Genomic DNA, 57,671 nt, shown 5'->3' with positions numbered 1-57,671 from the left:
ACAGCGTGCGGGGGATTTGAGATGGCTTTTCTAAACCAGGGGAGTTCAGGGTGCAGTGGACCACGAGCCGAAATCAACATGATTCCGTTGATCGACGTCATGCTGGTTCTTCTGGTGATCTTCATGGTCACCGCCCCCTTACTCACCCATGCAGTCAAACTGGATCTTCCGAAGGCCAGTTCTCAGCCTCAAGAGAAAGCCAGCAAGGTGGAAATCGCCATTGACGCAGCAGGTGGACTCTATTGGGATGGCGATATCCTTGTCACTGACGATCTCGAAAACCGCTTTGCCGCACTTGCAAACCACAGCCCGGAGACGGAAATTCATCTCTACGCTGACAAGTCATCACGCTATGAAGTAATCGCTGATGTCATGACAACAGCCTCTCGCGCAGGTTTGAGTCATATCGGTTTCATAACCGAGCCAGAGGTGACGCATTGAGACCAAATGTTTGCACGCACCGAACCAGGAAGAGGATGACCGTTTTGCCCAAGTAGCGAAAGTGTCTGGGTTTAGCCTCTATGCCGGTGTTGCGGCTCTTGACAAGGGAACAACCATTGCCTGCGAGCCGCGCGCCGAAGGAAGTGCCCTTGGGGTGCGCCTTGATCAAGGGCAGGCTTGAAACCCTGAAGACAATATACTTAGTCGCCGGGTTAATAAGACTGGCGGTCTCCGGGAAACACCTGTCAACGACGCCCTCAGCAAATATCCGAAACAACGTGAAAGGAAACACAAGTGCCGCGGACGCACTGGGACGGAGACAGTTCCAGTTAACCCTTAGAAGGTACCAATTCGCAACATCACCAGGGTACAGGCCTCCAGCCAGTGGATGCCGGCCTGCTCCAGTCGGTGTCTTAGTTCCGCTGATTCGCTCCCCGGGTTGAAGATCACTCGATCCGGTTTCAGGTATATCAGGTCATCGATCATGGGCCGCATGCGTTCCGGGCCCACATAGAGAGTCAGGGTGTCCACCGGTTGTGGAACCTGACTCAGATCTTTGGCAACCTTGAGTCCTTCGATCTCTTCGAAACGGGGATGTACTGGAGTGACCCGATAGCCCTGCTCCAGCAGTCGGCGCACCGCCTGGTTCGAGTAGCGCATGGGCTTAGTGCTCGCGCCAAGAACCACTACATGGCGGTCTGCGTGATTGGTTGGTTTCATGATGGGGGTTTGTGTGGCTTACTCTGGTTACTACTCTATCACTTTTACTCACTTACGTTCTGGTTAGTAAACTTAAATAGATCAGTTGACCGTTCCAAACTCATATTGATTTCACTCAACAAAAAACCCGATGGCGTCTACCACCGGGCTTTGTGAAACCGCAGCTATCGATCGGTCAATTAATCATCATCTTTCTCATGATGTTCCAGCTTCCCGGCTCTGAGCTCCTGCTTGAAGAGGGTGTCGCCATAGATGTCTTTCAGTCGTACAGTCATTGCCCTGGTCTTGCGGTTGATGTCGACCTGTCCAAAGAACTGTAGCCCTGCGTAAGGTGACAGATTGGCCTGACCCTCGGGCGGGGCCTTGGTGAAGACCACTTCAGGACCGAAGGTGCCGTCGGTGGAGTTGGGGCCGAAGGTACCCGCGTTGAGCGGTCCTGCAACGAACTCCCAGAAGGGGGTAAAGTCATCGGTGGCCGCTTTTCTCGGATTGTAGTAGTGGGCCGCAGCATAGTGCACATCAGCGGTCAGCCAGACGGTGTTGCGGATCTTCTCCTCTTTGATAAAGTGCAGCAGTCGGGCGATCTCCAGCTCGCGACCCAGGGCGGGGCCGTCGTTACCGTTGGCTACCGCTTCCCAGCGCTGTGGCGGGTTGTTGACATAGTCGTCGCTCACGTTGAGGCCGATGGGCATGTCGGAGGAGATGACCTTCCACACCGCCTTCGACTCTTCCAGGGCGTCCATCAACCAGTTCAGCTGATCCTCGCCGAGGATAGCGGTCTCTTCACTCTCTTCCAGCTGCAGGTTGTCGGTGTTGGGACCGCGATAGCTGCGCATGTCGATAACGAAGACGTCCAGCAGCTTGCCGTAGGAGATCTTGCGGTAGATGCGATCTGACTCTTCTGCGCAGTGGGGGCGTAGGGGCGCGTACTCGTGAAAGGCACGGGTGGCGTGGGCCACCAGCTGAGGCACCTCTTTGACCGTGTACCGATCGTCACTTTCCAGGTCTTTAGCATCGGACCAGTTGTTGACCACTTCGTGATCGTCCCACTGCCAGATCTGGGGTACTTCAGCGTTGAAGCGACGCAGGTTCTCATCCAGCAGGTTGTATTTGTAGCGGCCGCGGAACTCCTCCAGGGTCTCTGCCACTTTGCTCACCTCGGGGGTGACCAGGTTGGTCCAGATCTCACCGTTCTCGGCTACCACGACATCTTTGATGGGGCCGTCGGAGTAGACACTGTCACCGTTGTGGATGAAAAAGTCGGGCTCAACCTTGCGCATCTGCTCATAGATCTTCATGCCGCCGAAATCTTCGTTGATACCCCAGCCCTGACCGGCGGTGTCACCGCCCCAGACGAAGCGCACGCTGTCCTTTTTGTCTGGGATACTGAACTGGCCGTAGACCGGCTCACTCGGGTCGCGTTCGTTACTCAAATCCTCGAACCAGACCTTGACGTAGACCTCTTCGCCGGCCGCTAGCTCAGTCAGATCCTGGCGGGCGGTGTAGTCGCTTTCGGGGGTGGCGTAGGGACCACGCACCACCACGGAATCGGCAAAGCTCTCGTTATAGGCGAACTCCACCATCATGCGCGACGGACGATCGGCGCGGCTCCAGATGATAGCGCTGCCGTCAGCGGTCACATCACCGATCTGAATCCCCTGCTCGATAACTGGTGCGGCCATCAGATTCAATGCGGCGCTCAGTGCTGTCAATGCCACCACGCCTGTCAACTTTGTTCTTAAGGACATGCTTAACTCCTCCAAAAAGATTGGTCGTTCAAAAGAAGAGTTGAAGATTAGAAAGGGACTCTGTGACTTGGGAATGAAGACCCAAAGAACTTTTTGTGTTGGTTATAAGTAGTGAGTATGTCGTTCTGAAGAAACAACAATTAATCAGTCCGCCCCCTTCGGGGTTCAGCTGGAAGAGGAGTGCTGTTAAGGCAAACTGGATTAGTATGACGCACCACACTAAAAAAAAGGGGCTGCAAGCAGCCCCTTCGAATGAAGTGTAGTTCCTTTATCCCTGACCCATTTTTTATTCTCTTAACGCCAGTTAATCATCCTCTTCCAGATCTTTGTCCTCTTCCTCATTTACCTCGATGGCGTAGAGGGTAGTGGTACCACTTACTTCGTTACCGACTACGAGAAGTGGCTTTTCGATGGGGCTGTCATCCTTGGCGATGAAGGTGATTCCCTCAGGGCCGAGGTCGCCGGCGAGTGGGTTGCTGACACCACTCTCCAGCTCTGCATCGACACTGAAGTCACGGTTGTTCAGATAGTCGACGAATGTCACCTGATGGGGATTGGTGATGTCGTAGACCATTACCCCACCGAGACGCTCCAGTCCGATAAATGCGAACTGGTGATCCTCGATCTTGCCGATAGCGACACCCTCAGGTTCGGGGCCTTTATCATCGGAACGACTGTCAAAAGAGTCGTTGTCGTCGTTGTTGCTATTGAAGTTGTCGGGCAGCAACTCTGCTGTAATGCGCTCGAAGTCATCAGCAGAGTCATAGATCAGTTTGCCGTTGGCGTTGCGGATCGAAAAGGAGCGAGCGCCGTAGCTGTAGATCTCGTCGAAATCCCCATCACCATCAATGTCGCCGTTGACTGTGGTTGTTTTGAGGCGGCCGAGTGCAGCGCTATCCTGCAGTGCATCGGCATTTGGGAAAGCAATTGGGTCAAGATCAAGATCCTTGACCCGCGCCTCTTCGCTAAAGCCATCATAGTCACGACTGTCACCCTCATTGGCAGTCACGATATAGGTCCGACCATGGAATCTGTAGCTGGCGATTGCATCGGGTTGGTACATACCTTTGATTGGCCAGTTGGCGATGTTGATTACGTCATCCTTGTTGCTAACATCCAGTGCGTTAGCCGGTAGACTGTGATCTTTGGTGCCCAATGGTTGCAGTGCTACCACTCTGGCTTGGGGGATATTGATCACGGCCAGGGCATTGGCCTCCTGCAGGCTGACCCAGGCTTTGCGGGAATTTTTTGAAACCGCGATGTATTCCGGCTCCAGATCCTGTGCCACCGTGGCGCCGGGCCCGAAAATTCGTATACCGCGTTTCTTGAGTTTTTCTGCTCTCTTATTGAATCGCTTAAAGTCAGCGGTTCTGACCTTGGCATGAGCGATGCCGTGTCTCAGGTCGATGATACTGACGGAACCCTCGGGGTCGACACTATAGTCATCATTAGGCTCTCCTTCGTTGGCCACCAGGAGATATTTACCATTCGGAGTAAAGGTTAACATGTCGGGGAGCGCGCCCACCTGGATAGTGCCGATCAGTCCTAGATCAATGGTGTTATAAAATGCCACAAGACCGGGTGACTGCTTGTCTTCAGCCTCGATGGCAACAGCGACGACTCCCTTGTGTACCGCGACACTGTTAGCGCTTGCACCGAGTTCGGTCGCATCAATCATGCCTATCTGCAAGGGATTGGTTGGGTCGTTGATATCCAACACGTCGACACTGGCTGCGCTCGCATTGACGGCAAATAGACGCTGACTGTCCGGATCATGCGCGACTATCTCGGAGGCGCTATCGTCAAACACACCAGTTTGGTGCTGACCGATGACGTTTAAGCTGAGATCGAGTTTATGCACATCTTCTGCGATTGCCATGCCCGAAAGCGAGAAGCTGAGGGCGGCGGCTAAGACAGATATCTTCATGGAATTCTCCTAAGATGTTGTTATTGTTAAAACGCATCGAGGATATCTTGTGAATGTGACAATAATATTTAGTTTTTATGCAAATGACCTAATCAATAGCTGGGAAAGATAGGGGTTTTCTGGTGAACAATCGTGTTGTAGTACATGTAGATAGTGAAAAGGCCAAACCCTGCTCAGAGCGAATGAAGAAGATAAGTGTAAGGACAGGTTTTTCATGACTCCGGGGTCGGAGTCGAATCGAGAGCGGATTGAACTGTTAGCGAAATCCGTTACTGTTTTTTCGAGGTAATACACGCTATGGGAGCTCTCGACTCCGACCCCTGATGTTGCATTGTCTTGTCATCGTTATAACATTTTATATTCATTCTCCGATAACCTTCATCGCTCATGCTTTTACTTCCTAACATCGGAAGTAAATCATGAACAACAGGATCGCTCTCTTTTTTCTGGCAATCGTATTGACTCAAGACGTATTCTCTGTGGAATTACAGAATGGTGTTCCGCAACATAATCTAAGCGCAACAACTGGCGATAGTTTAGATTTCGAGATCACGATTCCCTCAAACAGTAGCAATCTGAACATCGAGATAGCCGATGGCTATGGCGATGCCGACCTTTATGTAAAAGCCGGAAGTGTGCCAACCGAGTCTGATAATGATTGCGGCCCCTATCTGTATGGTAATAGTGAGCAATGCCTCTTTGCTTCTCCACAGGCAAGCACCTATTTCGTAAAGCTACAAGCCTATCAGGCATTTTCCGGTTTAACGCTAAGTGCCGCCTATGAGACCGATGACGGCTCCACCTCAAACCTGCTTCAAAATAACGTACCTATCGACAGTTTATCCGCCTCCACTGGCAGTGAAACCCTCTATCAAATTGATATACCTGCGGATGCAATCGAGTTAAGCATCAACATCAGTGGCGGTAGTGGAGATGTGGATCTGTATGTTTCATCTCTACAGCCACCGACGACTTCAATCTATGAATGCCGCCCCTACCTGTCCGGTAACAGTGAGTCCTGTACATTCACTGCACCAACAACCGGCAGCTATTACATCATGTTACGGGCCTACTCCAGTTACAGCGATGTGCGTTTGTCCGCCACATACTCGCTGAGCGGTAACAATGGTAATACTGACTATCTCTGGAGTGGCCTTAATACCTACTATGCCGATGCCATTGGCCAAACCGGCACTATACTCTTCAATGCGCTTGCAGAAGCGGCAGCTCGTAACCACAACCCCATGACCTACTCCCAGGCCTGGGAAGCGCTCAAATATAGTGATGAGGATCCAGCAAACACCAATAACGTCATTCTGATCTACACTGGCCGCTCCCAAGCAAAATCTTTTAACGCATCTGGCAATAATGATCCAGATGCCTGGAACCGTGAACATACCTGGCCAAAGAGTCATGGTTTCCCCAGCTCAAGCCACTGGGCCTATACAGACATTCACCAATTGCGTCCTGCTGATGCATCGGTTAACTCCACACGCGGCAATAAAGACTATGACAACGGCGGCAATATGATCAGCGAAGCACCAGGTAACTATACCGACAGTGACAGCTTCGAACCCCGCGATGAAATCAAAGGCGATATTGCACGTATGATGTTCTATATGGATATTCGCTACAACGGTAATGACTCTACGGGTACGGGTGATTTAACCCTGGTTGACTACAGCGGAACCAGTGGCGCTGCTCTTGGCGACCTATGTACTCTTTATCAATGGCATAGCCAAGACCCAGTCAGCAGTGAAGAGATCACACGCCACCAAAGGATTGTTGAGCGACAGGGTAATCGTAACCCTTTTGTCGATAATGCTGCCTGGGTGGATAGTTTATGGGGATCCCAATGTGGTTTTTAAACCAAAACAGGTTGCTTCATCTACAACCAGAACGATAAAGATGGAGGATCAAAGCGGTCTTAATCCTGACATTCGATTTCTATACCATTATCTGCCGTGCTCTTCTTCCCTAAAACAAAATGAAGTTGAAAGCCTGATGATGGCAGGATCCGATACACCGAAAGAATTTTGTGATAACCCCGATAGTTCGGCGAATGAGCGATCAAGGTATCTGTCACCACCCATGACTCCGGGGTCGGAGTCGAATCGAGAGCGGATTGAACTGTTAGAGAAATGCGCTAGTGCTATTTCGGGGTGACACACACTATGAGAGCTCTCGACTCCGACCCCTGATGTTACGGAGCGAGGGGAGTTACTCTCCCCTCTTCTCGTACAACCCAATTATTTACTGATCTGCAACCGTAATGGTGCGGCCATCCGCTGAGACTTCCAGATCGATTTTCTGGCCGTTCAGCATCCCTTCAAACTCATAACCAACTACTTTCATGCTGGCTGAATGAGTGGCTTCAATTTTAGTGGGTTTGAATCCTGCCATTTTTTGATCGATCGATTTCAAAATAGCTCCAGGCACCATCTCAATCGGGAATATCACTTCAACTTCTTCGATTTTTCCATCAGGAAAAACATCGAACTCCGCCAGATGTCCATCGGACAATTTCCCCTGGACCTCATAAACCACAGAACCATCGATTTCAGTTTCCGTGTTGGCAGTCAATAAAGTGGCTTGACTAAAACGCGCCTCAATCACTTTTATCACCGTTTCTGGAACTTCAGAGAGCTCTATTTTCTTCTCTGTGCCAGCAACGACAGACTGGCTTCCGATAAGAAGAATAAGGCAACCAGCAAATATAGATAGTTTCACTATGAATTCTCCTTAACTGAAGGTTTTTCTGAAGTCTTCGCGAAGCACATCAAGAAACTCCTTAAGTGAACTGAAAGTCGAATCAAGATCAGAGTAGTGAAAATCCAACTGATCTATCGCATCATGCTGCTCTGTTTCGACCTCTTTCTGCAGTTCAGCCTTCAACCCGGCAAGCTTGGTTTCCAGCTCACCGATTTTAGCCTCTAAGGCCTGCTTGTGTGTTTGTATATCAGACATCTTTAACTCCTATGAGACTTAAAATAAAAGTTCACTGGTACCGATCAGAATCAACGGAATTATGACAAATACGAGTAGCATGTAGCCGGCCACGTAGAGTTTGTTTCTCTGTGCTAACGTTGAAAGTATCTCTGCGGCTCTGATTGGGATATCGCGTAACGGCGGAATAGTGTAAATCACCAGCACACCAATCAGATTATAGAGAAAGTGAATCAAAGCAATCTGTAAAGCAAAGATTGCATTGACACCGGTTATCGCTGTAGCGGCCAACAGGGCTGTAATAGTTGTCCCTATATTGGCCCCTAAGGTGAATGGATAGACCTGACGCAAATTAAAGACGCCACTGCCTGCCAGCGGCACAATTAAACTTGTCGTAGTGGATGAGGACTGGACCAATACTGTGATCAGCGTACCCGAAGTAATTCCAGAGATTGGTCCACGACCTACAGCGTTGTGTAGAATGTCTTTCGCTTTACCGACCATGATCACTTTCAGTATCTTGCCAATGGCAGTAATCACAAAGAATATGAAGGTGATACCCAAAACAATCAGCGCAACACCAACAATCAAATCAGATAAGCCGATTCCGTGGAAGGTCTCTTTGAGCAGGTTCAGCGGTGGTTTAACCAAAGGTTTTATAAAGTTAAAGCCTTTAACTGACATCGACTCACCGCCCACCAATAGAGTTGCCAGATAAGCGCCCATCTTTTCCAACACTCCGAACATCACTTCTAGTGGTAGGAATATGATGACACTCAACACATTGAAGAAGTCATGAATGGTCGCCGCTGCGAATGCGCGTTTAAAATCATCGCCCTGCCTCACCATACCTAATGAGACAATGGTATTGGTTACCGTTGTGCCGATATTTGCACCCATCACCATGGGGATAGCGATCTCTACCGGCATGCCACCTGCAACCAATCCGACTATAATCGATGTGACTGTACTTGACGATTGGATCAAGGCGGTTGCCAATACACCAATAACCAATGCAGTTATCGGGTTACTGGCAAATTCAAACAGCTCTTTAGCCTGGGGACCGGCGGCCAGTTTAAAGCCGCTTCCAATCATCCCAACCGCAACTAAAAGTAGATAAACAAGAAAAGCAATACCTAACCATTGCTTCCAATTTGATGAACCTGCCGCAGCAGGGTTTTGTACAACAGCTTCATTCACTGCGCTCTCCTTATTCTATTCTTGATAAATCATGGAAAAAGCAGACAGAATGGTACTTTTTTAAAGTGACAAAGCTGTTACGCTGACACTTTATTATTGTTTTCTGGTGATCATTACAATCCCTACGAGTAGGCTATCGATTCCCTCATGCGCCTACTAATGTAGTGTCCTATTTAGGACACTACATTAGTAGGCGCATGCCGAGACAATGAATAAAAGTAAGTTACTGAATTATTCGTTTCACTCGCACTTTCGTCCGGTATTCAACGGAATGACAAGTAGGACGCAGTGCCGTAAGCCCCAGCAGGGCGCATTGCATTAGTGTTAACAGGCCCTAGCACAATTTACACCGTCTCCAGGGTCTTGAAAAAGATCGCCACCAGAAAACCAGCCAAGGTCGACATGCCGACGACTGAGCCCCCTTTGAAGTAGGCTTCAGGCATCATGGTCTCAGCGATCATGGTCAGCATGGCGCCGGCAGCGACCCCTTCCACCAAGGCAAAGATGGCGGGTGTGGCATTGACAAAAAAGATGTTGCCCAGGGCTGCACCGATACCGGTGAAAAGCATCAGTGAGGTCCACATAACCAGGATACGGCGAAAGCCGAACCCTTGTTCTCGCATACCGCTGGAGCTGGAGAGCGCCTCTGGATAGTTGGAGAGAAACAGACCTGCGATCAATGACAGACTGATGTTTGAATTGATCAGACTGGCACCGATCACCAGCGACTCGGGAATGCCGTCCAGAGTAATGCCCAGCCAGATGGCCAGGGGCGCTGCGTGGTTGCTACGCATCTCCAGCGCCACATCGGCGGCCAACGGTAACGCCGCACCGCTGTCCAGGCTGCGCAGGGCGCTACGTGACCAGCGTGCTGCCTGTTCGCTGTTCAGGTGACGACTCTCCAGGTAGCGTACCGCCTCCCCCTGTTGCAGAAAGGCCCGGTAGCGCTGTGCAAAAACCGGTTCCGACTTCAATAAATCCAGGAAATCGCTACGTCGCAGCTCCCAGACCCAGGTCTCACGGGTCGCCATCGCTGTTGCCGAATGCCCCCCACCGGTGAGCATGGAATAGAAGCCGAAGGTATCGTTCTCACTCAGAGAAACCGTCTTGCGCAGTGTCGTGATGGGATCGATCAGGTTCACCGCCCCCGAGGCGATGATAAAGGCCCGATCCGACCGCGTGTTCTGATGAAAGAAGGTCTCACCCTGATCGTAGCGCTTGTGGATTAGTGAGTGAGCCAGCATCTGCAGCTCCTCGAAAGGGAGATCCCTGAACAGGGGTGGCAGTCGTTTGAGTTGAGGAAAACGCTCCATCACCTGCTGACTCATTCGCTCCACCTCGACCGCCGCTGGCAGCACACCACGCTGAATCAGCTCATGGGCCGCCTGGTCACTCCAGTCCTCAGCTGCCTGCCCGCTGAGCCCATGATGCTTTTGCAGGTATCCAGTCAGCTCCCCACTGCGTAACAACAGATGCACCTCCTGCTGAAACTGGGGTGAATTGAGCAGCAGGGTATCGATGGCGTGTTTGGGGATAGCCCAGACCGTGGCATCGGCAGCCGCAATAGCATTAAAGGCATTGGGTGCCGAGGTGAGACAGGCGTGCCAGCCGAAAACGCTGTAGCGATCCAGGGTCTCCACCCGCTCCTCAGCGGCAGGATCGAACAGCTCCACCCGTCCCTGATCAATAATGTAGAAGGTGTCCGGCGGATCACCCTTGCGGTAGATGGCCTCCCTCTGGCGATAGTGGATGATACGCACCGAGGGGGCGATGGCCTTGAAATCGGCGGTTGGCAGGTTGTGAAACAGCCGCACCTGATGGATGCGGGAGATGATCTGGCGGATCTGCTGATGCTGCTTGCGCCGCAGATGATAGATGGTCGTCGAGGCCTTGCGCAGAAAACCACCATAGTCGTTGACCAGCTGATTCAGGGAGGTGAAGAGCAGTCCCCCGACCACGGCACCGAAGGCCAGGGCGTAAAAGTGCCCCTCTTCCACTGAGGCGGCCACCAGGTCGATGGTCAGGGCCGCCAGCAGGGCTCCGCCGCCAAAGGCCATGAGCATGGCAGTGACCCGGTCGCTGGGCCGCCAGAAGGCAGCTGTAATCGCGCCCATAGGCAGAGAGGAAGCACTTATCAGCCCCATGACGAAAGCTGTCAGCAGAATTGACTCGAACAAATGCCCCCCTTTTCCAGATCTGCTCTCAAGAACCCCGAGAGTAACAACGACTCTGTTGCCAGCGTGGCAGAGCCGAGTCTGAAACTAGCAGACAAATATGTAAGATTTATGACTGCCGCTAGTATTCCATCAGGAGGGAGTCCGCTCAACCGGGTCAGGCTGGTTGGCACCCAGGGTTGCAGCATCCGGCAGATGCACCGTGCTGGAGGGAAAGGCCATCTCTGCTCCTTGTGCGGTAATGATATCCAATATCTTCAAAGACACATTGTGCTTGATTTCATGGTAGCGCACACATTGGTTAACCTTTTGCGCCCTTCTATCCTGCAGCTGGGTAGTCAGAAAATACCAACCGAGCCCCATTAAGGTTTGCGCTAGACACCAGGTCCAGTCCAGAAGAATTAATCGATCATTCATGGAATACAGGAGAACCTGTTTGAACTATCAATAATTATAGACATAAACACAACCGCACATTTTTATCGGTTTAGTGCAGATTGTTAAGCCTCCAGTAATTCGATTCCCACAACTAAATGTTTTCACACAAGCGTCATACTCTTTCTTTATATTTGAGATGATAAATTTTGCCCAGCACCTCGAGCGACAATGACAGTCAACTCTGAAAAAGCCATTCTCAAGGCGATCAAAGACAATAAACTCATCAGTTTATTCCAGCCTATCGTTGCAGCCAACACGCTTGAGATTATCGGTTACGAAGCACTCATCAGAGGACCATCTGATAAAGCATGGCACTCCCCACAGATGCTTTTTTCCCTGGCTGAGCAATACGGTATCGGCAACAGGATAGAAATTCACTGCATCAATACACACCTCAAGCGGCGTAAGAAACTTGGCTTGCAGGGCATGCTGTTTTTGAACCTCTCCTCTTTCTGTATATCGAGTGGTGAGTTCATCATTACAGAATTCGCCAACCGCTTGAAGAAAGCAGGAATAGGCCCCGATCAAGTGGTCATTGAGATCACAGAAAGGCACCCCGTTGAGGACTTCATCCCAATGATCTCAATCCTGGAAGAGATGCGGGCACACGGCCTGAGAATTGCCATTGATGATCTCGGCGCGGGTTATTCGAGTCTTCGCCAATGGTCAGAAATACGGCCGGATTATGTGAAAATTGATGGTCACTTCATTCAGAACATCCATGAAGACTCTGTAAAACGTCAGTTTGTTCGCTCGTTCTGTGAAATCGCCAATGATATCGGCTGCTCCATTATAGCCGAAGGTATAGAAACTGAAGAGGAACTGGAGACCATTCAATCTCTGGAGGTTGACTATCTACAAGGTTACCTGATAGCCAGACCTCAACGCACACCGATCAAACATACTCCAGCCCGTCTCAGGCAGTTGAATGATGGCACAACGTTTCTGAGCAATGACCTTCAGGTTCGCGCACTATGCAAACCCACATTGACAATTTCACCACGACTCTCCGTTAGATCGCTGGCTGATAAATTTCATCAGGATAAATCTCTCCATGTTGCAGTCGTTATTGAGAAAAGCGAGCCTCTTGGCATCATTACCAGAAACAGCCTGCAACAACTCTTTTCCAGCCATTATGGACGTGATCTGTATGGGCGAAAGCCAGTCGTACTGATCATGAATGATGAGGCTATAACAGTTACCGAAGAGACTGAAATTGAACGCCTTAGCAATCAGATCACAGACAACAACGAAACCCTGCCTGACGAATATTTTGTGATTGTCGATAAAAACAAAAAATATGCAGGTGTAGGCTCACTTCTTGATCTTTTACGAGCTGTTACAGACTACAGGATAACGGCTGCAAGACATGCCAATCCACTCACCATGTTGCCTGGTAACCTCCGAATAAACCAACATATAGATACACTACTTTCAGCAAATAGCTCGTTCATATTAGCCTATTGTGATGTAGATAACTTCAAGCCATTCAATGATACTTATGGCTACGCCCGTGGTGATGACGTGATCCGCGAGATCGGCCAGCTACTGTCCAAGAACTCACAATTGGAGCAGGATTTTGTTGGTCATATTGGGGGAGACGATTTCATTGTGATTTTTCGCAGTATCGATTGGGAAGCGCGTTGCCATAAAATTCTTGATCATTTTCAAAACCACGCACTACGATTCTATGACGAAAAGCACAGAGAGTGCGGTGGCATTCCAGCCATCGACAGAGCAGGTAATCAACAATTTTACGATATCATCTCCATCTCGATAGGAGTCATCCAAGTCAATTACAATTATTTTACTTCACATAAAGAAGTAGCCTCGATCTCCAGTGAAGCCAAAAAGCAAGCAAAAAAAATAAAAGGCAATTCACTGTTTATTGACAGAAGATCCTATCAGGACGCATTTACCACCAGCAGATATGATTCCGACGTTCCCAACAATGTAGTTTCAATCACCCCCCCGAACAGCCGACAATAAGCGACTTGCATACGACAAAACCGGATACAGTCAAAACTTTTTTAGATTCGCGGTTGTAGATAACAGCAATATTCATGCGACTTTCCTGCACATAAAAGGAACAGTTGAAAAGTCGACACAGGCGGCTGGAAGCGCCATTTGGAGTAGTTAAATTATTATCTGATGAATGGTGACAATTCATCTACAAAAACATGAATTAGTCTACCGCATGAAGTTGGAGACAAGAATGCCTGCTTGTGGCTGATAGCGGCTCAAACACCTTCAGAGCACCATCGACTCAAGCAGGTTTTTGCTTTGGGCTGTAGTGCCGATAGAGCCATCGTGTCAAGCCGTCGAGACCGGGAAAGAGCACCCGCTCAGTGATATTGCTCTGATCCAGTTTGTCTCTGATCTCCCACTTGATGTGGGCCGGAATGATGATCTTGCGGCATAGTTCTGGATGTCGGGTGATCCAGCTGTCGAGTCCGAGGGAGGGGTTAGACATGACTGAGAATAGGGCGAACTGATTGACGATGCGGTCGTCCATAGAGGGCGGCTCGAAGAAGAGCAGGAAAGGATCTTCCCTCATGCGGTCAAACTTTTTCAGAGAGGGAACAGACTCGGCGAGTAGCTCGGTGGTGAAGGTGTTGGCGCCTTCGCTCTCGAGGCTCTCCCGAATCTTGGTGGGCAACAGAGTGTGGCAGCGTTCGTAGTTGATACACCAGATGACCCCGTCAAGATCAATTTTTTCTGTGTTCGCAGTGGCAAAGTGCATGGCAACAAAAGGGGAGTGGGTCCAGTCGAGCAATCGGGTGGGCAGACCGTGATGCTGCGCCATGGAGAGCCAGTGCCAAAAGGAGTCCTTTTCGACCACGTCCCGATGGGCGTACTTGACAAAGTTGCGCAGCAGGTGGTGCTCCAATTGCGCGAAAGGTCCCCCTAGCCGTATCAGGGTGGTGTCGAGGGCATAGCTTGCATCCGAGAGGCCGCGAAAAGCGCCGGGAGAGCGGAAGCGTCCGAGCTGTTCGTTCCAAGAAGCACAGAAAAGGATCTCCTGCAGGTCGCCCCAATTCTTCGCTGTCTCTATCTTTATTCCCGTCATGGTGGCACGCTCCGCGCTGCATAAAAGTGGGTACGCTTCGTATCTAGCCAATCTGTTTTCCGACCTGACTCAGGTAGATCAGCAGTGCGGATACTACCACTCTGTGGTGGTCATCCGCATGACGAGGTCGACTATCTCTCATCACTGTTTAAGGCTGTGTGTCGTCTGTTGAGAAAGGCTGGCTGAAAATGGTGGCAGAGCGAGATGAGACGATCTGCCTTTCCTAACCGCTATCGCGGGCTACTGTGAACGACACTTTTTAGGCTCTGCCCTTCAATTCGATGACCTATCATGGGTTTCTCCTGGTGGCCGTCAGAGAGCTTGAGACTATGCTGTTGTGGGTTCATGGGGGGGAGGTTGTCGTTCGATCTGCAGCCAGGACCTAAGGGGGTATCCCTAGTGTGGTGCGTCATACTAGCTTTATACAGCCAAGTGTCTGTTTCAGGATAACACTCAATTCACATCTAATCGCTGAGGGTTGTCGAAGGTGGGGAGGGAGGCATTGCCCGAAGACGGGTGATCAGCCTCAGCCGCCAGTGAGTAAATTGCTCCGTAGCGGGCCGCCTGAAAGCCTTCGTCCTCGATCATACGGCGATCCTCCACTGAACCGTAATGGTAAAAGACCATGCGCCGCCACTGTTCCGGCCGATACTCACGCCGGATGTCGCTGAGGGCTGTGTGTGAGGGATTGGTATCGGTGGCGCAGTCGTGAAAGATCGTCTCACCCCGGCTGGCGTATCGGATCAACACTTCCGGAATGGGGCGAGTGTCGCCGGTGTAGAGAAAGCGCCCTTTGAGTGCGAGGCCAAAAGCAGTGTCGTGCTCGTGGTGGCGCACCGGAAAGACATCGAACAGCATATTACCGTGCCAGAAGCGCTCGGAAACCGGAATCAGCTGAAAGGCATCCCAGAAGTTACTGCCACCCTCCGCCAACATGTTGGGATAGTCGGCGATCCGGCTCTGGATCACCGGCAGCAGTTTGACCGGTACAAAGAGTTTAGGCGGCAGCACCAGGGGCAGTGTCATCAAGCGGTAGAACCAGCCCTCCAGCCCGCCGATATGATCGAAATGGGGATGTGTTATGAACAGGGCTGGAGGCTCCAGGCCCGCGTAGCTTTCCCGGAAGCGGCTCAGGGTGTCCGGTCCGCAATCGATCAATAAAAGGGGAGTGCCCTGCTGCTCCAGCACGGCGGCCGAGGCCCCAAGCTCAATTGCCTGGGCATTGCCGACACCCAGAAAGCGCAGTGACAGGGAGGTAGACATAGTTGCCAGAGGCTGGTTGTCGAGTGGGCACATATCGAACCTGACTATACGCCCCAATTCTTACCGTGCCTTTACAGACCCAGGAAGTGCTGTTCCCCTACCGGCAACACCTGGTTAGGGTCGACAAAAAATGGGGCGGCGATAAAGCGTAACGCGTATTCGTTTGTCTCCTGCCATTCACCACAGACTATAGGAAACTAGTAATTTGTGGCGTTTTGGGCATTAATGGTATGGTGAATCTTCCTCAAAAAAAGTCTCAAAGCAAAGACTTATTATTTTGAAAACTCATCTGAGATCAATTCGGAATATCTATATTGTTGCTGGTACAAGTTTATTCTTACTGGTTGGGAGCTTCTATTTTTTCGGATTTCAGCCACTATCTGATCGCCTGCGTAGTGAACACACATTCGAAATCGAACATTTTCTCGATTCAAGCCTATGGATTATCCAGGGGGTAATCAACAAGCATTTTGATCTGTCGCGGCAGAGTGCAAGCCGCACAGCGATACGGAAGAAACAGATCAGTTTCCTGAATGGCGAAACAACCCTTGATCAACTGGTTGCCTTTAGTGCTCCCAAGCTGGACGATGCCTTATTTGCAAATGAAGATATTATTGGCATATCCCGATTCGATTCGTCCGGTAAGCTCCTATTTCATGTTGGCCGAAAATTGCCCAATGAGCTCATCGAAAAATGCAACCTGGACAGTCTCGAATCTGTAAATATTTTAAATCCTATTGTGATCGATGGAGTGCAGCGATTGATCTACTGCTCACCCATAGTGGATAGTGATTATGGGCGTGTTGGCTCGGATATCCTTATTATGAGCGATCAATCCATTCAGAATATTATCCAGTTTGCATCTCCCTATAAAAGTGCTTTGATGATTCTCGGCATGACAAGTGGAGGAAAAATCATCTACTGGCCAAGCATAAACGCTGATTCTCAAGCTCATGAGGTATTTAATAATTTCATGAAAAATGGTGAAGTAGAAAAAGGCTACATCATTCGCACTAAGAAGGTTAGTAATAGTGGATGGTATCTCTATGCAGTAATCAATGAAGAAGGTTTCTTTGCGGATATAAACCGACAGTTGTTATTATTGATTAGTGTTATTATAGGCATTGCAATACTATTGCTCGCCTTGACCGTACTCGCCCTCAGACCCATAATCCGCACCCTGTTGAAAGAACAAAAACTGTTAGAACAGTCCCATCGCGATGGTCTCACAAATTTATATAATCATGTTTACATGGAAGAACTTTTGGATCACGAACTATCTCGTGCCCTACGCTATAAGCGCCCACTGAGTATTCTCATGTTTGATGTCGATCACTTTAAACTGGTCAATGATACAAACGGTCATCTAGCCGGTGATGACGTACTACGCGAAATTGCCAATCTGTCACTAAATATTTCACGTAAAGAAGATATCTGCGCACGCTACGGTGGTGAAGAATTTCTGATAATACTGCCGGAAATCGGGAAGGATGCTGCGCTTATCTTCGCAGAGCGTTTACGTACAAAAATTGCTGTTATGCAGGTTGGGGCAAAGGCTGGGAATATCAGTGTCACTATTAGTATCGGTCTCCTCAGTTATAACACAGAAGCAGATGACTCCAGTATGCAAGACATTAGTGTACGTGACATTATACAGTTAGTAGACAAGGCACTTTATACCAGCAAGTCCGAGGGTAGAAACAAGGTAACTGCTGTTACACTTCCCTGAGAATACCTGGGAGAAAAAGGCGGTACTACTTAGTCAAGTATAGGTTGTCGTTGAGTACGAGCTGAATCAGCTCAGTGTCCGCTAGCCTTAGCCTGCCAAGCGCCTAACCGGACACCCATACACAATTTGCCAAAATTAATCGATCGATGGCAATTTAGGAATGGATATCTAGTTTATTTAGTTGGCGGTTTATTATTTTTCTGAAATTTACATTATCGACAAACCCTAGTCTCTCTCGCATCTATTTAGCAGATAATATTCCAGTGTCTGTTGTTCATCTGGTGTAAACGACCTATCCAGTGGCCGATATAGTTGGATACGGTCGATGCGAAATTGTCGGTAATCTTCTCGAAGCTCACACCAGCTAACCAGAGTCCAGACATTTCCCCAGAAAAACAGCCCAAGCGGCCAGACGGTTCGGTTTGAAAATTGCCCATCTGCACGTTTGTAGTCCAGTTCGATTTTCTTCTGTTGTTTGATCGCCTTGCGGATACCCGGCAGGATCTCCGCGACCTCGGAAAAGATATGAAAAGCCGGCACGAGAAGTTCTGTTGACTCGAAAGCCTTTTTCAAAGACTCAGGCAGGATTGCTTCAATGCGCTGCAAGGCCAGTGTGGCCTCCTTTGCCAATTGTCGGTCTGACCAGGCTTGTACCATGCGCGCGCCCAAAACCATCGCCTCAAGCTCGCTCTCAGTAAAGGTGACCGGTGGGAGATCATAATGAGGGTCGATACGATAGCCGACGCCTGATTCTGCATATATCGGAGTACCGGATGCAGAGAGGTCATCGATGTCCCGATAAATCGTCCTCACTGATACCTCAAGCCTCTCTGCAATTTTGGCAGCGGTTAGGCATCGGTGGGTGCGTAGCAATTGAACGATTTGAAACAGGCGATCGGCACGGCGCATATTATTAACCTGGCGACTAAGTATGTCGAGTTCAGCCGTGGCCTACAGCAAGGCATCAAAACGCCACTGTAGCACGCCTACAGCAAGCTTTGATAACCCAGTCTGTAGGCCATTACACGCCAGCTTCTCTCTAAAAATCATAATGGTAGCGGCTTTAAACCGGTCTTTGCTCGGTATTGTGACTCTTACCAATGAAACTACTATTGCCTGCGAGCCATGCCTTGATCTAAGACAGGCTTGACCAGACAGCCTGAGACATTCTTGTCATCATAGGGGAAAACCGCCATTTCTATGCCATCCATCATTTCCTGTTTAAGTTCCACTCCCAGCATGTTCTGGTAAAAATCGATAGCGCGGGGCATGTCAGCGGCGCTTCGAATCGTCTGTGTCGGGTAGATGACCACCTGCCACGCAATTACGCCCCCTGCCCTTGGCCTCGTATAGCATCCTATCTGAGGCCTGCAAAAGATTGTGCGGTTCCTCATGCAGCTGTGGTACACAGGTTGCCACACCTACGCTGATGGTAATGAACTCATTGGTAGAGGAGTACCCATGCTCCAGACCCAATGCGTTCACCGCTTGACGAAAACGCTCTGCGATTTGCATACCTTGCGCCTCATCAGTAGCTGGGAGTATGGCTGCGAACTCTTCACCGCCATAACGCGCCACCATATCCGCTGTGCGATGAATGACAGTACCCAACGCTTTGGCCACACGACGCAGGCACTCATCACCAGCCCCATGACCATAATTGTCGTTGTATTGCTTAAAGTGGTCTACATCCATCATTACAAGTGTCACCGGACTACTTGTACGGGTGGCGCGTCGCCACTCCTCCTCCAGGCGCCGATTGAAATGGCGCCGATTCGGCATACCTGTCAAATCATCGATATTAGACAAACTGGCCAACGTATCGGCTTGGGATTTCAATGTCAGGTGAGTACGAACACGGGCGCGAACAATTTCAGGTGAAAATGGCTTGGTAATATAGTCGACAGCACCAGCCGCCAATCCTTTTGCCTCATCCACCACTTCGTCACGCGAGGTGACAAAAATAATAGGAATACCTTCCGTCATCGGATTGGCTTTGAGCTTTCGACAGACATCCCAACCATCCATCTCCGGCATCACCACATCGAGCAGTATAAGATCTGGAGGATTGTGTAAATCTACCCGTTCTATCGCTTCCCGACCGCTTGTAGCGACAATCAGCTCATGTTCCATACGCAGTGCATCGACCAGCAAGTGAAGATTCTGAGGTTCATCATCCACAATCAGCACAGTGGCGCGTTTGTCAGTCATGGATCGGCTCATGACCCTTCACTACCAAAGGCTTCATCAATCTGCCCCAATAGCTGTAACCCCTCATCGAAACGGTAGCGGTCGAGCATCTCTTCAAGTCTGGCAACCCGTTCCGGTTGTTGATCGCTCGTATAGAGCCGAACTGAGGGCAACAGATCCATGGCTCGCACATTGCCTTGTTTTAGCAATCCAGCCATTTCCGCCACCAATTCGTTCCATGGTATTGGGTTTTCAATCAGTTGACTGTTACCGTGTTCCTGGTTTTGCGGCAGCTTACCGATGCCTTTCGTTACTTCATCAAGGCAGTGTTGGAGCTCGGTCAGATCATTTTCGCTTATGCCATCCAGCATATGCTTTTCCACTTTCTGACAACTAAGATAGAGCTGATTAGCACCAATATTTCCCGCCGCACCCTTGAGTGAATGCAGCAACCGCTGAGCCTCGCTTTCGTCACCCTGATTTAGCAGACGCTTCAGCATCTTTACATCGTCCGCGTGGTAACTGTTGAAATCACGCAGTAGCTTGATATAAAGGGAAACATTCCAACCTGATCGAGGTAGGCCGTCGAGCACTTCAACTCCGCTAATAGGTTGAAGTATGGCTTGCGTGGGATCATCGATCTTGCCACCTTTCTCCTCAGGTGTGGATAGTGCCAGGTATTTACTCACCACTGAATAAAAGCGTTCAGGATCGATCGGTTTAGTGATGAAGTCGTTCATGCCTGACGCCAAAGCACTCGCACGGGCATCCTCCAACACATCAGCGGTCAGAGCGATCACTGGCATATCGATCAGTCGCGGGTCTCGGCGCACGATCTCTGTTACCTCATAGCCATTCATGTCAGGCATCTGGATATCCATCAACACCAAATCGAATCTTGTTTTTGCCAGGATTTCCAACGCCGCCTTGCCGCTATCGGCAACCATGACCTCCACACCTCGAGAGGTCAACAGCTCCTCTCCCACTTGCTGATTGATGGGATTGTCTTCCACCAACAACACCCTGCGGCCTTGCAGTCCGGGATGCGTCGTCTCGATCAATTCATCACCGCCACAGGAGGTAACAATACCTAACACCCGTGCAGCCGCTCTGCTCAGAAGTAAGGGCGTTACCGGCTCCCAGTAGCAGCTTACACGTTGATCCTGACATCCAGCAGAATTCCGCTCAGCCAACAGCAACACTTTGGCCTGCAAGGGCAGTTTTTCCTTTAACTGCTGCCAATGCTTCTCGCCCATCCCACGGGGGTCATACACAATAAGATCGTAGGGCTGAATGGCATCGGTTGAATCCGATAACGCCCTGCAGGCATCATCAACAGCAACCACACTGCCGCCAGCCCGCTCCAACAACTCACTCAATGCACGAAGGGAGTCAGGTTCTTTACTGGAGACAAGCACCCTGCTTCCATTAAGAACACACTTTTCCTCCACTGGCTTGAAGCCATCATCGGGTTGATCCAGCCAGGCATTAAACATAAAGGTGCTACCCTGCCCGATGGCACTGCGAACCGTTAGTTCTCCCTCCATCATATCCACCAACTGACTGGCGATATTGAGACCAAGTCCCGTGCCACCGTAACGGCGGGTTGTCGAACTGTCACCTTGGGTAAAGGCATCAAAGATAGTCCGTGTCTGCTCCTCGCTCATACCCATGCCCGTGTCGCGCACCTCAAAACCGAGACAGATTCTGCTCGTGCGCCGATCTTGCACCGAAACATCAATCTCCACACTGCCGGTTTCGGTAAACTTCGCAGCGTTTGCCGCGAGATTGAGCAAAACCTGGCCAAGGCGTTGCGGATCACCGATGAAGAAGTGCGGTACTTCCCGGCGGACATGTATAGCAAAATCGAGACCCTTGCTGATCGCCTGATGTCCAGCGACAACGGACGTACTCTCCAACACCTGGTCCAGGTCGAACTCGACCCGTTCCAGTTCAAGTCGTCCAGCCTCCACCTTGGATAGGTCAAGCACATCATTGATGACACCCAACAGGGAACGTGCGGCCATCTGTATGGAGTTGAGGTAGTTGCGCTGTTGCAGTGATACCTCTTGCTGTAGCGCCAAGTGTGATAGCCCCAAAACCGCATTCATGGGTGTCCGCATCTCATGACTCATCGTGGCGAGGAAATCACTCTTGGCGCGACTGGCTTGTTCAGCCGCTTCTCGTGCTGTTTTGGCATCCACCTCGGCCTTTTTTCGGTCGGTGATATCGAGAATGGCGCCCTCAAGATAGCCTTGTTCCTCGTAGAGTGTTCCGCTCAATAAGAAACTTCTTACCGTTCCGTCACGGCAACGACCGAGAAACTCGAAGTTATCGACACTACCATGCTCATGCAGCATCTGTAACAAAGTCTCGCGTTTACCAGGCTCTACATAGACATCCCACACAGAGAACCGATCCATGAACTCTTCCAGCGAGTCATAGCCAAACTGTTCATACAAAGTCGGGTTGGCAGCCAGTACTTTGCTTCCGTCAATGGTGGTTCGATAGAGCCCGACCAGTGCCGTGGCGTAGAGATTCTTGAACTTCTGTTCGCTTGCCCGGAGTTCACCTGTCCTCGACTCGACCATTCTTCGCAGCTGACGGTTCCAGAACAGTGTCACCCCAAGCCCCAATAGAATTAAAACAACAGCAACAGTGATGAGCTGTTCTCTGCTCGGTCTCCAGATTTCGGGTTTGAGACCTATCCATTTGCGATAGATATTATGCCGTTCATCGTCATTGATCGAAGCGATACCTTTCTGTAAAAGTTGATTGAGTATCGGCCAGTCTTTCCTTGAGGCGATGCCAAGTTCATAACGAAACCCGGACTCACCCGCAACCTTGAGATTCTGAATGGCATACTTTTCAATAAAGTACGAGGCCGAAGCTATGTTGGCGATAAAGGCGTCCACCTTGCCATAGGAAACAGCGTAGAGTCCGTTACGGATATCCGCAACTGGCACCAATTCCAGGTTGGCAAACCCTCTCTCAAGGTAATCATGGGTCGCGTAATCCTTAACCACTGCGACACGTTTACCAACAAGATCCTCTACACTGTCTATGCTAGCGGTTTTGTCATTGACGATAATCACAGCCGGCAATTCCAGATAAGGTTCGGTAAAGAGAAGATATTTGTCTCTATCCGGGGTGCTTGCAACCGCCGGCAAAAGGGAGATATCCCTTTCACGAATGCTCTCCAATGCTTGGCTCCAGCTCTCCTGTCGAACTATCTCGATATGGATACCTAGTCGCTGTTCAACCAAGGCGATGTAATCGGCCACCATTCCGGTAAACTCACCATCATTGTCCAGATACTCCATCGGGGGCCAGGCTGGGTCTGCGCCCGCCAGGATAACCGGATGTTCTGCCAGCCATTGCCGCTCCTCATCCGTCAAATGATCAATATCAGTGGTTCCTTTCTTTGGCAGGTTAACGGTAATCCACTTGCGCAATACCCGCGCTCTCTCTTCCTCTGTGATTGAGTCAAGGGCCTTGTCGAGCAGACGCGCCAACATTGGCCAATCCTTGCGTGCCGCAAAAGCGAGTTTATAGGTAAAGCCCGTCAGGTTGTTGATGTGTAGATTAGTAATTTTCCACTTTTCTATCGCATAAGTCGTAGTGGCCAGATTCATTACTGCCGCATCAGCCTCACCCGTGGAGACCATTTGCATTTGGCTCTGTACATCGGGCGCCATCAGTAGTTTTACCTGCGGATATTTCTCACGTAAAAATCCGTTAATCGCAAAGCCTTCAATCGTGACGAGGCGTTTTCCGTTCAGCTCCTCTAGTGAAGAAAAGGTCTGCTCCGAACGACTGATAACCACATCAGGAAACTCCAGATATGGCGCGGTAAAGTGCATATACTGCAACCGCTCCGGAGTCTCTGCCGCCACTGCTGTCATATCGGCTTTGTGTTGTTTGACCAGTCGCAAAGACTCTACCCTGGTTTCTGGCTTCATGTACTCAAAATGAACACCCAGTTTCTGGGCAATCAGTCCAAGCATATCGTTCGCCAAACCTGTGGAATCACCTGCGGTGTTTCTGAACTGAAAAGGTGCATAGTCCGGGTCGGAGGCTATGCGAATCAGCGGATGCGCATCGACCCACAGTTGCTCCTTATCCGACAGCGTAAGCTTAGGGGTCGATTTTGGTTTCAGGTCATTCGTGTATGAGAACATAATCCACTGGCTGAAAATCTGTGCATAAGTACCATCGGACTTGATCTCATCGAGAATCTGTTGCCACCGCTCGATCACACTGTCTGGTGTGTTGCGACTGAAGGCAAGCGACATGTAATCTTTCTGCAGCTCGAAGACCTTCTCAATTCTGCTACCGACTCTGGCATGCGCGATCATGTGTTGGGCAGTCAATTCATTGGCGATCCATAAATCAATTTCGCCATTTAGAAGCCTCGGGATATTGAGACTGTTTTCGATAACAGCATCAAGGTTATCAAAACCATTCTCCTTCAATATCAACTCACCGAAATCATCCTTGTAGACACCGATGCTCTTCACCTTTTTTGCATCTTCAAGGCGAGCGATGGAGATCGCTTGGTCCTTACGGGCAAAAAAGGCCAGATTGTTAGGCACGAGGGGACCAACCCATTTGAAGAGATTCTCTCGGAGAGGAGAGCGTGTGGTGGAGTAGAGGATGATGTTATCTTCTGTCTGGGCGAGTCGGTAACCATCGACCCAGGGCATAATTTCAATATTATCAGGATGATCTAAGCGCTTGAGAATTTCACGAACAATTTCTGTGGAAATTCCTATAATTCCACCGTTTTCATCTTTATGGTTGTAGGGTGGAAATTCCTCGGTAACGATCCGAAAGGTGTGCACCGGCTGTTTGCCAAAGCAGACGGAAGCAGAAAACAGAAGCAGCAGAACGGCAAGAACAGAGTAGTAAAAGCTAAGTCTCGTCATCAAGGGTTTGGCTCTGTGCACGCTGTATCTGCTGTAGTTGAGCCAGAATCCCATTGGGTTACAGCTGACTGGCTAGTGTAGAAATATCGCTTACCTATATTGCGGCAGCTCCTGCCCCCTATCCAGTTTCACCAGCTGTTCCAGTAATGAGGTTCCTATCAAACAAAGAGTAAGCATAAGTAAAATAACCGCAACACCCTTGTATATCAAGGCTGTAATTGGAACTTGGGTCTGCCTGAAATATCCGTCTACCTGGCCTCAATCGATTCAATCCCCCTGGATTTCCTGCTGACAAAATCGTCAGGAACGATTTTGAACAGCTTTAGCTGCCCCAGAAGGGGTGGAGGAGAGGAAGTCCGTAATAATCCGCCCTCCTCCACGGCCTTTCCGGCCTTCCGGCCTTCCGGTATAGTTCAGGCAACAGGCTGCCAGACAATTCAATCGGCCACTAACAAAAATGAGCAAAGTGGAGTCACTCTACATGCGCGAGTGACAACAACGCTGAGCGGAAAAACAGCCTCACCCCTTCAGGTTATCTCCAATCTGAGCCATGGTTGATTTTATGCGAATAGTTATCATGGTATTTAACATAGCGAACCAAATCGTTATGCTTAAATTCCCTTATTAAATTACTGAGTCTATCCAACTTTCGATTCAGTCGTTTAAACTCTTTACGAGACAGCAATCCATCCTCTTTGAATTCACGGGATAATCTTCTAATATTACGATGTTTTCTCTTAAGTTTTTTCGTCTCTTTATAAGTTAAACTCTCTCGATCTATACCCTGCTCGATACGATAGTACTGCCGCTCCAGCCGTCGCTCTATTGATGCTTCCCGGTCTTGATCACAATAGCGATGCTTGGCTGAATTCCCGGCAAAAGCCGGTACTGCAATCATCAATAAAAGCGATGTGGCAACCAGGTTTTTATAGATTGAATTCATCAGGCTACTCCTTTGAGGTTCTTTTTGCTTAACACGCTCTCAGAGTAAGCCCCGAATACTGAACAGAGACTGAACAGCAAGTAAGCAGAAATAATTCGCGAAATAGATCTCACCAGTGAAAATGAGGCTAGTATGCTAAGCACCTATTAGTTATCCTCATCAGGTAAGCTCATGATCTTAAAAAAATCAGTTGAGCGTGTGATAAATTCGGTAACACTAAGCCGGATCACTGGCTTACTGAATTCTAAATTATTTGAGGCGGATCTTCCGCGAGATAGAGTTGAATGAAGTACTATACTGCTTGGCTTTTGGCTACATGCTTGAGCTGTACCAGCTTTTTTGCCTATTCTGAAACACGCTATGTAACGGATGAGCTGCATCTCTCTCTATATGAGCTGATTAACTCCAAAGGCAAGCTGTTACAACGCCTAAAAAGCGGAACAGAGTTGGAGCTATTGAGTGAAGAGGGGCTTTTTGCAAAGGTTCGTACATTAGATGGCAAGGTAGGTTGGACAAAAGCAGGTTTTTTAATCCAAACCAAGCCAGCTCGTGCTCTGCTCGAGGAACTAAGTATTGAAAACAGCCAACTTAAAGCGAATCTTAAAACACAGAAAGTTCAGCTGACAGAAACTGAGCAGGCCCTCAATAAACTGAGAGACCAAGAGCAGCAAGCTAATGCAGAACTACAGGGGCAATTGGAAAATACTGAAGGTATCGTCTCTGCTTTGGATCGAATTCAGCAAGAAAACGAGAGTCTCAAGGCAGCTCAACAAGGCCATTTCAGCAAGGCAATTCCCATAAAGCTGGGATTAATTGCAGCTGGCGTCACCTTCATCTTAGGTATAGTGAGTGGAATAGCCTTGTTCGACTATCGTAGTCGCAGACGCCACGGCGGTATTCGAATTTACTGATCAGTAAAACCCGACCTCAATGCCAGTCACTATTTATTAAAACTCAATAGCGTATTTTTTCATTCTGTAGAGGAGCGTATCTCTAGTAAGTCCTAGCAGCCGAGCCGCTTTGCTTCGATTACCGAGGGTCTTGGAGAGGGCTTGTTCAATCAAATCAGCTTCCAGCTGATCCATGCTGAGTCCCTGATCCGGCAAGACAAACAATCCATCTTGAGAATTTTTTTGTTTTGGTGCTGTACGAAACTCATTAGGAAGATTCTCTATCTCAACCTGTCTGCCTGAAAACAGAATCAGCATTCGTTCAGCAAAATTTTTCAATTCCCGGACATTTCCCGGCCAAGGGTAGCTGTTGAGTAACTTCAAGACCTGTTTGCTATAGATCGGTGCACGTAGATTGTAGCTCTTTGAGAGTTCAACTGTGAGCCCGTTGAGTAAGAGATCGACATCTCCCGCACGTTCACGCAGAGGAGGAAGCTCCAGAGGAACCACATTGAGTCTGTAGTAGAGGTCGCTACGAAATGTCTCTTCGTTCAATGATTTGGATAGATCACGATTGGTCGCTGCGATAACTCGAACATTGACCCGCTGGTTTGTTGCCCGCCCCACCATCTGACATTCACCAGTTTCGAGGAAACGTAACAGCTTTGCCTGTACTGCCAGGGGCAATTCGCCAATCTCATCGAGGAACAGAGTTCCGCCATGAGCCGCTTGTACTTTACCGATACTGTCAGAGGTTGCTCCGGTGTAAGCGCCTTTGCGATGACCAAACAGTTCACTTTCTGCAAGCTGTGTGGGCAATGCCGCACAATTCACGGTAATAAAAGGCTTGTCGTATCGGCGACTGTTTTCATGTAGCGCCTGAGCAAGTAACTCCTTACCTGTTCCACTCTCTCCTGTCACAAGAACAGTCGCATCCGTAGCGGACACAATGCGCATCGCACGAAGCAATGTTTGAAATTCCGGGGCCTTTCCTAACATTTCCATCTCCTCAACAAAACAGCCACATTGTAAAACACTTTGGAGTATGAGGAAAATAACCTTGATCATTAGATTGCTGACCAATAAAAGCTCCCATCATCCCGAAAAGTACCTCGATTTGACCCTAAATTCTTATAAACCGCAGAAATGAATTCTACAATCTGTTGATCTTATTAAAAAAGCACTGATCTCAGATTTCAGTTATAGAGCTCTTTGACAATTTCCAGGAACCGCTTCGCCTGGGGGGAGAGGAATTTACCCCGTCGTAATACGATGCCATAACTCCTATCCGGGAAATATTCACCCAGTGGAATAGTCGCCACCTGCTCCTCTCCGGTCAGGCAGACGTCAGTCACTATGGATATCCCCAGACCAATCTCAACGTATTTCTTGATCACTTCCCAGCCGCCGGCCTCAAGGGTCACGTTATAGTTGGCATTGTGTTGCTTGAACACAAGATCCACCATTCGCCATGTACTGAGATGGTGAGGCGGCAAGATCAAACCATAGGGGCTGATATCGTGCAGTCTAATGCTCTCCTTCTTTGCCAAAGGATGATCATTGGGGGTGATTAACACGGGGGCATAGTTAACGACAGGCTGATAGGTCACATCATCAGGAATCTCCATCAGAGAACCGATAGCCAGATCAGTCTCATCTGCACGGAGCATTGCCATGCCATCCCTGCCAGTAACATTATGCAGCTTCACCCGAATACCTGGATAGCGCTCCGCAAAGCGTCTAATCGGCTCAGGAAGAATGTAGAGGATCGTAGACTCGCCAGCAGCGATATTGAGCTCACCACTCTCCAGTTTTCCGCAGGAGGCTAAAAAGGTCTCCTGAAGTTTATCCATCCCTTCAACAAGTGGTTGTGAAAGCTTGTAGAGGGTCTCCCCTTCAGGGGTAAGTTTGATTTTTGGCCCCCGACGTTCAAATAGTACAGTTTCCAGCTCCCGTTCAAGTGCTTGAATCTGCAATGAGACAGTCGGTTGGCTCAAATAGAGCCGCTCAGCAGCTTCACTGATTGAACCTGTCTGTGAAGCATGGCAAAAGGCCCTCAGTTGCTTGAGACGATTTTGCTTATAATGAATCTGTGGGGTACCGGCCATATGAGTTGCTCTCAAGTATTAATATTATCAATACTAGATGGAGAATACTTCAATAGCAACAATAAATACATAAATTGTTATGGCTGCTCTCCCCACTTATAAACTACTGTTACGCCTTAAATAGATATCTACTATCGAGCGAGGTCACAATGTCACAGCCCGTGAATAAACAGGATCCCATGTATCAACTGTTGAAACATGGACAGGTGAATGAATTCAATCAGCGTCGGTCTGCTGGAGAGGCCTGCAATCTTGAGAATGCCGATTTAAGAAGTGTGGATTTAAGAGAACTGGATGCAAAAGACCTTAGCCTGGCAGGTGCCTATCTACGACATGCAGACCTTCGTGGGCTTGACCTGAGGCTTACCAATCTAGAAGGGGCCAGCATCAGCGGTGCAAAAATATCAGGTACCTATTTTCCTTCATCGCTATCTGCTGAAGAGATCACGCTCTCCCTGGTTCATGGCACCCGGCTACGGACAAGTTGAACGATCAGCTCTCGGAATCGAGCTGGGCCAGAATATTTCGCGCCACCATGCGCTGATCCGAATTCCCATCCTGGAGGATCTCATATAGCAGATCTCTGGCTTGATCCACTTTGCCAGATGCCCGGAAGACCTGAACCTGATGCAGTTTTTGCTCCAGGGGGTCGTCTGCCGGTGTATCGAGCAGTTCAGAATCATCTTCATCCTCAGCTTCAATCGCATCCAACTCCGCTTCCATCTCATCATCAGACATCGGCACAAAACGGTCGGGATCCAGATAGTCATTGGCAGGATCGATATCACTACCTACAGGTGACTCTGTTGTTTGAAGGGGGCCTTCTTGGTTTAAATCACCTTCACTCTCCTCGGCAATCGGTTCGGCATCCTCCTCCTTTTGCCGTACAAAGCCCTTCGAAAAGATTACGCCAAACTCAAATAATACCCACATCGGTAGTGCTAACAGGGTTTGTGATATCACATCTGGCGGCGTTAGAAACATACCTGCAATGAAGGCCCCAACAATCACATAGGGACGTTTCTGGCGAAGCTTTTCTGGGGTGGTAATCCCGAGCCATACCAAAATTATGGTGGCGATGGGCACCTCAAAAGCGACGCCAAAGGCAAAGAACAGGGTCATTACAAAATCGAGGTAGCTGCCCATATCGGTTGCAACCTCGACACCCTCTGGAGCCGTTCCCGCAAGAAATGTAAACACCAGGGGAAAGACCACAAAATAGGCGAAAGCCATGCCGCAATAAAACAGCAGGGTGCTGGAAACCAGCAGGGGCACCACCATGCGTTTTTCATGGCGGTAGAGGCCAGGTGCAACAAATGCCCAAAACTGAGAAAGAATGAATGGGATCGCAATGAAAATAGCGAGCTGCAAACTCAGCTTAAAGGGTATTAGGAATGGATCGATGGGCTTGGTTGAGATCATCGTACTGCCTTCAGGCAGCGCGGCTCGCATTGGCCCGGCAATGGCGCTGTAGAGATCATTGGCAAACGGAAACAAGACAGCAAACACCACTAAAACCGCTAACACCATACGCAATACACGGTCACGCAGTTCAATCAGGTGTGCGACCAGGGGTTGCTCTTGGCTCTTGGTATCTGGTGAGTTTACGGCCGACATCTATTCTGTTTGATTCGGTTTCTTATTATCGGAGGGTTGATCGGAATCTACAGCACTCTTTACCTCTTGCATCTGGCTTGCTGTTTCCTGTTTGATCTGGTTTAGATCATCCTTTGTCTCTTCCAGGATCTCATGCACCGGATTGGCCATTTGCGCCTGTTTCTGCAGAATATCCTTAAGCTCTTCCGCCTTGATCTCTTGATCGATGTCGGCCTTTACAGTCGAGATGAATCGCCGTCCACGCCCCAGCCAGAGGCCCGCAGTTCTGGCCACTTTTGGTAGACGTTCAGGACCGATAACGACCAGCGCAACCAGTGCGATAATCGTCAGTTCCCAGAAACCGACATCAAACATGCTGTTCTCTAATCAATCTGATGGATGTTACCAGGATTCAGCTCTTTTCCTTCTCTTTCGAGGTGACCTCGCCATCCACAACAGTACCGCTTTCAGACTGTTCGATCTGCTCTTTTGCTTTAGAGGCCTGTTTCTCGCCATCTTTCATTGCACCTTTGAATCCTTTGATGGCGCCACCCAGGTCAGAGCCGATGTTTTTCAGTCGTTTGGTTCCGAACAATAACAATACAATTGCCAGGATAATCAACAACTGCCAAATACTGATACCACCAAAACCCATAATAATCTCCACCTCCGGACTCGCCGGTTTAATTTGTAAACTGCGCGACCATTAAACCCGATCAGGCAGTGTGCGCATAGCATTCTTTACTGGGACAACCCGGGGATGATACCTGGGTTCTATCCCCAGCACTACTTGTCTCGTTGCGCCTTCTCTTCAAGACCAGAGAGGCCAAAACGCCGTTGTAACTCTTTCAGTACCAGATCAGGCCCCAAACCCTGGTGCGCCAGCATTACCATGCTATGGAACCATAAATCTGCAGTCTCATAGACAATCTTCTCGGGAATGCCGTCTTTTGCCGCCATCACCGTCTCAGTTGCCTCTTCTCCTATCTTTTTCAGGATCGCATCAAGCCCTTTGTCATAGAGCTTGGCTACATAGGAGCTGTCAGGCTCAGCCTGTTTACGCTCTTCAAGTACTTGAGCCAGTTGCTGCAGTATCTCACTCATATCCTGGCTCACTTGTATATCTGTTTGGGATCTTTAAGTACTGGCAGTGTCTCCTCCCAGCGCTCACCCTGTAGTTTTCGAAAAAAACAGTTGTGCCTTCCAGTATGACATGCAATACCACCCTTTTGCTCAACCTCGAGTAGAACCACGTCGCCGTCACAATCGAGTCGAATGGCGGAAATGACCTGTTGATGTCCCGACTCTTCACCTTTGTGCCAGAGTTTTTTTCTCGATCTGGACCAGTAGACCGCATGCCCGGTTTCGTGACTCAGTCTGAGTGCCTCTCTGTTCATCCAGGCCATCATCAGCAACTTGCCGGTGTCACGCTCTTGGGCGATTGCCGGCACCAGACCATCACTATCCCACTTAACTGCGTCGAGCCAACTCACAGACGAACCTCGACACCCTGCTGCTGCATAAACTGCTTGGCTTCACCGATAGAGTACTCAGCAAAGTGAAAAATACTTGCTGCCAATACGGCATCAGCGCCACCACGCTTGACCCCATCGACCAGGTGCTGCAGTTCACCGACACCACCGGATGCGATCACTGGAACAGGTACCGCCGTAACAATCGCCCGGGTCAGTTCATTGTCAAAGCCAATTTTGGTGCCGTCCCGGTCCATACTGGTAAGCAGGATCTCACCTGCGCCATAGTCACACATCCGTTTGGCCCACTCTATGGCATCCAATCCTGTGGGTTTGCGTCCCCCATGGGTAAAGATCTCCCACTTCAATGGCTCACCTTCACCACTGACCTTTTTTGCATCTATCGCCACCACGATACATTGTGAACCAAAACGTTCTGTCGCCTGTTTGACAAACTCAGGATTGAAAACCGCTGCAGTGTTGATGGCAACTTTGTCAGCACCGGCATTGAGCATACGACGTATATCCTCTGCGGTACGAATACCCCCACCGACTGTCAAAGGTATGAAAACTTCACTGGCCACCTGCTCAACCACATGCACGATGGTTTCACGGTTATCTGAACTGGCGGTGATATCGAGAAAGGTGATTTCGTCAGCACCCTCCTCGTTATAGCGCCTTGCCACCTCTACCGGATCCCCAGCATCGCGAATATCGACAAACTTAACCCCTTTAACCACACGACCTGCGTCGACATCGAGGCAAGGAATGATGCGTTTTGCAAGCATACCCAATAATCCTATCTACTTTGATTAACCTGACAACTGGTCAGCAAGACGTTGTCCCTCAGCCAGATCCAAGGTTCCTTCGTAAATCGCTCTTCCGGTGATGGCCCCCATAATGTTACTGGTATCAGCCTGACAGAGGGCCTCAATATCATTGATATTGGTAATACCTCCCGAAGCGATCACTGGAATAGAGACTGCATTGGCCAGATCCCGCGTTGCTTCAACATTTGGACCGCTGAGCATGCCATCACGTCCAATGTCTGTATAGACAATCGCTGAAACACCATCGTCCTGGAAACGCCGAGAGAGTTCAGTGACCTCCTGGTCAGTCACCTCAGCCCAACCATTGATCGCAACCATACCCTCTTTGGCATCCAGACCAACGATCACATGACCTGGGAACGCCTTACAGGCCCGAGCGACAAATTCCGGCTCTTTTACCGCCTGAGTACCGATGATGCAGTAGTCCACACCCGCCTGAAGATAGGCCTCGATGGTTGCCTCATCACGAATACCGCCACCAACCTGAATCGGCAGGTCAGGGTAGGCTGAGGCGATGGCACGAATGGCATCCCCATTGACCGGCTCTCCAGCAAAGGCACCATTCAGGTCGACCAGATGAAGTCTGCGCCCCCCAGCTTCAACCCACTGGGTGGCCATCTGCAAGGGATTATCAGAAAAAACCGTATCATCTTCCATCCGACCCTGGCGCAATCGCACACACTGGCCATCCTTGAGATCTATTGCAGGTATTAACAACACAAGCGATTCCTAACTCAATATGATAGGGATTCAAGATTCCCAATTTACAAAATTTTTCAGAAGTTGCAGCCCCGCATCAGCACTCTTCTCGGGATGAAATTGAACCGCGAAAAGATTGTTCTGGGCTATGGCGCTTGCAAAACTGACCCCAAAATCTGTCGTTGCAGCCACCAGTCCCTTATCCTCCGGGTCAACATAGTAGCTGTGCACGAAATAGAATCGGCTACTCTCTGGTATTCCGCTCCACAGAGGGTGATCATCGCGTCGGTTTACCTCATTCCAACCCATATGGGGGATTTTCAAGGCTTCGCCATCCGCTGCGACCCCACCGGGAAAACGTTTGACCCGCCCCGTAAAAAGGCCCAGCAATGATGTGCCACCGTTCTCTTCACTCTCTTCCAGCAACACCTGCTGCCCCATACAAATCCCAAGAAAGGGTTTGCTCTGGGCTGCATCCAGAATTGCACGGTTGAGATGATGATCTGAGATTGCAGCCATGCAGTCTCGAGCCGCTCCCTGTCCAGGAAACACGACTCTGTCTGAACCAAGAATCAGATCCGGATCATCAGTGACCAGGACCTCATCATGCTCCGCTGCAACATGCTCGACCGCCTTGGCGACAGAGCGAAGATTTCCCATACCGTAGTCGATCACGGTGATACGCTGTGACATCTTAATACCTGCGAATCTTTTTACAGAGTGCCCTTGGTGGAGGGGATTTTCTCTGCCATGCGTGGATCCATCTCTAGAGCAACACGAAAAGCCCGTCCCAGTGCTTTGAAGATAGTCTCCGCCTGGTGGTGAGCATTTGTGCCTCTCAGATTATCAATATGCAGAGTTATGCCGGCATGATTGACCAGTCCCTGAAAAAACTCCTGCAACAGATCAACGTCGAAATCCCCGATACGTGCCCGGGAGAAATCAACCTCATAGGTCAGTCCAGGACGCCCTGAGAAATCGACCACGACGCGTGACAAAGCTTCATCCAGTGGAACATAGGCGTGTCCATATCGACGAATACCTTTTTTATCGCCCACAGCTTTAGATAAAGCCTGACCTAAGGTGATGCCGATATCCTCCACAGTGTGGTGGGCATCGATGTGCAGATCACCCTTGGCGGACACCTGCATATCGACCAAGCCGTGGCGCGCAATCTGATCCAGCATGTGATCGAGAAAAGGCACCCCAGTGGCAAAACTGGATTCACCAGTGCCATCCAGATCGATCGAAACGCTGATCTGCGTCTCCAGGGTATTGCGCTCAACCTGCGCGGTACGCTGCATAACAAAGACTCCGGTCATGATTGCGATGTGCAATGGAGTGATGGTTATCCATTCACCCCAATCAAACCGCCTATTCTAGAGAAAAACGGAGAAAATGACAGCGCCTACCGACAGACTGGATTAATTCTGCAGCTCAGGATTAGAAAAGCTCGGCTTCGACCTCTAGATAGGCAAGACTGATATGGCGTCCGACATTGCGCTCAAAATCGATCCAGGTATGGAATTGATCCAGGTTTTTGGTCACAAGTGAGCTCATCTCAAAGTCACTCATTCCCTCTTCATAGTATTTCGCCACTTCCGATTTGAGTGTCGACAGATATCTGCGATAGGTCTCAGGAACCTCTCTGCCACCGGTCACTCCATGTCCCGGAACAAAAATCTCTGCAGAGGTTGCCAGTGCCATATCAATGGCTTTGATATTCCCCTTGAAAGTTGCGCTGTCCATTTGACCAAGACGATTGCTCATCACATTATCACCCAGAAAGATCACTTTCTGCTTTGGCAGTTCCAGCATAATGTCTGAGTGGCTATGAGCCTCGGCCTGGTAGTGCACCCGAATGGTTATACCTGCCCGGGTTATCTCCTCTCCATGAGATGTAGATCGATTAGGCGGCACCTCGACCGTGCCACTGACAGCTCCCCGGGTCATCCTCATCAGTGTTTCCAGAAAAGTTTTACCCTCTCCTTTCAGCACCAGCTGTCGCATGGTTTCATGACCAAAGATCTCTACATTCGGGTAGGCATTTTTAAATGCCTGATTGGCGAGCCAGTGATCCCCGTGAATATGGGTGTTGAATAGAGCAACAACCGGCAGATCAGTCACTTTAACGATCTGACGCAGTAACATCTCCCCTATCTGTACGCTCGAGCCTGGATCGATAACCACAACACCTTGATCTCCAACGACAAAGGCCGGGTTATTCATAAATCCCAGGTTTTCGACTGATGGCACACCAAGGGGGCCATGAATAACATAGACCCCCTTAGCTATCTCCTCTGCTGTATAGTCTGGTACCGCAGGCCCGCGCTCGGCAACAGCCAAAATAGAGTTCGACAACACGATGATAGTGAGTAGGATTTTTGCGATGGAATGGCTCATATTTCTTAATGATTGAGTTGACTCTATCTGTTGATTGTTGCCTAGCGCTAAGACGATTAAAACAATCAGAGTTTAAGGTATTATTAACCCGGCGACTAAGTATGTTGTCTTCAGGGTTTATAGGGCCTGTTAACAGACCTAACACTCCAGCCAGAATGTCACCGGACCATCATTCGTCAGTTCAACCTGCATATCAGCACCGAACACACCAAAGGCGACCCGACTGCAACGTTCAGTTGCACGTTCAGACAAATAGTGGAAAAGATCCCTTCCCAGTTCGGGATCCGCAGCACTGGAAAAACCTGGACGCATCCCTTTGCGGGTATCTGCAGCCAAGGTAAATTGGGGAACCAGTAACAATCCGCCATCAACATCCAGCAGGCTCAGGTTCATACGACCCTGTTCATCAGGAAAAACCCGATAGCCCAGCAGTCGCTCTAACAATCTCTCAGCCTTACTCTGATCATCGCCTCTCTGTACACCAACCAGCACCACCAGGCCATATCCGATTTTGGCTACTGACTGCCCGTCGATTGACACCTCTCCCTTCCGCGCCCTTTGCAATAAACCTATCACTCTACAATCCCAGCAGAGTCCCAAAACGGTCTGTCGCCTGAACAAGTGCGCTACTGGTACCTGGCTCAGAGGCAGAATGACCCGCGTCAGGAACAATAACCAATTCGCCTCCCGGCCAGGCCTGGCTTAACTCCCAGGCAGATTGCATGGGACAGATCAGGTCATATCGGCCCTGCACAATCGTCCCCGGTATCCCTTCCAGCTTTGGCGTCTCAATCAATAATTGATTAGGCCGAAGAAAGGCGTGATTTACAAAATAGTGCGCTTCTATTCTGGCTAGACTCAGTGCGGTATGGGGGTTGGAAAAAAAACCAACCACGGATTGGTTAGGGCGTAAACTGGCTGTCTTGCCCTCCCAGACAGACCAGGACTTAGCCACAGACATGCGTGTGATTTCATCTTCACCGATCAAGCGACGATAGTAGGCATGGAGAAGATTCTCCCGCTCGTGCTCAGGAATCGGCGCAATAAAATCCTCCCAATAGTCGGGAAAAACCCAACTCGCCCCATTTTGATAAAACCACTCGATTTCTCTATCGCGACAAAGAAAAACACCTCTTAGTACTATCCCGGAGACGCGTTCAGGATGGGCCTGGGCGTAGGCCAATGCAAGGGTTGAACCCCAGGAGCCACCAAACAGCAACCAACGATCAATGCCGAGTTCTTCTCGGATCTTCTCTATATCTGCCACCAAATCCCAGGTTGTGTTGTTTTCCAGAGATGCATGGGGTGTTGAGCGGCCACACCCTCTTTGATCGAACAGCACGACACGAAACAGATCGGGATTAAAAAAACGCCGATGATAAGGCTCGCAACCTGCCCCGGGGCCTCCATGTAGAAAAAGTGCTGGTATGCCTGCAGGATTACCCACTTGTTCGATATAGAGTTGATGTTGATTATCAACTGAGAGCTGCTGGGTTTTATAGGGCTCAATCGCAGGATAGAGGTCAATCATTGTGGATCCATTATCTCTGTAAGAATATTCCTACATTTCCAAGAGATTATTCCTACGTACATGTGGTAATTAGTCCCATTATCTAAGAATATTTTTGTGCCATTATTAAGTTGTCATCTTTAGGGATAAATCTCAAGGATCAGCCGCTAGGGAAAGAGCATGGATGAGGAGCTTAGCCAACCAAGCCGATGACAGTAAGCCCAACCGCAAGGAGTGCAGTTGGGCTTTTTCCTTTTCTGAGACCCTCGCAACCATTTTTCCGGCTAACCACTAGCCTATCATCCTTTGCAAGCTCTGTTTTATCTCTACAAAAATCAACTCATTGAGAATAACACTCGATAACCAAATTATTTACTGTTATTTTTCAATAACTTAGCAGCGTAAGAATTTTCTTACACTTAAAAGAGACAAATCTCACACTCTTAGTGTGAATATTCCCACTCTAATTGTAAAAAACTGTGTCACTATTTAATTGTCGTCAACAAGGACACTTGAATACAGGGATAAATCGTTACGGATAGAACATGGATGGGAAGCTTAGCCAACCAAGCCGACGACTATAAGCCCAATCGCAAGGAATGCGATTGGGCTTTTCTCTTTCTGATGATCAAACCAACTCAAATTGATTCCACTATTGGACCTCTGCCGAAAATATTCTGATCAGTGGAGAGCTATCGTTATATATCAAGATCAATAGTGGGTAATCGTTGGCAATAACTACTGTTCATTTGCCAATTAATTTCACTCTTGTGAAATAGCATCCTAAATTGGCTGAGATTCTGGGGACTGTTAGTTGGCCACAAGTAAATAACCCACATTTTTATTTAATATTCAACAACTTAAAACGTAGGAAAATTCTTACATCCAATCAAGAATTATCCCACAGCATCAGTGGCGGAATTCCCACGATAAACGTGAATTTTTGTGTCATTATTTAATCGTCGTCTTCAAGGAAGTTTCTTTAAAGGACAATTTGCTAGGGATAGCTCAAGGACGAAACGCTTAGCCAACCAAGCCGACGACTATAAGCCCAACCGCAAGGATCGCAGTTGGGCTTTTCTTTTTTTGAGCCCGCAATATTTTTCACCCCGCCAGGCTGGCGATTTAAAAAAATACTTCGGGTTTTGCCTGAGTTCCCCTATTCCCTAGAGGCGCGTTTACGTTCGTGCTCTTTCAGATATTTCTTGCGAATACGAATATCCTGCGGGGTAACTTCTACCAGTTCATCGTCTTCAATAAATTCCAGGGCCTGTTCAAGGCTATAACGTAATTGTGGTGTCAACAGGATTGCATCATCCTTTCCTGAGGCACGGACATTGGTTAATTGCTTGCCTTTTAAGGGATTTACAACCAGGTCGTTGTCTCTGGCATGAATCCCTACAATCTGCCCCTCATAGACCTCATCACCCGGTGAGGTAAATAGTCTGCCACGCTCCTGCAGATTATAGAGCGCGAATCCCAAGGCTTTACCCTGGCCGTTTGCAATCAGTACTCCGTTTTTACGAGGAGCAATCCCCCCTTGCTGAGCCTTACCATAGTGATCGAAAACGTGATAGATGAGTCCGGTACCTGAAGTACTGGTCATAAATTCTGTCTGAAATCCGATCAAGCCACGTGAGGGTATGATGTAGTCGAGCCGAACCCGTCCCTTACCATCTGGAACCATATCCTTGAGATCCCCCTTACGAGCACCCAAGGCCTCCATGATCGTGCCCTGATCCTTCTCCTCAACATCCACAGTCAGCTGTTCGTAAGGTTCACAAATCTCCCCATCGACTTCACGAAAGATTACCTCAGGACGTGAGACTGCCAATTCAAATCCTTCTCGTCGCATACTCTCAATCAATACAGACAGATGGAGTTCACCACGACCGGAAACTTTAAACTTTTCAGGATCCGTCCCCTCTTCTACTCTGAGGGCAACATTATGAATCAACTCCCGTTCAAGACGCTCTTTGAGTTGTCTTGAAGTCAGATATTTACCCTCTTTGCCCGCAAACGGTGAGGTATTAACCTGGAAGGTCATGGATACCGTTGGCTCATCCACAGTCAATGGTGGCATGCGCTCAATATTTTCAGGATCACACAAAGTATCAGAGACATTTGGAGCCTCCATACCGCTGATTGCGATGATATCCCCTGCGCTCGCCTCTTTCACTTCGAACCGTTCGAGACCAAGGTAGCCATAGACCACACCGATCTTGGCCCGATGCTGCTCACCATCATACTTCGCAACAACCACCTGCTGATTGGGTTTGACGCTACCCCGAGTTACCCGGCCTACAGCTATCGCACCAACGTAGCTGTTGTAGTCCAGATTGGATATCTGCATCTGAAACGGCGCCTCTGGGTCGACGTCCGGCGCAGGACAGTGACTGACAATAGCTTCGAAGAGCGGTGTCATTTCACCTTCTGTTATATCGTTTTCAAGCCCAGCGTAACCACCCACCGCCGATGTGTAGACAATCGGAAAATCCAACTGATGGTCACTGGCCCCCAAACGATCAAATAGTTCGAATACCTGGTCGATTACCCAATCAGGACGAGAGCCTGGTTTATCAATCTTGTTGACCACAACTATAGGGCGTAGACCATGCTGGAAAGCCTTCTCGGTGACAAATCGCGTTTGCGGCATAGGACCCTCTTGGGCATCGACCAGCAAAAGCACAGAATCCACCATCGAGAGAACCCGCTCTACTTCTCCACCAAAATCGGCATGCCCGGGGGTATCGACAATATTGATGCGGTAGTCATTCCAGCGAATAGCGGTGTTTTTTGAGAGTATAGTAATACCCCGCTCCCGCTCCTGATCATTGGAGTCCATCACTCGCTCAACCTTGCCAAAACGATCACCCAGCGTACCCGACTGTTTCAGCAGTTCATCTACAAGGGTGGTCTTGCCATGGTCGACGTGCGCGATAATGGCGATATTTCTAAGATTCTCAATCATCAGGGTGGTCCACATACAAAATGAGGGCGGATTATACCCATGAATGAGGAAATGATTTTGAATATTTATATATTCCTTTTATTACAGTGAGTTACAGAGCTTATTGAAAACAATAGACAGAAACTATCGTCAACCCCCTTTGAATACGAAACTTTCAGTTTTACCCACAGCTCCTGTGGATAACATTGTTGATAACCGCTGGAAATTGCCTCTGATGCCAGCAAATTCGGGATCAGACATTAGATCGTAAAAAAAATGAACAGTTTATAATATTTCTTTTAATTCAAGGCATTAAGTAAGGCTCAAAGCCTCTACACGGAGAGATGCATGGGTAAAAATAGACTTGACGCAATGGATACAACCTGCTGTGAACAGATTATATAAGGTAGCTCGAGAGCAATCTCTGAACACAAAAGATCTGAATAGTCCCAGTGAAGTTGTTTTTTTGCGGTCATGAAACCAAATTAGAAAATAATGCTCCAAGCTAGGATAACTATCGAACAATCTTAGTAAATCAGAATTGTGAATTAAGAGTTGCTAATAATCGAATAATTAGGAGTGCTTCTAGAGCTTGCACTCTGTTGAAATAATAGCCAGGATAGTCTGATACACAGCACAGGCAAAAATAAAGCCGGGATAGATGGCAACGCCGTCTGATACCTAAGTGCTTAACAATAATCAACGCAGCCTAAAGTAGTAGAAGTTAATGAACTCATCCGTCCTTGCCCCGTTACGCGAGCACTTGGCTTCGCGAGTAATCGGACAAACCAGCTTTATCGACAGTATGCTGATTTGTCTTATAAGTGATGGTCATCTCCTTATCGAAGGTCTTCCAGGGCTTGCCAAGACCACAGCAGTGAAAGCACTGGCTGAAGGTATAGAGGGAGATTTTCACCGCATACAATTCACCCCTGATCTACTTCCGTCAGACCTTATCGGCACTGACATTTACCGACATGAGAAAGGGGAGTTTGAGTTTCGACAGGGCCCCCTGTTCCACAATATCCTGTTGGCGGATGAGGTGAATAGAGCCCCTGCAAAGGTACAGTCCGCACTTCTGGAGGCAATGGGCGAACATCAGATAACGGTTGGCCAAACGACTTATCAACTTCCCAGTCTGTTCATGGTGCTGGCAACACAAAATCCTGTTGAACAGGAGGGCACCTACCACCTGCCAGAAGCACAACTTGACCGTTTTCTGATGCAGGCCAATGTAGAGTACCCAAATCGAAATGAAGAGTTGCAGATCCTCGAACTCGATAATGCTCAGCAACAACACAAGCCTGAGCCGCCCAGTAATCCTCTCAGTCAAGAAGAGCTTTTTGCAATCCGGCAGGAGGTAAACAAACTCTATCTGGATCCAAAACTCAACAGCTACATCGTTGATCTGGTGCAAGCCAGCCGTAACCCCAAGGCCTATGACAATGATCTGACACGCTGGTGCCGATTCGGTGCTTCACCCCGAGCCAGTATCGCTTTGGCCCGCTGTGCACGAGCCCGAGCCTGGCTGGATGACGAAGAATTTGTAGCACCACACCATATTCAGGCAGTCGCTCCAGCGATCCTGCGCCATCGCATACTGCTGACCTTTGAAGCAGAGGCGGAAGGTATTACCACAGACGATTTTCTCTCCCGTCTGTTGGATATGGTCGCAATCCCTTAGCGTAAACACTCGCTGTAACTATGAGTCTCCATCCACACATTGACGACTTACTCGAGCTGCGCCATCAGGCGCATACCCTCGGACTTGCATCGCACCATTTGGTCGGCACCAGCTTTAGCGGACTCTATGCTTCGGTATTTCGCGGTACTGGACTCGATTTTGAGGAGGTACGTGAGTATCGCGAGGGTGACGATATTCGCAACATGGAGTGGAATGTCACAGCCCGCACCAACGTACCCCACATGAAGATCTTCCGAGAGGAACGGGAGCGGAGTGTCGTGTTGTGCGTCGACTGCGGACCTCACATGAGTTTTGGTACACGCGGTACCTTTAAATCGATCCAGGGCGCCAAAGCTGCGGCCTTGTTGGGATGGGCCGCCTCACGTCTTCATGACCGTGTTGGGGGGATGTTGTTCGGTGATTCCAAACAAGGCATGCAATACTTTCCACCGACCAAAGACCGTCGCGCCTTATGGCGTCTGTTACATGCCCTGACCCATGAAGGGCTTCCCAACCAGCCCAATCAGGACTGTCTATCTGAAGCGTTACAGAGAGTTGATAGAGGATCAACCATAGGCTCTCTTATCTTTGTCATTGCCGATTTGAACCGTGAAATATCGGGTCTGCGCCAAACCCTGGGTAGACTCTGTCAACGCCACACAGTGGTACTCCTACCGGTAGACGACCCCGCTGACCATGATCTTCCGCAAATGGGTAAGGTCACCTTTGTTGGACCTGATGGCAATGCTATTGAGATAGACACCAATGACCGTGAAGCCAGAGCACGCTATTCTGAAACCTGGAACAAGCATCGCGAAGAGCTAACAACACTATCCAACAGCCTGGGTATTACCCTGCTACCCATCGCCACCAATGAAGAGATTCATCTGACACTAACTCGTGGCCTGGCAAAGCATTTCGGCCGACATTAATGGATCCACTACGCGACATTCGAGGCATAGACTCAGTCTCCTGGTGGCCACTCGCCCCTGGATGGTGGTTGGTGCTAGCTGTTGTATTGCTGTTGCTTCTCGTTATTGGATGGCTGATAAATAGGCGTCGTCTCTATCCCCTGGGACGGTGGCAACAGGATGCACGACGTCGCCTGATCTCACTCAAAAAACGCATCAAGCGGGAACCGGTCAAACCGATTGCGAGTGATCTTTCTGAATTATTAAGACGCATAGCCATTGCACGCTGCGGGAGGGAAATGACCGCATCTTTGACTGACGAAGCATGGCTCGACTGGCTACAGAGTAACGACTCCACAGGCTTTCCCTGGCGGGAAAAGGGTCGTCTGCTGCTGGAAATTCCCTATGCACCACCGGATTACAGTACAGATAAAGCTGCCCTGGGGCAGTTGATCGATGCAGCTATCCATTGGGTCAGTGAGGAAGCGTGCCATGTTTGAATTTCACTGGCCCTGGATGGCTCTGTTACTGGCTTTGCCTTTTCTCGTCAGATATTTGTGGCTTCGCCCTGCCACTGACAAGAAGGAATCTGTAGAAGGCCTTCAAGCCACCCTGCTACATCCCAGTCTGTCTCATTTGGAAGCTGCCTTTAAAACCAAGCGTCCAAAAGTTCCTTTAAGTAAGCGCCTCTATGTCGGTCTGCTCTCTCTGATCTGGTTATTTCTGGTATTAGCCCTGATGCGCCCTCAGTGGTTGGAACCTTACACAGAGAACCGCACAGAAGGCTATGACCTGATGCTGCTGGTTGACGCCTCTCATTCGATGAACGCCTTGGACTTCACCCTGGATGGTAAACAAGTAAGTCGGATGCAGGTAATCAAAGGTGTGGTCTCCAAGTTTATTGATGGCCGACAGGGCGACCGTATCGGTCTGGTTATCTTTGGTAGCCGCGCTTATGTCCTCTCCCCACTAACCTATGATCGCAAAGCGGTAAATAGTCTGCTAAAGGATGTCATACCACGTATTGCCGGTGATGGTACTGCCATAGGCGATGCCTTGGGCTTAGGTGTAAAGAAACTAAGAGAACGTCCCGAGGGCTCCAGGGTGCTTCTATTGATCGCCGATGGAGAAAACACAGCCGGTACAATCCCACCCTTGAAAGCAGCAGAGCTGGCTGGAGAGGAGAATATCCGTATCTACAGCATCGGTGTTGGCAGTGATAAGAAGAGTGTTCCGATTCTGGAAAACGGTCGTGTCGTGACTCGCAGCGATCTCAATTTCAACGAGCAAGCGATGCAGGAGATTGCGGAAGCTGGCGGTGGCGCCTACTTCAGAGCGACAGATACTGCAGCATTGGAAAAGATCTACCAAAAAATCGACGAACTGGAAAAGACTGAGGCAGAATCACGCACTGTCTATGTTCCACAACCTCTCTACTATTGGCCCCTTACTGCGGCGCTAGTACTGATGTTGATCCTTGGTGTCTATCCCGAAGGGAGACAGCGCCAGTTGAAAGGTGGTGGCTATGCCTGAAACCGGCTTCCACTTTGCCAGAGCGGAATGGTTGTTTGCCCTGCTTGGCTTGATACCGGTGTTCGCCTGGTTGATCCTTAGCGTGGTACGTCCTAGTCAGGGACTCTTCCATCGCTACGCCGACGAGCATCTTCTGCCTCACCTGGCGGGCATAAGAGAGCTGAGTGTCAATGAACGCTGGAGCCGTTTTACCCGCTGGGCGTTGCTTTGGATTCTGCTGGTTATCGCTCTGGCTGGACCACGTTGGGATTTCACAGATATAGAGGCATTTTCACCCACCAGTGATCTGGTTGTGTTGATGGATATCTCACGCTCCATGAATGTGGCTGATACCCCGCCATCCCGTCTGTCACGAGCACGGCAGGAAGTTCAGGATCTGGTGATGTTGAATGATGAGATACGTATCGGCATGATCGCCTTTGCAACAGTCCCTCATGTGGTGTCACCGATTACCGAAGACAGCCAAAGTATACTCGCTGCACTGCCAGCGGTGACATCAGAACTGGCTAACCTCCAGGGCAGCAGACTTGTCGCCGCGTTAGAGCGTGCCGAGCAACTGTTTGGCAGTGATACCTCACACAACAGCCGCACTATACTTTTAATCAGTGATGGAGATTTCGATGAACCTGGATTCATCGAAAAAGTAGAGAAGCTCAATAATCAGGGCATAGCACTACACACGCTTGGCGTTGGCACGCCCGGGGGCGGCCCTATACCTGCACGGGTCGGTCAAAGCGATTTACTGAGAGACCAAAAAGGGAGTGTCATCGAATCCAAGCTTAACCAATCACTCTTGCAACACATTGCACAAGCTGGCGGTGGTCAATACATAGAGGCCGATTTTCGCGACCTGGATAGTCGACGCATCCTTGACCTGGCCAGTGAAGAGTTAGGAACCCCCACCCGCAGTCAGGAAAAGACACGTGTCTGGAACGAACAGTTCTACTGGTTGCTGATTCCTCTGTTGTTATTTTTACTGCCCTACTTTCGAGTAGTTGCTCCAGGGAGGTCTTCGTCATGAAAAGACTCTGCCTGTTGACTATTTTACTGCTCCAAATATCCATCTCCCAAGCCGATTGGTTTCTAAACCATGAGCAACAGGCCGCCGAAAACTATAAGCAGGGACACTATGATGAGGCAGCAGAGGGCTTTGAGGATGCTTATCGCCGTGGAGTAGCCCACTATCGTACTGGTGACTATGAAAGTGCCATCAAAGATTTCAAACTGGCAGAACGGGATGAAGTAAAACTTGATGCACGTTATAACCAGGGCAATAGCCACTATCGTCTGGAAGAGTATGAACAGGCAGTAGATGCCTACGAGTCAGTCCTGGAGCTCGATCCGGAACACGAAGATGCACGACATAATTTAGCGCTGGCAAAAGATAAGTTGGCCGAGCAGCAAGAGGAAGAAGAGCAAGAGCAGGAGCAGGAGCAGGAGCAGGAACAAGAACAAGAACAGGAGCAAGAGCAGGAGCAGGAGCAGGAGCAGGAGCAGGAGCAGGAGCAGGAGCAGGAGCAGGAGCAAGAGCAGGAGCAGGAGCAGGAGCAGGAGCAAGAGCAGGAGCAGGAGCAGAAGGAGTCTGGAGACTCAGAATCGGAAGAGCAGGAAGAGTCATCTGAAACAGGCGAACAGCAGGAGCAAGAGTCGAGCGGCAGCGAGGGCGAATCAGAAGACGCTGAGCAGGGAGAGCAGGAGAAAGAGCAAGAGCAAGAGCAGAAAAGCGATAGCGGCTCTACTGATGAACAGGATCAATCTTCTGAGAGTAACCAAACCCAGGAACAAGAGTCCGAACAGGGCACTACTGAAGAAAAAGAAGAATCCTCTGAAAGTGATGAGAACCAGGATCAACAGTCCGAACAAGGCACTGATGAAGAGCAGCAGAGAGAAGAGGGCAAGGAGCAAGAAGAAAACTCTAAATCGGATGATCCACAACAGAGTGATGAAATGTCTGCTAATCTCAAATCTCAGGATCAGGAAGAGCAGCAGACTGAATCATCACCCAGCAGGCTGGATCAAGATTCAGGAGAACGAAATATAGATCCAGATGATCAACTACGCTCAGATGCCGTGGATCAAGTGGACCAAAGCAATCTGCCCCAATCTGAGGAGGGGCAGTCTGAAACAGATGGTGGTAAAGATGAAGGTGGACGCTTAACTGGAAAAAACCCATTGATGGAGCAGTGGTTAGACCAGGTTGAAGGCGACCCAACACAATTGATGCAGCAGCAGTTCAAACTAGAAGAATATAAGTACCTACGCAGTCGTGGTGGACGAGACAGAGAAACCAGGCCCTGGTAGGACTATCGGGAGGCATTATTGATATCAAATTCAACTGGCAATTCAATAACATGAGTGCTGCCAAGAAAAATTCAACTGCTCGACATTATGGATCTTACCAAGTAAATCAGCCTTTGGCTGTGACCCTAACCTCGATCAAGCTCATTATTGGGCGCTTCAAATCGATCGACCTCGCTAACAGGTCACTAAAATCCATCACCCTTGCCTCTCTTGCACTGATGACCCTGTCGAGTCACCTGCACGCCAATCAGTACCCAGGTCAACCCTATTGGCAGAGCCCGGCTCCCGGCCAGTGGAACTACCCGCAGCCAGGCAAACAACAAGCAGGCGCGCCAAGCACAGGGCAGCGGCCAAATACCCCCTATGGCACTAACTGGCCTGCTCAGCGGAGACAAACCTACTCCCCCCCCGGTTACTACAATACCCAGCTAACAAAGCCCTTTATTGAGACCAAGATTTCTACAGACGCTCCCTATACTCAACAGAGTGTGATGTTCAAGCTGAGCGTCATCAGCCAAAACAATTTGCGCACAACCACGCCACATATTCCTCAAATCAGCAATTTCGTTCTCAACCTGAAAGAGGGACCTGTAACCTACTCACGCACAATCAAAGGGAAGCGGCAGATAGTCAACGACTTCTACTATGAAATCACTCCGCTCAAACCTGGAAAATTTCTAATCCCCGCAATCCGAGTCACAGGTGAGGAGCAGATTGTCGGCTACCAACGCAGTAACAGAGCGTTTGAAGCTAAAATGGCTGACCCAATTGATTTCACTGTGCGCGAAGCTGACCCGACAAGTACTCCCTGGCTGCCACTGGAACAACTGACACTGAAGGTCAAGTTTCCTGAGAATATTAAAGCTGCTGCAGGCAAACCCCTACCGATCACAACTGAGTTAACTGCCATTGGGCTGTCCGGAAACAAACTCCCTAGCCTTGAACAACAGCTGAATAGTGATGCATTTCGTGTCTATCGGGACAGCAACCAAACAGACACCTATCTGGAAAAAAAATCCAATAGGATCATTGGTCGTCGAATTGAAAGCTTCACTTTGGTGCCTCAATTTGGTGGAGATCTGAAATTACCTCAAATGAGTATCAACTGGTGGAATACCAGAACAGAGATGCCACAACGTGCCTCGGTGCCACTGCATCCGATTGCTGTCAGCGGTACGCGGAAGGATAACGGCCTGTTTTCATCTGAAGCTTCATTGTTTCCCTCTGGAACCTCAGCGGCCTTCTGGATTCCTCTGGCCGTGGTTTTCGGAATTATTTTTGGATATTGGATGGCGCTATGGTTCACCCATCGTAAAAAGAGTGATGATCAATCTTCTCCATTGGAGCCTCTGGTAGTTTTTCTAAAAGATCCAATGCGCCGTATGGCACCGGCATTTTCACCACTAAAGGATAAACTACGGGCAACCACTGCTGTTCTTAATCCTGTAGCAAGGTGGCATCGCTGGCGTCGTAAACTTGTAGGAGCACTCCCCCTGTCCGTTCGATTCTTTTTCTGTGTTAGATTTGTCGATGAAGAGAGCGACCCGGAGGTATGGGGCTATACCCTGCGTTTTCTGGCCAACAAACATCTTGGGTTACCGACTAATGCACCCTACAGTATCATTGCTGAACATATCCTCGACTTTCATCCTAAAGCAGATCCAGGCAAGATCAAGTATCTTATCCATGAACTTGAACAGGCCATCTACGGACACAATGATCTGGACTTTAATCAATGGAAGGAGGCCTTCAAACATGAGATACGTCCAACTCTGATAGTGTGGAAACGACAAAAATCGAGTGGTAGTGAAGAAGCCAGAAACAATCTGCCAAACCTTAATCCAGACCATTCAATCCAGCAATCACTAAGCTGAAGAGTTTATGGCCAATTATCTATGAATAACTTATGAGCGATTTTGAACAACCTGATGCGGAAGAGAGTAGCAGTCAAGATAGTGGTTATAAGGCTCAATTCTCAAATGATGAGTGGAAATACATCCTATATTCACCAATCGTCGTCTTCGCCCTGGTTGCTGGTGCCGATGGAACGATAGATAGAAAAGAAGTTGTCAGTTTTCACAAGGAGTTGTTAAAGGGTATAGCCGGAGATAGTGTGATGATGCAACATGTGATGATTGAGGTTATCCCAAATATGGAGTCTCTGACGAAGGATGTACTGTATGGCGAAGTAGACCCTAAGTCTGTGATCGAGAAAATTGCAAAGGCTGTTGATTTAAAATTAAGTGATGATGAGGCTATGCAATTCAAATTATCTCTGTTGCAGTTCGGCAAAGCGGTTGCCGAGTCATCCGGTGGTTTCCTCGGTATCTTCGGAAATAAGATCAGTAAGGAAGAAAAGACTGCGCTTGCAGCACTCGCAGTGCTTTTAAAAGTGAACAAGCTGCATTAGTGATTTGGGAATCTGGCCTGATTATTTTTTCTGCTAAACACTGACTCATCGACCACATCTCTTTATGATGGGTGAGTTCAGGAATCTTCTGCAGCTACATTCTCATCTCTTATCATTGGCAAGGCTTCGCGTACTATAGGTTTCAATACTTCATCCCCTGAAGTATCGATATAGTCGAGCAAACCGGATCTCATTCGCGGTTCCCAGAATCGCAGCATGTGAACGGCCACATCTTTAGCGGCCTGTTCCGGATCAGGCATTGCTTCAAAAAAGTCACCAATCTGGTTGGCCATTTTGATCAGGTTGTTTGCATTCATGCGATTTTCTCCATCAATGAATAACCCCGATCAGCAATACTATGAGGGTAATCAAGAGTGAGGTTTGAACCATGGGTATAGAGCACACAATCATCTCCACGCAGAAAACCAATCAGTGTCAGATTTAGAGACTCTGCCAAACGAACTGCTGCCGCAGTTGGGGCTGACACTGCGGCCAACAGGCTATAACCAAGTGCAGCTGTCTTTTGCACCATTTCGAAACTGGCGCGACTGGTCACCAACAAACCGCCATCCTTAACCTGCTGCTGACGCGCGAGACTACCCAGGGTTTTATCCAGGGCATTGTGGCGACCAACATCTTCCCTGACATGATTGATGGCGCCATCTGCGGAGATATGGCAAGCCGCATGAACTGCACCAGTTGCCTGCTGCAACCACTGCTCTGCCGGTAAGCGGGTTACAGCTTCAAGTAGTGCATTAAAGCTGAGTGAAGCACTGCTATTGACTGCTGGCAGGTCACGCGTCACTTGAGAAAGACTCTCTGTACCACACAAACCACACCCCGTGCGGCCCGCCAGAGTGCGGCGGCGTTGCTTCAGCTGAAAGAATGCAGCAGCTGCAACTTCCAATCGCATCACTATGCCTTCACGGGTCTCCTCAACTTCGATGTCGTAGAGCTCTCCGGGACGATTCACAATACCCTCACTGAGACTGAACCCCAGTGCAAAATCCTCCAGATCAACAGGTGTTGCCAGCATCACGGCGTGTGAGATGCCGTTATACTCCAAGGCTACAGGTACCTCTTCGGCGATATTATCGGTAACCATTGGCCTACCCGGTCGCATTACTTTGAATTCGGACTGCTGCTTCATCTCGTTTCAGCTCCCGATAGTAGTCGACGCTGTTCACTATCGTGATCGGTATTTCTCTGCTGCCATACCGATGGTTGATCAACCCTGACCAGTTGTACTGCTGTTACCTTGTACTCAGGACAGTTGGTGGCCCAATCCGAATTGTCAGTGGTAATTACATTTGCACCACTCTCCGGGAAGTGGAAAGTGGTATAGCAGATACCCGGTTGCACCCGCTCAGTCAGAGCGGCCCGAAGGACTGTGTCACCACTACGGGATTGAATACCAACCCAGTCACCCTCCCGAATACCACGATCCTCTGCATCTTGTGGGTGAATCTCCAAAAGATCTTCAGGGAAGAAGCGGTTGTTCTCGGTACGCCTTGTCTGTGCACCCACATTGTATTGGGAGAGTACCCGGCCTGTGGTTAGTAAGAGTGGAAATCGCGGTGTGATCTTCTCATCTGTGGGTATGTACTGGGTTATCATGAAACGTCCCTTGCCCCGAACAAAACCCTCTGTGTGCATGGTTGCTGTCCCCTCTGGGGCCAGCTCATTACAGGGCCATTGAATACTGCCGATTCTATCCAGCTTTTCATAACTCACTCTGGAAAAGGTCGGGGTTAAAGAGGCTATCTCATCCATGATCTCTGTTGGATGGTTGTAGTGCATTTTATAACCCAGAGCATTGGCCAGGCCCATAGTCACTTCCCAATCGGCCTTACCAGAGAGTGGTGGCATTACTTGTCGTACACGAGAAATGCGCCGCTCAGCATTGGTGAAAGTACCCTCTTTTTCCAGGAAAGAGGCGCCGGGCAGGAAGATATGTGCATACTTCGCAGTCTCGTTGAGGAACAGATCCTGCACCACGACACACTCCATCGATTTCAATGCCGCCTGGACATGCTGGGTGTTTGGATCTGATTGAACCGGATCCTCTCCCTGACAATAGAGACCAAGAAAAGAACCATCGAGAGCTGCTTCCAACATGTTGGGAATACGCAGACCAGGCTCGGACTGCAGATTGACACCCCAAGCTCGTTCAAAGAGGGTACGGGTCGCTTTATCAGATACATGGCGATAACCAGGCAGCTCATGGGGAAAGCTGCCCATGTCACAGGAGCCCTGTACATTATTCTGACCCCGCAGGGGATTCACCCCCACCCCTTCACGACCTACATTACCGGTAGCCATGGCCAGGTTGGCAATGGCAATCACCGCAGTGGAACCCTGAGCATGTTCAGTGACGCCAAGACCATAGTAGATGGCTGCATTGCCAGCCTTGGCATAAGCCCTTGCGGCTTCACGAAGCTCTATCGCTGATACCCCTATCTCATTGGACAATGCTTCTGGAGAGTTCTCTTGACGAGAGACGAAGGCTTGCCAGTAAGCGAAGGTTTCAGACTCGCAGCGGGACTCAATAAAGGCTTCATCCAGCAACGCCTCAACAACAACCACATGGGCAAGGGCGGTAAGCAACGCCACATTGGTGCCAGGCCGGAGTTTTAGATGGTGATGTGCACCTGCATGAGGCGCATCCACCATCTCAGTCTCTCGGGGATCGATAACAATCAGTTTTGCGCCCTGTCGTACCCGCTGACGAATTCGTGAACCAAACACCGGATGAGCAGCAGCAGGATTAGCACCGATGACCATAATCACATCGGCCTGCTCCACAGACTTAAAGGTTTGGGTGCCTGCAGAGGTACCAAAGGTTTGGCCTAGACCATAACCTGTTGGAGAGTGGCAGACCCGCGCACAGGTATCCACATTATTGTTACCAAAAGCTGTACGTACCAACTTCTGCACCAAGTAATCCTCTTCATTGGTACAGCGACTCGAGACCAATGCCCCAATCGCATTCTGACCATGTTCCATTTGAATGCGACGAAACTCAGAGGCGGCATAGTCTAATGCTTCTTCCCATGAAACCTGCCGCCAGGGATCTGATATATCGGCACGTATCATTGGTTGGGTGATGCGGTCAGGATGGGTTGCATAGCCCCAGGCAAAGCGCCCTTTGACACAGGCATGGCCTTCATTGGCTTGTGTCGATTTTGAGGGGGTCATTCGGACGACTTGATCCCCCTGCATCTCTGCTTCTAAACCACAGCCAACGCCACAGTAAGCGCAGGTGGTGGAGATACTATGCTCAGCCAGCCCGTGCTCAACCACACGCTTGTCGATCAGAGTAGCCGTTGGACAGGCATTGACACAGGCACCACAGGAGACACATTCAGATGCCATGAATGATTCACCCTGACCTGCTGTTACCCGGGAGTCGAAACCACGCCCTGAAATGGTCAAGGCAAAGCTTCCCTGCAACTCCTCACAGGCCCGCACACAGCGGTTGCAAACGATGCACTTAGCCGGATCAAAACTAAAGTAGGGATTGGAGTCATCTTTCACCGTTTCAGTGAAATGGTTGGCACCACTAAAGCCGTATCGCACCTCACGTAAACCAACGACACCTGCTGTGGTTTGAAGTTCACAGTCACCGTTGGCCGCACAAGTGAGGCAGTCGAGAGGATGATCGGAGATATACAACTCCATAATATTTCGCCGCAACTCTGCCAAACGTGGCGTCTGAGTAGTCACCTGCATGCCCTCTTCTGCAGGGGTGGTGCAGGATGCAGGATGGCCACGTCGCCCTTCGATCTCAACCAGGCAGAGCCGACAGGATCCAAATGGTTTCAGAGTGTCAGTTGCGCACAACTTGGGAATCATCACACCCGCTGAGACAGCTGCGCGCATCACAGTTGTACCTTCGGGTACAGTGACAGATACGCCATCGATCTCCAGGGTTACTTCTGCTTCGACGTTTACCGCCGGTGTGCCGTAATCGATCGGTTTCACTGAAAATCCTCCGCAAAATGGTTTAGTGCAGAGAGCACTGGATAGGGGGTCATGCCGCCCATGGCACACATCGAGCCATCAAGCATGGTGTCACACAGGCTGCGCAACAACTCAATCTGAGTGACATCACCATCGCGGATCTGCTCAATCACCTCCATGCCACGGGTTGAGCCGATTCTGCATGGCGTACACTTTCCACAAGACTCTTCAGCGCAGAATTTCATCGCATAGTGGGCCTGACCAACCATATCCACTGTGTCGTCAAAAGCCACGATCCCGCCATGACCAAGCACCGCACCAACGTCTGTAAAAGCCTCGTAACATAGGGGGGTATCAAACTGGGATTCAGGCATGTAGGCGCCAAGCGGGCCACCCACCTGAACAGCACGTAAGGGTCTTCCTGAATCAGAACCTCCGCCAAACTCGTAGAGCAGTTCGCGTAACGTCAGGCCAAAGGGAACTTCCACCAGCCCACCATATTTAAGGTTGCCCGCAAGCTGGAACGGCAGCGTACCTCGAGAACGACCCACACCATAGGCATGGTAGAAGGCGGCACCCTTGGCAAGAATATCCGGCACACTGATTAGACTGATGACGTTGTTGATCACCGTTGGTTTGCCGAACAAGCCATCGATAGCCGGTAGCGGCGGCTTATTACGCACAATGCCACGGCGACCCTCGATGCTCTCAAGCAAAGCTGTCTCTTCTCCGCAGACATAGGAGCCAGCCGCCTTACGCAATTCGATGTGGAACCCATCGAGCCAATCACTGGCCCTCGATAGTGCATGTTCCAATATGGCTGCAGCATGGGGATACTCAGAGCGTACATAGATGTAGCCTTGTGAAGCACCCACGGCAAGACCAGCAATGGCCATGCCTTCAAAAAGCGCAAACGGATCACCCTCCATCAGCAGCCGATCGGCAAAAGTGCCGGAGTCACCTTCATCTGCATTACAGACAATGTACTTCTGATCCGCTGCGGTATTGAGTACGGTGTTCCACTTGATACCAGTGGGAAAAGCGGCACCACCTCGCCCTCGCAAACCGGAATCGGTCACCTCCTTAACGATCTCATCAGCAGCCATCGAGCGAGCACGCATCAAACCTTCGCCACCGCCATGAGCCAGATACTCTTCCAAAGAGCGAGGATCCACTACACCGACGCGACTCATACTGACCCGTTTCTGGCGAGCCAGGTAGGGAATTGCCTCTGTTGGACCAAGACAGCACGGATGATCCCCACCCTCTGCCAAACCGGCTTTAAACAATCCCGGAACATCGGCAACTTCCACCGGACCATAGGCAATCCGGCCTTTTGGGGTTTCCACTTCCAGCAGGGGTTCCAACCAGAAGAGACCACGAGAGCCGTTACGCACCAAACGGATCTCGATACCAAGTTGTCTGGCTTGATTAACAATGGCTTCGGCCACCTTATCGGCACCCAGAGCCAGTGCATTTGCATCACCTGGCAGATAGAGAGTCGTGCTCATACCTCACCCTCCAGCCCAGCGATCAGGGCATCGAATTTTTCCACTGAGAGACGGGCATGCAGATCAGTCTCATCGATCTGCATCGCCGGTCCACTGGCACAAAGACCCAGACAGTAAACCGGCTCCAATGTCAGATCCCGGCCCTCTATCGCAACTTCTGCATGGGCAGCCAATGCCTCCCCACCACGGGCCTGGCATGCCTCGGCCCGGCATAATCGAATCACATTTCGGGCAGGCTGAGTGGTACGGAAGTGGTGGTAGTAGCTGATCACGCCATGGACTTCTGCCCGGGAGAGATTAAGCCCCTTGGCAATGGTAGCTACTGCCTCAGTTGGTATATAGCCCTCCAGCACCTGGATTTCATGCAGCAACGGCAACAGGGCGCCAGATTTGTGGCGGAAGGTTTTGATCAGTTCATCGAGATGAGGTTTGTTTTCATATTTCATAACCCCACTTTCTAGACCTGAAAACCCATAAAGCAAAGAGAGATTTTTCGAACACCTATTCGACTGGAGCGAACGACTCAACCAATCTTTCTGCCTGACGCAGAATTTCCCGCACCATTGGTGGAGATGGATCACGGGCGAGCGTCACCACTCCTGTTGCCCAGTCAACCTGTGGTTCTACTAACTCTACCGCCACCACTCCATCAGGTGTTCCAACCTGCTCCAATACACTGCGGGGAATAATTGAAGACCACTGTCCAGTGCCCACATGGGCCAATATGGTAAGAATTGAATTGGTCTCCAGGGTGGGTGATGCCACCGCACCCACTTGCTTGAAAACAGCATCAATGGTCTGTCGGTTCATCATGTCCGGGGTCAACAGACAGAGCGGTGTTGTTGCGGCATCCCGCCAGGTTACAGTGGCATAATCTGCAAAGGGTCCCTCCTCTGCGGTCAACAGAACATGATGTTCACACCACAAGGGGACGGTCACCAGTGAATTGTCGTTGAATGAGCTCAGATAACCTACTCCGGCATCGAGTTCAAAATGGTGCAAACGCTCCAGAATCTCATCATTGGTCAGCGAAAGCACTTCAACAGTTACACCACTGTGTCGACGACAGAAAGCTGAAGTCAAACCGGCAACAGCGGTCATTGCGGTTGGAATGACACCCAACCTGAGACGCCCGCTTAAATCATCTCGCAAACTGGCCAACTCCTGTCTCAGATCGTCGACCTGTGCAGCAACACGCTGGGCATACTCCACTACGATCTCACCCTCAGGGGTTAGACCGGTATATTGCTTGCCCCGTTCGACAACGCTGACACCCAGAGTCTCTTCAATATCCCGGATAGCTGCGGAGAGCGTCGAAGGCGAGACATGACAGGCAGCTGCAGCTCTACCAAAGTGTCTCTCCCGGGCAAGTGCGATCAGATAGCGATATTTTCGTGTAATCATGATAACTAACTATAACCTGATTTCGATATGCAATAGATCGCTTCAGACAATTACTCATAAATCACTACTTGCCTGCCATTACAAAACCACCCAGAGGTTGAGGGAGTTAGCGGGTCAGTAGTGAAGCAATGTATAATCAAAGATCAATGACACAGCCTGCCAACATCTTCTCCCACCGTCCATATTGGGCCGCCCGTTTTGGCGTTGCTCCGGTATTGCCTATGAGCCGAGAGGAGATGGATGATCTGGGCTGGGACAGTTGTGACGTCATTCTGGTCACTGGTGACGCCTATGTTGACCATCCAAGCTTTGGCATGGCCCTGATCGGTCGACTACTGGAAGCTCAGGGGTTTCGGGTCGGTATCATCGCCCAACCGAACTGGAGTAGTGCGGATGCCTTCAGAAGCCTGGGGCGGCCAAACCTGTTTTTCGGTATCACTGCCGGAAACATGGACTCGATGGTCAATCGCTATACTGCCGATCGTCGCATCCGCAGTGATGACGCCTATACACCAAACGGCGAAGCCGGCAAACGCCCAGACCGCTCAGTCATCGTCTATGCCCAGAGAGCCAGGGAAGCCTTTAAGGGGGTACCGGTAATCATCGGCGGCATTGAAGCCAGCTTACGTCGCATCGCCCACTACGACTACTGGTCAGACAAGGTACGACGTTCGGTACTGCCCGACTCAAAGGCCGACATGTTGATCTACGGCAATGCGGAAAGAGCCATAGTCGATGTAGCACACCGATTGGCAAAAGGAGAAAAAATCGATCAGATAACCGATCTCAGGGGTACCGGTTTTATGTGCCAGAGCATACCGCAAGACTGGTATCAGATCGACTCTTCTGAATTGGACGCTCCAGGCCCGAAGCCCATGCATCCCGACCCCTATCAGCACACTCCGAAGTGCGACCAGAAGATAACTTTCACGCCACATACAAGGCCGCGTCATCTGGATCGTCGACGAACCGTAGTGCGCCTGCCCTCCTACGATCAGGTGGTCAAAGACGAAATCATCTACGCACACGCATCCAGAGTGTTTCACCTTGAAACCAATCCGGGTAACGCCCGGGCTCTGGTACAGCAACATGGCAAAAGAGATGTCTGGCTCAACCCACCACCTATTCCTCTGACCACAGAGGAGTTGGACAGAGTCTATGAACTGCCCTATACCAGAACACCACATCCAGCCTATGAGGATGCCAAAAATCCTGCCTGGGAGATGATCCGCCACTCGGTGAACATTATGCGGGGCTGTTTTGGCGGGTGTACCTTCTGCTCCATCACCGAACATGAAGGCAGAATCATTCAGAGTCGTTCTGAAGACTCTATTATTCGTGAGGTGGAGACAATCCGGGACCAGGTACCTGGCTTCACCGGTCATATCTCAGACCTGGGCGGCCCCACTGCGAATATGTATCGACTGGCCTGTAAAGATAAGAAGATTGAAGCTGCCTGCCGACGTCTATCCTGTGTATTTCCGGGTATCTGTCCTAACCTCAATACCGATCATAAACCACTGATCAATCTCTATCGTCGCTCACGCAAACTACCAGGGATCAAACGTATATTCATCGCCTCAGGATTGCGCTATGACCTTGCAGTGCGCTCACCTGACTATATCCGGGAGCTGGTCACACACCACGTTGGCGGATACCTGAAAATTGCACCGGAACACACCGAATCATCACCTCTGAGCAAGATGATGAAGCCGGGCATAGAGAGCTATGAGAAGTTTAAAAAGCTGTTTGATAAATATTCTGCCGAGGCGGGTAAAG

Annotated in this window: 52 protein-coding genes (2 of these 52 only partly in view); 16 read left to right on the top strand and 36 right to left on the bottom strand. The window is 49.7% G+C overall.

What is annotated here, in order from left to right; all coding sequences use genetic code 11:
* Both AC4IFB_RS19335 and AC4IFB_RS19330 read left to right on the top strand, forming a co-directional pair.
* Positions 1–20 carry the 3' portion of a MotA/TolQ/ExbB proton channel family protein gene (locus AC4IFB_RS19335; RefSeq protein ID WP_490781029.1) on the top strand. The gene continues 652 nt to the left of window position 1, outside the view, so 20 of the gene's 672 nt are visible here — the last part of the coding sequence; its start codon lies off the left edge, out of view; the stop codon is at positions 18–20.
* A 1-nt stretch (position 21) separates the two neighbouring features.
* Positions 22–441, top strand: a complete 420-nt coding sequence (locus tag AC4IFB_RS19330; protein WP_490781028.1) for an ExbD/TolR family protein — start codon at positions 22–24, stop codon at positions 439–441.
* 336 nt (positions 442–777) lie between these two features.
* Here the strand turns inward: AC4IFB_RS19330 and AC4IFB_RS19325 are convergent, their stop codons facing one another.
* The 3 genes from AC4IFB_RS19325 to AC4IFB_RS19315 form a co-directional block, all read right to left on the bottom strand.
* Positions 778–1,161, bottom strand: a complete 384-nt coding sequence (locus tag AC4IFB_RS19325) for a CoA-binding protein (protein WP_490778714.1) — start codon at positions 1,159–1,161, stop codon at positions 778–780.
* Between the two features lie 179 nt (positions 1,162–1,340).
* The gene (locus AC4IFB_RS19320; RefSeq protein ID WP_490781027.1) at positions 1,341–2,909 is read right to left on the bottom strand and encodes an alkaline phosphatase D family protein; all 1,569 of its coding nucleotides are present in this window, start codon (positions 2,907–2,909) and stop codon (positions 1,341–1,343) included.
* Positions 2,910–3,213: 304 nt separating this feature from the next.
* A complete protein-coding gene (locus AC4IFB_RS19315) occupies positions 3,214–4,836 on the bottom strand; it encodes a choice-of-anchor I family protein (RefSeq protein WP_490781026.1) in 1,623 nt (540 codons plus the stop codon).
* A gap of 419 nt (positions 4,837–5,255) precedes the next feature.
* Here AC4IFB_RS19315 and AC4IFB_RS19310 point away from each other — a divergent pair, with 419 nt between their 5' ends.
* Positions 5,256–6,704 carry an endonuclease gene (locus AC4IFB_RS19310; protein WP_490778717.1) on the top strand — a complete coding sequence of 483 codons (1,449 nt, stop codon included), beginning with the start codon at positions 5,256–5,258 and terminating at the stop codon, positions 6,702–6,704.
* A gap of 385 nt (positions 6,705–7,089) precedes the next feature.
* On the opposite strand, the gene AC4IFB_RS19305 is transcribed toward AC4IFB_RS19310, so the two are convergent.
* From AC4IFB_RS19305 to AC4IFB_RS19285, 5 genes are all read right to left on the bottom strand, one after another.
* Positions 7,090–7,566: a hypothetical protein gene (locus tag AC4IFB_RS19305; RefSeq protein ID WP_490781025.1), complete on the bottom strand. Its 477-nt coding sequence runs from the start codon at positions 7,564–7,566 to the stop codon at positions 7,090–7,092.
* 12 nt (positions 7,567–7,578) lie between these two features.
* A complete protein-coding gene (locus AC4IFB_RS19300) occupies positions 7,579–7,803 on the bottom strand; it encodes a hypothetical protein (RefSeq protein WP_490778719.1) in 225 nt (74 codons plus the stop codon).
* Positions 7,804–7,821: 18 nt separating this feature from the next.
* Complete coding sequence (locus tag AC4IFB_RS19295) at positions 7,822–8,982, bottom strand: Na/Pi symporter (RefSeq protein ID WP_490778720.1); 1,161 nt, start codon at positions 8,980–8,982, stop codon at positions 7,822–7,824.
* Positions 8,983–9,326: 344 nt separating this feature from the next.
* Entirely contained in the window at positions 9,327–11,159 is a 1,833-nt protein-coding gene (locus AC4IFB_RS19290) for a cyclic nucleotide-binding domain-containing protein (protein WP_490778721.1), read from the bottom strand.
* Positions 11,160–11,288: 129 nt separating this feature from the next.
* On the bottom strand, positions 11,289–11,573 hold the full coding sequence (locus tag AC4IFB_RS19285) for a hypothetical protein (RefSeq protein WP_490778722.1): 285 nt from the start codon (positions 11,571–11,573) through the stop codon (positions 11,289–11,291).
* 189 nt (positions 11,574–11,762) lie between these two features.
* Here AC4IFB_RS19285 and AC4IFB_RS19280 point away from each other — a divergent pair, with 189 nt between their 5' ends.
* A complete protein-coding gene (locus tag AC4IFB_RS19280; protein ID WP_490781024.1) occupies positions 11,763–13,583 on the top strand; it encodes a GGDEF domain-containing protein in 1,821 nt (606 codons plus the stop codon).
* A gap of 277 nt (positions 13,584–13,860) precedes the next feature.
* On the opposite strand, the gene AC4IFB_RS19275 is transcribed toward AC4IFB_RS19280, so the two are convergent.
* Together AC4IFB_RS19275 and AC4IFB_RS19270 are read right to left on the bottom strand one after the other, a co-directional pair.
* Positions 13,861–14,664 carry an FRG domain-containing protein gene (locus tag AC4IFB_RS19275; RefSeq protein WP_490778724.1) on the bottom strand — a complete coding sequence of 268 codons (804 nt, stop codon included), beginning with the start codon at positions 14,662–14,664 and terminating at the stop codon, positions 13,861–13,863.
* Positions 14,665–15,117: 453 nt separating this feature from the next.
* On the bottom strand, positions 15,118–15,927 hold the full coding sequence (locus tag AC4IFB_RS19270; RefSeq protein ID WP_490778725.1) for an MBL fold metallo-hydrolase: 810 nt from the start codon (positions 15,925–15,927) through the stop codon (positions 15,118–15,120).
* 277 nt (positions 15,928–16,204) lie between these two features.
* On the opposite strand from AC4IFB_RS19270, the gene AC4IFB_RS19265 reads away from it, so the two are divergent.
* Positions 16,205–17,656 carry a GGDEF domain-containing protein gene (locus AC4IFB_RS19265; RefSeq protein WP_490781023.1) on the top strand — a complete coding sequence of 484 codons (1,452 nt, stop codon included), beginning with the start codon at positions 16,205–16,207 and terminating at the stop codon, positions 17,654–17,656.
* A gap of 225 nt (positions 17,657–17,881) precedes the next feature.
* On the opposite strand, the gene AC4IFB_RS19260 is transcribed toward AC4IFB_RS19265, so the two are convergent.
* The 5 genes from AC4IFB_RS19260 to AC4IFB_RS19240 form a co-directional block, all read right to left on the bottom strand.
* Positions 17,882–18,565, bottom strand: a complete 684-nt coding sequence (locus tag AC4IFB_RS19260; protein WP_490781022.1) for a helix-turn-helix transcriptional regulator — start codon at positions 18,563–18,565, stop codon at positions 17,882–17,884.
* Positions 18,566–18,765: 200 nt separating this feature from the next.
* Complete coding sequence (locus AC4IFB_RS19255) at positions 18,766–18,927, bottom strand: VOC family protein (protein WP_490778728.1); 162 nt, start codon at positions 18,925–18,927, stop codon at positions 18,766–18,768.
* Between the two features lies 1 nt (position 18,928).
* Entirely contained in the window at positions 18,929–19,867 is a 939-nt protein-coding gene (locus AC4IFB_RS19250) for a GGDEF domain-containing response regulator (RefSeq protein ID WP_490781021.1), read from the bottom strand.
* A gap of 8 nt (positions 19,868–19,875) precedes the next feature.
* Positions 19,876–24,774 (bottom strand): transporter substrate-binding domain-containing protein, encoded by a 4,899-nt coding sequence (locus AC4IFB_RS19245; protein ID WP_490781020.1) that lies wholly within the window; start codon positions 24,772–24,774, stop codon positions 19,876–19,878.
* A gap of 532 nt (positions 24,775–25,306) precedes the next feature.
* Positions 25,307–25,717, bottom strand: a complete 411-nt coding sequence (locus AC4IFB_RS19240) for a hypothetical protein (RefSeq protein WP_490778731.1) — start codon at positions 25,715–25,717, stop codon at positions 25,307–25,309.
* A gap of 284 nt (positions 25,718–26,001) precedes the next feature.
* Here AC4IFB_RS19240 and AC4IFB_RS19235 point away from each other — a divergent pair, with 284 nt between their 5' ends.
* Positions 26,002–26,628, top strand: a complete 627-nt coding sequence (locus tag AC4IFB_RS19235) for a TIGR04211 family SH3 domain-containing protein (protein WP_490778732.1) — start codon at positions 26,002–26,004, stop codon at positions 26,626–26,628.
* Positions 26,629–26,664: 36 nt separating this feature from the next.
* On the opposite strand, the gene AC4IFB_RS19230 is transcribed toward AC4IFB_RS19235, so the two are convergent.
* Both AC4IFB_RS19230 and AC4IFB_RS19225 read right to left on the bottom strand, forming a co-directional pair.
* Positions 26,665–27,606, bottom strand: a complete 942-nt coding sequence (locus tag AC4IFB_RS19230; RefSeq protein WP_490778733.1) for a sigma-54 interaction domain-containing protein — start codon at positions 27,604–27,606, stop codon at positions 26,665–26,667.
* Positions 27,607–27,803: 197 nt separating this feature from the next.
* A complete protein-coding gene (locus AC4IFB_RS19225) occupies positions 27,804–28,715 on the bottom strand; it encodes a LysR family transcriptional regulator (protein ID WP_490778734.1) in 912 nt (303 codons plus the stop codon).
* A 149-nt stretch (positions 28,716–28,864) separates the two neighbouring features.
* On the opposite strand from AC4IFB_RS19225, the gene AC4IFB_RS19220 reads away from it, so the two are divergent.
* Positions 28,865–29,203, top strand: coding sequence for a pentapeptide repeat-containing protein (locus AC4IFB_RS19220; RefSeq protein WP_490778735.1), 339 nt, complete (start codon positions 28,865–28,867; stop codon positions 29,201–29,203).
* A 4-nt stretch (positions 29,204–29,207) separates the two neighbouring features.
* Here AC4IFB_RS19220 and tatC read toward each other — a convergent pair whose 3' ends face one another.
* From tatC to typA, 13 genes are all read right to left on the bottom strand, one after another.
* Positions 29,208–30,332 (bottom strand): twin-arginine translocase subunit TatC, encoded by a 1,125-nt coding sequence (gene tatC, locus AC4IFB_RS19215; RefSeq protein WP_490781019.1) that lies wholly within the window; start codon positions 30,330–30,332, stop codon positions 29,208–29,210.
* Entirely contained in the window at positions 30,333–30,686 is a 354-nt protein-coding gene (gene tatB / locus AC4IFB_RS19210; RefSeq protein ID WP_490778737.1) for a Sec-independent protein translocase protein TatB, read from the bottom strand. It lies immediately after the preceding gene.
* 37 nt (positions 30,687–30,723) lie between these two features.
* Positions 30,724–30,966 carry a Sec-independent protein translocase subunit TatA gene (gene tatA / locus AC4IFB_RS19205; protein ID WP_490778738.1) on the bottom strand — a complete coding sequence of 81 codons (243 nt, stop codon included), beginning with the start codon at positions 30,964–30,966 and terminating at the stop codon, positions 30,724–30,726.
* Positions 30,967–31,097: 131 nt separating this feature from the next.
* Positions 31,098–31,415, bottom strand: coding sequence for a phosphoribosyl-ATP diphosphatase (locus AC4IFB_RS19200; protein ID WP_490778739.1), 318 nt, complete (start codon positions 31,413–31,415; stop codon positions 31,098–31,100).
* A gap of 8 nt (positions 31,416–31,423) precedes the next feature.
* Positions 31,424–31,804: a phosphoribosyl-AMP cyclohydrolase gene (hisI, locus tag AC4IFB_RS19195; RefSeq protein ID WP_490778740.1), complete on the bottom strand. Its 381-nt coding sequence runs from the start codon at positions 31,802–31,804 to the stop codon at positions 31,424–31,426.
* Entirely contained in the window at positions 31,801–32,571 is a 771-nt protein-coding gene (gene hisF / locus AC4IFB_RS19190; RefSeq protein ID WP_490778741.1) for an imidazole glycerol phosphate synthase subunit HisF, read from the bottom strand. The genes hisI and hisF overlap by 4 nt, the downstream gene beginning before the upstream one ends.
* Before the next feature lie 24 nt (positions 32,572–32,595).
* Positions 32,596–33,333, bottom strand: coding sequence for a 1-(5-phosphoribosyl)-5-[(5-phosphoribosylamino)methylideneamino]imidazole-4-carboxamide isomerase (gene hisA, locus AC4IFB_RS19185; RefSeq protein ID WP_490778742.1), 738 nt, complete (start codon positions 33,331–33,333; stop codon positions 32,596–32,598).
* Between the two features lie 30 nt (positions 33,334–33,363).
* A complete protein-coding gene (hisH, locus tag AC4IFB_RS19180) occupies positions 33,364–34,005 on the bottom strand; it encodes an imidazole glycerol phosphate synthase subunit HisH (RefSeq protein ID WP_490778743.1) in 642 nt (213 codons plus the stop codon).
* 20 nt (positions 34,006–34,025) lie between these two features.
* On the bottom strand, positions 34,026–34,616 hold the full coding sequence (hisB, locus tag AC4IFB_RS19175; protein WP_490778744.1) for an imidazoleglycerol-phosphate dehydratase HisB: 591 nt from the start codon (positions 34,614–34,616) through the stop codon (positions 34,026–34,028).
* A gap of 139 nt (positions 34,617–34,755) precedes the next feature.
* Positions 34,756–35,715 carry an MBL fold metallo-hydrolase gene (locus tag AC4IFB_RS19170; protein WP_490781018.1) on the bottom strand — a complete coding sequence of 320 codons (960 nt, stop codon included), beginning with the start codon at positions 35,713–35,715 and terminating at the stop codon, positions 34,756–34,758.
* 138 nt (positions 35,716–35,853) lie between these two features.
* Entirely contained in the window at positions 35,854–36,291 is a 438-nt protein-coding gene (gene dtd, locus AC4IFB_RS19165) for a D-aminoacyl-tRNA deacylase (RefSeq protein ID WP_490781017.1), read from the bottom strand.
* A gap of 1 nt (position 36,292) precedes the next feature.
* Positions 36,293–37,246 carry a prolyl aminopeptidase gene (gene pip / locus AC4IFB_RS19160; RefSeq protein WP_490781016.1) on the bottom strand — a complete coding sequence of 318 codons (954 nt, stop codon included), beginning with the start codon at positions 37,244–37,246 and terminating at the stop codon, positions 36,293–36,295.
* Between the two features lie 1,138 nt (positions 37,247–38,384).
* Positions 38,385–40,196 carry a translational GTPase TypA gene (gene typA / locus AC4IFB_RS19155; RefSeq protein WP_490778748.1) on the bottom strand — a complete coding sequence of 604 codons (1,812 nt, stop codon included), beginning with the start codon at positions 40,194–40,196 and terminating at the stop codon, positions 38,385–38,387.
* 706 nt (positions 40,197–40,902) lie between these two features.
* Here typA and AC4IFB_RS19150 point away from each other — a divergent pair.
* The 8 genes from AC4IFB_RS19150 (at position 40,903) to AC4IFB_RS19115 (ending at position 49,014) form a co-directional block, all read left to right on the top strand.
* A complete protein-coding gene (locus AC4IFB_RS19150; RefSeq protein WP_490778749.1) occupies positions 40,903–41,859 on the top strand; it encodes an AAA family ATPase in 957 nt (318 codons plus the stop codon).
* Positions 41,860–41,879: 20 nt separating this feature from the next.
* A complete protein-coding gene (locus AC4IFB_RS19145) occupies positions 41,880–42,791 on the top strand; it encodes a DUF58 domain-containing protein (RefSeq protein WP_490778750.1) in 912 nt (303 codons plus the stop codon).
* On the top strand, positions 42,791–43,270 hold the full coding sequence (locus AC4IFB_RS19140; protein ID WP_490778751.1) for a DUF4381 domain-containing protein: 480 nt from the start codon (positions 42,791–42,793) through the stop codon (positions 43,268–43,270). The genes AC4IFB_RS19145 and AC4IFB_RS19140 overlap by 1 nt, the downstream gene beginning before the upstream one ends.
* Positions 43,263–44,303, top strand: a complete 1,041-nt coding sequence (locus tag AC4IFB_RS19135) for a vWA domain-containing protein (protein ID WP_490778752.1) — start codon at positions 43,263–43,265, stop codon at positions 44,301–44,303. The genes AC4IFB_RS19140 and AC4IFB_RS19135 overlap by 8 nt, the downstream gene beginning before the upstream one ends.
* Entirely contained in the window at positions 44,296–45,324 is a 1,029-nt protein-coding gene (locus AC4IFB_RS19130; protein ID WP_490781015.1) for a vWA domain-containing protein, read from the top strand. Before AC4IFB_RS19135 ends, AC4IFB_RS19130 begins: the two co-directional genes overlap by 8 nt.
* Positions 45,321–46,604, top strand: a complete 1,284-nt coding sequence (locus AC4IFB_RS19125) for a tetratricopeptide repeat protein (RefSeq protein ID WP_490781014.1) — start codon at positions 45,321–45,323, stop codon at positions 46,602–46,604. The genes AC4IFB_RS19130 and AC4IFB_RS19125 overlap by 4 nt, the downstream gene beginning before the upstream one ends.
* 113 nt (positions 46,605–46,717) lie before the next feature.
* Complete coding sequence (locus AC4IFB_RS19120) at positions 46,718–48,478, top strand: hypothetical protein (protein ID WP_490781013.1); 1,761 nt, start codon at positions 46,718–46,720, stop codon at positions 48,476–48,478.
* A gap of 32 nt (positions 48,479–48,510) precedes the next feature.
* Positions 48,511–49,014, top strand: a complete 504-nt coding sequence (locus tag AC4IFB_RS19115) for a hypothetical protein (protein WP_490781012.1) — start codon at positions 48,511–48,513, stop codon at positions 49,012–49,014.
* A gap of 77 nt (positions 49,015–49,091) precedes the next feature.
* On the opposite strand, the gene AC4IFB_RS19110 is transcribed toward AC4IFB_RS19115, so the two are convergent.
* The 6 genes from AC4IFB_RS19110 to AC4IFB_RS19085 are packed head-to-tail and all read right to left on the bottom strand — an operon-like array spanning position 49,092 to position 55,892.
* Positions 49,092–49,331: a formate dehydrogenase subunit delta gene (locus AC4IFB_RS19110; RefSeq protein ID WP_490781011.1), complete on the bottom strand. Its 240-nt coding sequence runs from the start codon at positions 49,329–49,331 to the stop codon at positions 49,092–49,094.
* Positions 49,328–50,164: a formate dehydrogenase accessory sulfurtransferase FdhD gene (fdhD, locus tag AC4IFB_RS19105; RefSeq protein ID WP_490781010.1), complete on the bottom strand. Its 837-nt coding sequence runs from the start codon at positions 50,162–50,164 to the stop codon at positions 49,328–49,330. Before fdhD ends, AC4IFB_RS19110 begins: the two co-directional genes overlap by 4 nt.
* On the bottom strand, positions 50,161–52,998 hold the full coding sequence (fdhF, locus tag AC4IFB_RS19100; protein ID WP_490781009.1) for a formate dehydrogenase subunit alpha: 2,838 nt from the start codon (positions 52,996–52,998) through the stop codon (positions 50,161–50,163). The genes fdhD and fdhF overlap by 4 nt, the downstream gene beginning before the upstream one ends.
* Positions 52,995–54,488 (bottom strand): formate dehydrogenase beta subunit, encoded by a 1,494-nt coding sequence (locus tag AC4IFB_RS19095; RefSeq protein WP_490781008.1) that lies wholly within the window; start codon positions 54,486–54,488, stop codon positions 52,995–52,997. Before AC4IFB_RS19095 ends, fdhF begins: the two co-directional genes overlap by 4 nt.
* Positions 54,485–54,934: an NAD(P)H-dependent oxidoreductase subunit E gene (locus AC4IFB_RS19090; RefSeq protein ID WP_490778761.1), complete on the bottom strand. Its 450-nt coding sequence runs from the start codon at positions 54,932–54,934 to the stop codon at positions 54,485–54,487. The genes AC4IFB_RS19095 and AC4IFB_RS19090 overlap by 4 nt, the downstream gene beginning before the upstream one ends.
* A 55-nt stretch (positions 54,935–54,989) precedes the next feature.
* Positions 54,990–55,892 carry a LysR family transcriptional regulator gene (locus AC4IFB_RS19085; protein WP_490778762.1) on the bottom strand — a complete coding sequence of 301 codons (903 nt, stop codon included), beginning with the start codon at positions 55,890–55,892 and terminating at the stop codon, positions 54,990–54,992.
* 146 nt (positions 55,893–56,038) lie between these two features.
* Here AC4IFB_RS19085 and AC4IFB_RS19080 point away from each other — a divergent pair, with 146 nt between their 5' ends.
* Positions 56,039–57,671: the 5' portion of a YgiQ family radical SAM protein gene (locus AC4IFB_RS19080; RefSeq protein WP_490778911.1), read on the top strand. The gene runs 494 nt beyond the window's last position; 1,633 of the gene's 2,127 nt are visible here — the first part of the coding sequence; it begins with the start codon at positions 56,039–56,041; the stop codon falls past the right edge of the window.

The organism is Candidatus Thiodiazotropha sp. AKIB8, assembly GCF_058244675.1.
This window is presented reverse-complemented; position numbering and strand designations above follow the sequence as displayed.

Coding starts and splice junctions, on each gene's coding strand:
- AC4IFB_RS19330 (WP_490781028.1), top strand. CDS start 22: ATGGCTTTTCTAAACCAGGGGAGTTCAGGGTGCAGTGGACCACGAGCC.
- AC4IFB_RS19325 (WP_490778714.1), bottom strand. CDS start 1,161: ATGAAACCAACCAATCACGCAGACCGCCATGTAGTGGTTCTTGGCGCG.
- AC4IFB_RS19320 (WP_490781027.1), bottom strand. CDS start 2,909: ATGTCCTTAAGAACAAAGTTGACAGGCGTGGTGGCATTGACAGCACTG.
- AC4IFB_RS19315 (WP_490781026.1), bottom strand. CDS start 4,836: ATGAAGATATCTGTCTTAGCCGCCGCCCTCAGCTTCTCGCTTTCGGGC.
- AC4IFB_RS19310 (WP_490778717.1), top strand. CDS start 5,256: ATGAACAACAGGATCGCTCTCTTTTTTCTGGCAATCGTATTGACTCAA.
- AC4IFB_RS19300 (WP_490778719.1), bottom strand. CDS start 7,803: ATGTCTGATATACAAACACACAAGCAGGCCTTAGAGGCTAAAATCGGT.
- AC4IFB_RS19285 (WP_490778722.1), bottom strand. CDS start 11,573: ATGAATGATCGATTAATTCTTCTGGACTGGACCTGGTGTCTAGCGCAA.
- AC4IFB_RS19280 (WP_490781024.1), top strand. CDS start 11,763: ATGACAGTCAACTCTGAAAAAGCCATTCTCAAGGCGATCAAAGACAAT.
- AC4IFB_RS19275 (WP_490778724.1), bottom strand. CDS start 14,664: ATGACGGGAATAAAGATAGAGACAGCGAAGAATTGGGGCGACCTGCAG.
- AC4IFB_RS19270 (WP_490778725.1), bottom strand. CDS start 15,927: ATGTCTACCTCCCTGTCACTGCGCTTTCTGGGTGTCGGCAATGCCCAG.
- AC4IFB_RS19260 (WP_490781022.1), bottom strand. CDS start 18,565: ATGCGCCGTGCCGATCGCCTGTTTCAAATCGTTCAATTGCTACGCACC.
- AC4IFB_RS19255 (WP_490778728.1), bottom strand. CDS start 18,927: ATGCCCCGCGCTATCGATTTTTACCAGAACATGCTGGGAGTGGAACTT.
- AC4IFB_RS19250 (WP_490781021.1), bottom strand. CDS start 19,867: ATGACTGACAAACGCGCCACTGTGCTGATTGTGGATGATGAACCTCAG.
- AC4IFB_RS19245 (WP_490781020.1), bottom strand. CDS start 24,774: ATGACGAGACTTAGCTTTTACTACTCTGTTCTTGCCGTTCTGCTGCTT.
- AC4IFB_RS19240 (WP_490778731.1), bottom strand. CDS start 25,717: ATGAATTCAATCTATAAAAACCTGGTTGCCACATCGCTTTTATTGATG.
- AC4IFB_RS19235 (WP_490778732.1), top strand. CDS start 26,002: ATGAAGTACTATACTGCTTGGCTTTTGGCTACATGCTTGAGCTGTACC.
- AC4IFB_RS19230 (WP_490778733.1), bottom strand. CDS start 27,606: ATGTTAGGAAAGGCCCCGGAATTTCAAACATTGCTTCGTGCGATGCGC.
- AC4IFB_RS19225 (WP_490778734.1), bottom strand. CDS start 28,715: ATGGCCGGTACCCCACAGATTCATTATAAGCAAAATCGTCTCAAGCAA.
- AC4IFB_RS19220 (WP_490778735.1), top strand. CDS start 28,865: ATGTCACAGCCCGTGAATAAACAGGATCCCATGTATCAACTGTTGAAA.
- tatC (WP_490781019.1), bottom strand. CDS start 30,332: ATGTCGGCCGTAAACTCACCAGATACCAAGAGCCAAGAGCAACCCCTG.
- tatB (WP_490778737.1), bottom strand. CDS start 30,686: ATGTTTGATGTCGGTTTCTGGGAACTGACGATTATCGCACTGGTTGCG.
- tatA (WP_490778738.1), bottom strand. CDS start 30,966: ATGGGTTTTGGTGGTATCAGTATTTGGCAGTTGTTGATTATCCTGGCA.
- AC4IFB_RS19200 (WP_490778739.1), bottom strand. CDS start 31,415: ATGAGTGAGATACTGCAGCAACTGGCTCAAGTACTTGAAGAGCGTAAA.
- hisF (WP_490778741.1), bottom strand. CDS start 32,571: ATGCTTGCAAAACGCATCATTCCTTGCCTCGATGTCGACGCAGGTCGT.
- hisH (WP_490778743.1), bottom strand. CDS start 34,005: ATGTCACAGCGTATCACCGTGATCGACTACGGTATGGGAAATCTTCGC.
- hisB (WP_490778744.1), bottom strand. CDS start 34,616: ATGCAGCGTACCGCGCAGGTTGAGCGCAATACCCTGGAGACGCAGATC.
- AC4IFB_RS19170 (WP_490781018.1), bottom strand. CDS start 35,715: ATGAGCCATTCCATCGCAAAAATCCTACTCACTATCATCGTGTTGTCG.
- pip (WP_490781016.1), bottom strand. CDS start 37,246: ATGATTGACCTCTATCCTGCGATTGAGCCCTATAAAACCCAGCAGCTC.
- typA (WP_490778748.1), bottom strand. CDS start 40,196: ATGATTGAGAATCTTAGAAATATCGCCATTATCGCGCACGTCGACCAT.
- AC4IFB_RS19150 (WP_490778749.1), top strand. CDS start 40,903: ATGAACTCATCCGTCCTTGCCCCGTTACGCGAGCACTTGGCTTCGCGA.
- AC4IFB_RS19145 (WP_490778750.1), top strand. CDS start 41,880: ATGAGTCTCCATCCACACATTGACGACTTACTCGAGCTGCGCCATCAG.
- AC4IFB_RS19140 (WP_490778751.1), top strand. CDS start 42,791: ATGGATCCACTACGCGACATTCGAGGCATAGACTCAGTCTCCTGGTGG.
- AC4IFB_RS19135 (WP_490778752.1), top strand. CDS start 43,263: ATGTTTGAATTTCACTGGCCCTGGATGGCTCTGTTACTGGCTTTGCCT.
- AC4IFB_RS19130 (WP_490781015.1), top strand. CDS start 44,296: ATGCCTGAAACCGGCTTCCACTTTGCCAGAGCGGAATGGTTGTTTGCC.
- AC4IFB_RS19125 (WP_490781014.1), top strand. CDS start 45,321: ATGAAAAGACTCTGCCTGTTGACTATTTTACTGCTCCAAATATCCATC.
- AC4IFB_RS19115 (WP_490781012.1), top strand. CDS start 48,511: ATGAGCGATTTTGAACAACCTGATGCGGAAGAGAGTAGCAGTCAAGAT.
- AC4IFB_RS19110 (WP_490781011.1), bottom strand. CDS start 49,331: ATGAATGCAAACAACCTGATCAAAATGGCCAACCAGATTGGTGACTTT.
- fdhD (WP_490781010.1), bottom strand. CDS start 50,164: ATGAAGCAGCAGTCCGAATTCAAAGTAATGCGACCGGGTAGGCCAATG.
- AC4IFB_RS19095 (WP_490781008.1), bottom strand. CDS start 54,488: ATGAGCACGACTCTCTATCTGCCAGGTGATGCAAATGCACTGGCTCTG.
- AC4IFB_RS19090 (WP_490778761.1), bottom strand. CDS start 54,934: ATGAAATATGAAAACAAACCTCATCTCGATGAACTGATCAAAACCTTC.
- AC4IFB_RS19085 (WP_490778762.1), bottom strand. CDS start 55,892: ATGATTACACGAAAATATCGCTATCTGATCGCACTTGCCCGGGAGAGA.